The sequence below is a fragment of the Micromonospora sp. BRA006-A genome (assembly GCF_033433935.1).
In the GTDB taxonomy this organism is placed as follows: Bacteria; Actinomycetota; Actinomycetes; order Mycobacteriales; family Micromonosporaceae; genus Micromonospora; species Micromonospora aurantiaca.
Map to the genome: position 1 here is coordinate 4,108,569 of NZ_JANCLW010000001.1, position 57,671 is coordinate 4,166,239.

Below are 57,671 nucleotides of genomic sequence, written 5' to 3' on the forward strand. Positions count from 1 at the left end.
TGTTCACGCTCGACGAGTACCTGTGCGCCATCGAGGACGCCGGCTGCGCCGCCGAGTTCCGGCCGCCGGACGGGGGCTGTTCGTCGGCGTCAAGAGGGCCTGACGGCCGGACGGTGTCGCCGGTGCTCGGCGGTGAGCCGTTCGAGCAGCGGCACCACCTCGACCGGGCTGGGCGTGGCGACCGCCTCACGACGCAGCCGGGCGGCGTTCTCGGCGTACGACGGCTGCTCCAGCAGCGCGACCACGCTCTCCCGGACCGCGCTCGCGGTGACCTCGGTGAGGCAGATGCCGGCCCCCTGCTCGGCGAGCCGGCGCGCCTTGTCCGCCGAGTCCCAGATCTTCGAGGGGACGACAAGCTGGGGCACCCCGCGTGCCAGCGCGGTCGACATGGTCCCCGAGCCCCCGTGACTGATCAGCGCGGAGCAGGTCGGCAACAGCGCGTTGAGCGGTACGAAGTCGACCGCCCGCACGTTCGCCGGCAGTGTCGGCATCGACGCCAGCTGCCGGGTGTCGAGCGTCGCGACCACCTCCACGTCGAGATCGGCGAGCGCCTCCAGCAGGTCGCGGATGGACACCTCGTCCCCACCCTGCACCTCGCGGTGCGACAGCCCCAGCGACAGGCACACCCGGCGGCGCTTGGGCCGTTCCCGCAGCCACTCCGGGACACGCGACGGCCCGTTGTAGGGGACGTAGCGCATCGGCACGTACGGCCGCCGGGACGGGAACCGCATCCAGGCCGGGGTCGGGTCGACGGTCCACTGACCGAGCACCATCTCCTCGGCGAAGCCGCCCGTGATCCCGTACCGGTCGAGCAGGCGGTCCAGCCACTCCCCCAGCGGGTCGTCGCGCCGCTCCCGCGGCAGCCGGCCGAGGTGCTCGGTGAACAGCTCCCGCATCCGCGCGACGTGATCCAGGCCGAACAGCAGCCGGCAGTGCGCCGCCCCGACGGCACGCGCGGCCACCGGCCCGGCGAACGTCATGGTGTCCCAGACCACGAGGTCGGGCCGCCAATCCCGGGCGAACCGCACCAGGTCGTCGACCATCGGGTCGGGGCACTGGTTCTGGAACACCACCGCGGTCATCGCCGTGAACGTGCCGAGCAGGTAGTCCGGGGTGAGCAGCTCGGCGCGGGTCTCGGTGAGGTCCAGGCCGCCGCCGTCGTCCTCGGCCTCCGGCGGCTCCTCCCCGGCGAGGCCCTCCTCGGTCTGCCGCATCCCCTCCTCGAGGTTGAGCGCCGGCCCCACCGGCACCGCGGTGAGGCCGGTGTGGGTGATGTCGTCGGCGAGGTCGGGCTGGCTGGCGATCCGGACCTCGTGGCCGGCGGTGTGCAGCGCCCAGGCCAGCGGCACCTGGGAGTACATGTGCACCTTGGCGGCGAACGTGGTGAACAGGACTCTCATCGGGACGACCTCCGGTACTCGCCGGCGAGTTCCTCCAGCACGGGCACGATGTGGTTGGGGCTGGGCGTACCGGCGATCTCCCGGCGCAGCCGGTCCGCCTCGGCCGCGAAGGACGGCTCGCCGAGCAGGCGGCTCAGGGCGGCCGGCAGTTCACCGCCGGAGAGCCGGTCGATGTCCCGGACGTACAGCCCCGCGCCGCGGGCCTCCAGGCGGCGCGCCGTGTTGATCGAGTCCCAGACCATGTGCGGGACGATGAGCTGCGGCACGCCGTGACGCATCGCCGTGGTCAGCGTGCCGGAGCCGCCGTGGTGCACGACCGCGTCGCAGGTCGGCAGCAGCACGTCCAGCGGCACGAAGTCGACGATCCGCACGTTGTCCGGCACCGCGGACAGCGCGCGGGTCTGCGCGGCGTTCAGCGTGGCGACCACCTCGACGTCGAGATCGGCGAGCGCGGCCAGCAGATCGCCGATGGCGGCCCGGTCGCCGCCGCGCTCGTCGCGGTGCGACAGACCCAGCGTGACGCAGACCCGCTTCGGCCGGCTCCGCTCGTGCAGCCAGCCCGGCGCCACCGCGCGGCCGTTGTACGGCACGTACCGCACCGGAACGGTGTGCAGGCCGAGCGGGAATCGCAGCGACGGCGGGAACTGGTCGATGGTGAAGTCCCCGACGACCATGTCCTCGGCGAAGCCGTCGCAGCCGTAGCGCTCCAGGCTGAAGCCCAGCCACTCGGCCATCGGATCGTCGCGCAGCGCCGGCGGCCGCCGGGCCAGGTGACCGGTGAACGCGGCCCGCATGTTGCCGACGATGTCCAGGCCGTACAGCAGCCGGGCGTGCGCGGCGCCGCTCGCCCGGGCCGCCACCGCGCCCGCGAAGGTCATGGTGTCCCACACCACCAGGTCCGGCTGCCAGTCGCGGGCCAGCGCGACCAGGTCGTCCATCATCGACTCCGGGCACTCGTTCTGGAACACCATCGAGGTCATGGCGGTGAAGACCTTGAGCGTGTGGTCCCAGGTCAGCTCGGCCGGATCCTCCTCGCTCATGTCGAGACCCACCTCGGCCTCGTCCTGCGTGCGGTTGGCGTCGTCGCCGACGTTGTCGTTGACCACCTCGATCTGTTCCTCGAGGTTGAGCGGGGCGCCCACCGGCACGGCGGTCAGCCCGGTGGTGGTGATCAGGTCGCAGAGGTCCGGCTGGCTGGCCAGGTAGACCTCGTGGCCGGCGTTGTGCAGCGCCCACGCCAGCGGCACCTGGGCGAACATGTGGGTCTTGGCGGCGAACGTGGTGAACAGGACACGCATCATCGGCTCCCGCGGTGTTCCTCGGTCAGGTTCTCCAGGGCCCCGACGAGGGCGTTCGGGGTGGGCATGCCGCGCAACTCGGTACGCAGCCGGGCCGCGCCGGCGGCGAACGACGGCTCGCTCAGCAGGCGCTCGACGTGGTCACGCAGGTCTCCTGCCGTGACCCGGCCCGGGTCGCGGAGGTAGAGGCCGGCGCCCGCCGCCTCGACGGCGCGTGCCTTGGCCATGCTGTCCCACATCAGGTTCGGCACGATGAGCTGCGGCACGCCGTGCGCCAGCGCGGTCGCGTAGGTGCCGGATCCACTGTGGTGCACCACCGCCGCACAACTGGGCAGCAGGGCGTTCAGCGGCACGAAGTCGACCACCCGGACGTTCGGGGGCAGCGGCGTCTCGGGATCGAGCTGGTGCTCGTCGAGCGTCGCCACCACCTCGACGTCCAGTCCGGCGAGCGCGGTCAGCAGCTCCACCGGCGAGGTCTGATCGCCGAGGGCGGTCTCCCGGAACGAGGCGCCGAGCGTCAGGCAGATCCGGGGCCGTTTCGGCGGTTCCCGCAGCCATTCCGGGATCACCGCCGGACCGTTGTAGGGCACGTAACGCATCGGCACGTAGTGGGCGTCGACGTCCAGGCGCAGCGAGGCCGGCAGCGGATCGATTGTCCAGTGGCCGAGCACCATGTCCTCGGTGAAGTCGCCGGCGCCGTACCGGCTGAGGGTCCAGCCCAGCCACTCGCCCAGCGGGTCGTCGCGCAGCTCGGGCGGCTGCTGCTCGCCGAGCCGGTTGAAGGTGGCCCGCATCCGGCCGACCAGGTCGGGGCCGAACAGGATCCGGGCGTGCGCGGCGCCGCAGGCCCGGGCCACGACCGGGCCGGCGAACGTGAGCGGATCCCAGAGCACCAGGTCGGGCCGCCAGTGCCGGCCGAACGCGACCAGGTCGTCGAGCATCGCGCGCTGCGCGTGTTCCTGGAACGTCACGGCGGTCATCGCGCTGAAGACGTGCAGCACGTACTCCCGCGTGAGCCGCTCCGGCCGGTCCTCCGACATGTCCAGCCCGACGTCGGCGGGCGTCATCCGGCCGGACATCACGTCACCGAGGATGCCGTCGAGCTCGCGCATCCCGCCCTCCAGGTCGAACACCTCGCCCACGGGCGCCGCGGTGAGGCCCGCCCCGACGATGTCGGCGGTGAGGTCCGGCTGGCTGGCGACGCACACCTCGTGGCCGGCGGTGTGCAGCGCCCAGGCCAGCGGAACCTGCGTGTAGAGGTGCGCCTTGGCGGCGAACGTGGTGAACAGGACTCTCATCGGTACCGCCCCCGGTTCTCCTCGGTGAGCCGTTCCAGCACGGGAACGAGGTCGTTCGGCGCGGGCTGGGCGAGCATCTCGTCGCGCAGCCGCCCGGCGGCCGTCCGGAACGACGGCTCGGTCAGCAGCCGCGCCACGCGCTCGCGCAGCGCCGCCCCGGTCAGTTCGGCCATCGGCATGGTCAGCCCGGTGCCGAGCCGTTCCAGCCCGGCGCCCATCACCTCGGTGTCCATGCCGAAGCCGAGGATGACCTGCGGGATGCCGTGCAGCTCGGCGTTGGCCTTGGTGCCGATCCCGCCGTGGTGCACCACCACGGCACAGGTCGGGAGCAGGTCGTTGAGCGGCACGAAGTCGATCAGGCGGGCGTTGGCGGGCACGTCGGTCACGGTGGCGCGCTGCGCGTCGGTGACCGTGGCCACCACCTCGACGTCCAGGTCGGCGAGCGCGGCCAGCAGATCGGTGAGCACCTCGCCGCGGAGGAAGTCGGCGACCCACTCGGAGACGCCGAAGGTGAGGCAGACCCGGGGCCGGGCGGGCGGCTCACGCAGCCAGCCGGGCACGACCGCGGGTCCGTTGTGCGCCACGTACCGGACGCCGACGGTGCGGTGTCCCGGGTGCAGCCGGACGCTCGGCGCGGTGGAGTCGATCGTCCACTGGCCGGTCAGCAGATCCTCGGTGAAGTCGCCGTCGGCGCCGAGCCGATCCAGGCTCCACGCCAGCCACTCCGCGGCCGGGTCCTCCCGGTGTGCCGGGTGCTGCTCGTCGCGCAGCCGGCGGAACTCGCGGCGTACCCGCATGGTCACGTCGGGCCCGGCGACGAAGCGGGCGTGCGCGGCGCCGGCCGCCCGGGCCACGACGCCTCCGCCGATCGTGTACGTCTCCCAGACGACCAGGTCCGGACGCCAGTGCCGGGCGAAGGCGGTGAGCTGGTCCAGCATCCCGTCGTTGTTCATCACCGCGTCGTGCGACGGCACCATGACGTGCTGGAGGGCGAGCAGGTTCGGCCACGTCCACCGGGCCGGGTCGGCGCCGGCGAAGTCGAAGTCGCGGACGAAGACGAAGCCCTCCTCGTGGAACTCGCGGAGCAGGGCGAGGTCGCACGGGTCGGTGACGCTCCACTCCGGCGCCTCGATCGGTACGGCGGTCAGGCCGGTACGGGTGATGTCGTCGGTCAGAGCGGGCTCGCTGGCGATCCGGACCTCGTGCCCGGCGGCGCGCAACGCCCAGGCCAGCGGCACCAACGGGTAGAAGTGCGTACGGTGGGCCAGCGTGGTGAACAGGACCCTCACGCGACCTCCTCCCGGCTGACCAGGCGGGCGGGCAGGCTCAGCAGCCGCCGGGTCACCGGCGCCCGGTAGGCGCGCACCGCGTTCCCGGTCCGCTCCGCCCGGGCGAACCGGCCGGTCAGTGCGGTGAGCGCGGCCACGGAGACGGCGCGGGCCATCGGCAGCAGACGCGCGAACGGGGCTCCCGGCACGGGGGCGACAGCCCCGGAGTGCGGCCGGAACTCCTCCGGCCGCTCGTACCGGTCCGGATCCCGGCCGGCGCCGGCCAGCAGCAGGACGACCTGCTCCCCGGCCCGGACGGTCTGGCCGGCGAGTTCCAGGTCCGCGCCGGCGACCAGCGGATACGCGTCCACAGGTGGATCGAGGCGCAGCGTCTCGGCGACGACGTGCGCGGCATGCCCGGGGCATTCGCCGAACCGGTCCCACTCAGCGGGGTGCTCCAGCACCCGGTTCAGGGCGTTGCCGAGCAGCGTCGACGAGAGGGTCGCCCCGAGGGTGGCGACGAGCAGCCGGCCCGGATCGTCCAGCCGCCGGTCCAGCTCGGCGGCGGCGTCCAGCATCGCGGTGGTGGCGGCGAGCGTCTGCGCGCAGAGCACCGCGTCGGCGAGCGGGCCGGTGGCCTCGGCCGGGGGACGCAGTTCCGCCTCGGGCACCGCGAGCACGTCCGAGAGCAGCGCGGCCGGCAGGCGTGCCGCGAGCGCGGGCACGAGGTCCACCTCGGCGGGCAGCTCGGCCACCACCGCCGCCGCGACGGAGGCGGCGAGCTCCGCCGAGTCGACACCGGAGGGTGGCTCCGCGTGCAGCAGGGCCGCGGGCAGCGGCACGGGACGCTGCGGCGCGTACGGTCGTCCGGCGTGGGGCGGCTCGAGCAGCGGATGGGCAAGCGCCGCGACGGCGACGTCGTGCCGCGCGGACACCCAGCCACCGCCGCGAGCCGCGACGACGGCCCCCGAGCGCCGTATCCGGTCGACCGCCCCGGTCACGTCACCGAATCCCCGTAATGCCTCGGCGCACGGCGCGCCGGAGGTCGCGTACAACCATTGGACTCCGTGCACGATCTGCAGTCGGCGCCCGATCTCGGCCCTTTTCCGGACCGTTTCCACCGCTTCTCGGAAATGAGTCACGAAAAAACGCTAGCAATCTCCGGAATAATTCCCTTAGAGGATCACTGAAGTGCCGGAGATCAATAGGACCGGGCGTTGCCCAGCCCCGAGGTCCGAATGATGTCACCGAGCGGACGACCTGCGGAAAGGTGGTCGTCACCCATGTCATCAGCATTGAGCACCGCCTGGTGCAGACGCTGGATCTGCGGCCCCGGCTCCAGGCCCAATTCGTTCACCAGGTCGCTGCGCAGCCGGTGGAAGACCTCCAGCGCCTGAGCCCGTCGTCCACTGAGGTAGAGCGCCCGCATGTACTGGGCGTGCATGCCCTCGTGCAGGGGGTTCTCCACCGTCAGCGCGGCCAGTTCGGTGAGCACCTCGCGGTACATGCCCAGCCGCAGTTCGGCGTCCACGAGGTACTCCAGCACCACCAGCCGGGACTCCTCGAACTGCCGCCGCTTGGACTCCAGCACCGGCCCGGCCGGCACGTCCACCAGGGCCGGGCCACGCCAGAGCCGCAGCGCGTCGGTCATCCGCCGGACACCGGACCTGTCGTCTCCCGCGCTCAGCGCCTCGCGCCCCTCCTTGACCAGGTCGTGATAGCGATGGACGTCGAGCTGGCCGGCGTCGGCCTGCAGGAGGTAGCCGCCTGCCTTGGTGACCAGGACGCTGCGGGAGACCTGCCCGGAGGGCATGCCGGTTGCCGCGGCGAAGAGCTTGCGCAGGTTCAGGATGTAGGTCTGCAGGGTGGTGAGCCCGCTCACCGGCGGCTGATGGTCCCACAACTCGCGGATCAGCGAGGAGACCGGCACCACCTGCCCGGAGTAGACCAGCAACATGGCGAGGACCCGCCGCAATTTCGGTGCAGTCGGCGCGTGATTCAAGCCGCCATTAACACAGAATGACAGCGAACCGAGAACACCGAATTCGACGACATGCTTGACCACTTGCTGAACCCCCCACAGTCCAGTTGGGAAACATACATCGGTCCCGATCGACCCTACCAGTTGAACACAGACCGCGACAGGGTATTCACCGCTGCGCAACCAGTCCTGTCAATTGGACCCCCGAGACGCTGCGGAAACGCCCCGGAACCTGAGATATCGCTGTGCATTCACGACCTGCCGAACTCCGCGTGTTAATGTCGCAGTACATAGGTAGCCGTAGATGTGGTAATGACCTCGGAGGCGCTGTCGACGACCACCGCGCGGGTGGTCGCGACCCGGCTTCCCCGCACGCGCCGCACGCCGGTCAGCCGTACCACGACGCGCAGCAGGTCACCGGCCACGATCGGCCGGTGGTGACGGAAGTCCTGACCCGCGTGCACCACGTGGTCCGGATCCACGGCGGGCGCCAGCCCGCCCAGCACCAACAGGTCCGCCGGCAGCGTGAGCACGGCGGCGAAGCTCGGCGGTGCCACGAGATCGGGGAACCCCCGCCGGCGTGCCGCCGTGAGATCGTGGCAGACCGGATCCCGCTCACCGAGGGCCGCGGCGAACACGCGCACCTGCTCCCGGCCCACCAGGTACGGCCCGTCGACCGGGAACCGCCGATGCGTCCCGGTGCCGCCGTCGGTATCCGGACCGCTCATGGCAGCAGGACCACCTGGGCGGCGTAGGTCAGACCGGCACCGAAGCCGACGAGCAGCGCCGGTTCGCCGGAACGGGCCGCGCCGGCATCGCGCAGGCCGTGCAGGGCGAGCGGGATGGACGCCGCCGAGGTGTTGCCCGCGGTGACCAGGTCGCGCGCCACCGCCACGGAGTCCGGCAGCTCGAGCCGCTGCACCATGAGGTCGATGATCCGTGTGTTCGCCTGGTGCGGGACGAAGGCGGCCAGATTCTCCGGTCGGACGCCGGCCAGATCCAGTGCCCGCTGCGCCGCCGGTGCGACCTCGTCGACCGCCCAGCGGAAGATCCGCCGGCCGTCCATCCGCATGACGGGCGGGAGACCACTCGGATCGGCCCGGAAGTCCGCCCACGAACCGGTCATCCGCAGCGCCGCGGCCATGTCACCGTGCGCGCCACGCACCACCGGGCCCAGGCCCGGACGGTCGGACGGCCCGACCATCACGGCCCCCGCCCCGTCGGCGAAGAGGAACGCGATCGACCGGTCCGCCGGATCCACGATGTCGGTCATCCGCTCCACCGCGACCACCAGGACGTGCTCCGCACTCCCCGCACGGACCATGTCCCCGGCCACCGCGAGCGCGTGGCAGAACCCCGCGCACGCCCCCGACAGGTCGAACGCGCCCGCCGCCACGGCGCCCACCCGGTGCGCGACCGTCGCCGCCAGCGGCGGGGTCTGCACGAGGTTGGACATGCTGGCCAGCACCACCGCACCGATGCGCTCCGGCGCGACGCCCGCCTCGGTCAGCGCGGCGCCGGCAGCCGCCTCCGCCATCGCCGGCAGCGTCTCGTCCGGTGCCGCGAAGCGCCGGCTCCGGATACCGGATCGGCTCTCGATCCACTCCTCGGTGGAGTCGATGCGCGTGCAGATCTCCGCGTTCGACACCACCCGGCGCGGCCGGTATGCGCCGACCGCCGAAAGCCTGGCGTGTCGCATGCTCGGCGTCCGCAGTGGTGAGATCACTTGGACACGGTCACATAACGGCCTCAAGGAGTAGTCGAGGAACCGTCCGAGTGTCGCCAGACCCGGCTTCGACCGTCGCTCGAGCCAACCCCACCAGCCTCGGAGCATGCGCCAATTCACCATCGAGGACCTGCGGGCGATCATCGAGGAGTGCCTCGGGGGCGAGGACACCGCCGCCGTCACCGAGGCGACGCTGCACGACCGTTTCGACGATCTCGGTTTCGACTCGCTGGCCCTCTACGAGATCGTCACGCGCATCCAGGACGGCCTGCACGTCACCATCCCGGACGAGGCGGTCGACCGGCTGCGGACCCCGGCGGAGGTCCTGGAGTACGTGAACGGCCGGCTGGCCGGCGTCTGAGAAGGGACACCACCACGACATGACCACCTACGTCTGGGACTACCTCGCGGAGTACGAGAGGGAGCGCGACGATCTCCTGGCCGCCGTCGACTCGGTGTTCCGGTCCGGCCAGCTGGTGCTCGGGCAGAGCGTGCGCGGGTTCGAGGAGGAGTTCGCCGCGTACCACGGTGTCGCGCACTGCACGGGCGTCGACAACGGCACCAACGCGGTCAAGCTCGGCCTTCAGGCGCTCGGCGTCGGGCCCGGCGACGAGGTCATCACGGTGTCCAACACCGCGGCGCCGACAGTGGTGGCGATCGACGGCGCCGGCGCGACGCCGGTGTTCGTCGACATCGATCCCGTCACGTACCTGATGGACACCGAACAGGTGGCCGCGGCCGTCACCGAGCGGACCCGCTGCCTGCTTCCGGTCCACCTCTACGGCCAGTGCGTGGACATGGCGCCCCTGCGGCGGCTGGCGAGCCGGCACGGCCTGGCCGTACTGGAGGACTGCGCGCAGGCACACGGCGCCCGCTACCACGGCCGGCTGGCCGGCACCATGGGCGACGCCGCCGCCTTCTCCTTCTACCCCACCAAGGTGCTCGGCGCGTACGGCGACGGGGGCGCGGTGGTCACCGACGACGAGTCGGTACAGCGCGCACTGCGCCGGTTGCGTTACTACGGCATGGAGGAGCGGTACTACGTCGTCCAGACGCCGGGGCACAACTCGCGGCTCGACGAGGTGCAGGCCGAGATCCTGCGGCGCAAGCTGCGGCGCCTGGACGACTACGTCGCCGGCCGGCGGGCCGTGGCGGACCGGTACGCCGAGGGCCTGGCCGACAGCGGCCTGGTGCTGCCGACCACCGCTCCCGGCAACGACCACGTCTACTACGTGTACGTGGTCCGGCATCCGGCGCGGGACACGATCCTGGCGGAGCTGCGCAAGCACGACGTCCACCTCAACATCAGCTATCCGTGGCCGGTGCACACCATGACCGGCTTCGCGCATCTCGGCCGGCCCGAGGGCAGCCTGCCGCACACCGAGGCGGCGGCCCGGGAGATCTTCTCGCTGCCGATGTACCCCTCGCTCCCGGCCGACGTGCAGGACCGCGTCATGGAGCTGATCCGCAAGACTATCGCCCAGCTCTGACCCCCGTACCCCTGCGACCTCCGGCGCCCGACGGCGCCGGAGGTCGCAGTCGTCAGGCCGAGGTCAGGCTGTGCAGGCAGGCCACCAGGCTGCGTGCCTGGACGTTGAGGTAGTGGCTGTGCCGCAGCAGGTCGACCAGTTGGTGCAGGGTCATCCAGCGGAAGTCCGGCAGGTCTCCGGCGGCGTCCACGTCGGTCTCGACCACCAGATACCGGTTGCGGGCGCGGTGGAACCGGCCGCCCTCCTCGGACAGTTCGGTGTCGAACCGGATCCGGTCGGACCGCGCGGCCAGCACGTCGTCGAGGAACCGGGGACGCCGGTCCGGCGGCAGCGGGTCGAAGTTCTGCGGGATGCACTGCACCGTCGGTGCGAGCTCGACGGCGTCCACGAAGCCGGGTTCGGCGCGGGCGTTGACGAGGACGTGCAGCACCCCGTCGAACACCCGGGCCAGGAAAGCCACCACACCCACGCCGTGCGGCTCGATGGCGGGCTGGCGCCAGTGGGCGACCTCCCGGCCGGCGGCCACCACGTCCAGCCCGATCACGTCGAAGTAGAGCCCGTTGACGTGCGAGATCCGCCCGTCCACGCGCTGCCAGGACCGCACCTGCCGCAACGGGATCCGCCGGGTCCAGACGTCCCGGCCGGTACGGCTCTCGGTGATCCAGCTGAGGATCTCACCCGTGGTGTGCAGGCTCCCCTTCTCGGGACGGCACGAGCGCAGCAGCGCCGACCGGAAGTCGTCGCGCGGGCCGGTCTGCCGGTCCGCCAGCCCGGGGGCGGCGAACGGCAGGCAGGAGAGCACCGTACGGGCGTCCATGGTCACCATGTTGTCCACCCGGAAGGACCGGTGGATCTCCCCCAGCGTCATCCAGCGGAACCCGTCCAGCACCGGCACGTCGCCGGTCACCTCGACGACCATGTTGCGGTTGCGCTTGTGCTGGAACCACGATCCCTGCTCGGACTGCCGGACGTCGGCGATCACCCGGTGCCCGCCGCTGCGCTGGAAGTACTCCAGGTACGGCACCGCCTTGCCGCCGTGCACCCGGGTGTAGTTGCTGCGGGTCGCCTGGACCGTCGGCGCGAGCTGGAGCCCGTTGCAGTTGCCGGGCTCCGCCTTCGCCTGGATTAGGAAGCGCAGCACCCCGTCGATCTCCTTCGCGAGGATGCCGAGGATGCCCACCTCCGGCTGATTGATGATCGGCTGGCTCCACCGGGTCACCGGCCCGTCCGGCATGTGCACGTCCAGGCCCTCGACCGTGAAGAACTTGCCGCTGTCGTGCCGCAGGTCGCCGGTCGCCGGGTCGGTGTGCCAGCCGGTCATCTCCTCCAGCGGGATGCGCCGCGCCCTGGTGAAGGACCGCTCGCCCAGCTCGGCCAGCCACTGCCGGAGCCGGGCGGCCTCCCCCGGATCCCCGGCGGGCGTCAGCGACGAGTCGGCGATCCGGGCCGGCATCAGTTCGTCGCGGTACGGCAGCAGGCGGTGCTCGGTCACGTGGACTCCGATCCCCACATAGCGCTCAACGATGCGGCCAGGCCGATGCGCGGCCGCCACTTGATCAGCTGTTCGGCCCGCCGGATGCCGGCCAGCGTCCAGTCGCCGCCCTTGCTGTCGACCGGCTGCGCGACCAGGCGGACCCGGGCCGACGGGATGCCGGCCGCGGCGACCGCCATCCGCACCAGCTCGCGCATGGGCACCGCCTCGCCCCGTCCGATGTTGACCACCTGACCGGTCACCGCCGCGTCGGTGGTCGCCGCGCGCCGGATCGCGTCCGCCGCGTCGCGCACGTCCAGATAGTCCCGGTGGGCGGAGGCGACGGTCAGTTCCAGCACGTCGTCACCGGCGGCAGCGGCCCGGAGCCGGCGCAGCAGGAAGCCCGGGAAGCTCGGCTCGGCCGGGTACGGACCGCACAGGTTCACCGCCCGCAGCACCACGCCGTCGATCTCGCCGCGCGCGGTGGCGTCGAGCACCGATCGCGAGCCGGCGAGCTTCGTGCGCGCGTACTCGGTCACCGGGGCCGGCGGGACCGACTCGTCGATCACCGCGCCGTCGGGCACCGGGCCGTACTCGTGGATCGTGCCGAGGTGCACCAGCCGCGGCCCGCGGCCCGCGGCCGCGACCGCGCGCACCAGCCGGCCGGTCAGGCCGATGTGGTCGTGCCGCATCGCCTCCGGCGTACTCCCCCAGCCCCCGGTCACGTTGACGACGACGTCGCACCGCTCCTCGTCGAGTACGCGGGCGAGCCGCTCCGGGGGCACGGACGCCAGGTCCAGGGACCGGAACCGGTACGCCGCCAGGTGCGACGCCGGCCGGCGGGAGACCGCGACGACCGGGTGGCCCGCGTGGGCGAACGCCGCGCACACCTGCCGGCCCACGCAGCCGCTCGCACCCATGACCGCGACCCGGCTCACGCTTCCCACACCGCCTTCTCCGCCCGCCGGCAGGTCTCGTAGTCCGGCAGCAGGCCGGCGCGGCGCGCCTGCTCCAACGTCATGGCGGCGCGGTCGCGCTCGGACTGCACCGGCTCGATGTCGGTGGGCACGGGCAGGCCGAGCGCCGGATCGAGCGCCGCGATCGACTGCTCGTACTCCGGCACGTACGGGTTGGTGAGCAGGTAGGACATGACGGTCTCGTCCTCGAGGGCGACGAACGCGTGCCCCACCCCGACCGGCAGGTAGAGCGCGCGGAAGTCCTCCTGGTCCAGCAGGACCGCGTCCCACTGGCCGTAGGTGGGCGAGCCCACCCGGATGTCGACCACGATGTCCATCGAGCGGCCGCGCGGGCAGTAGACGTACTTGGCCGTGCCGGGCGGTGTGGTGGTGAAGTGCACCCCGCGCACCACGCCACGCCGCGACCGGCTGTGGTTGGTCTGCGCCACCGGCAGCGCCGGATGCCCGGTCACGGAGCGGAAGCCCTGCTGCTGGAAGGGCGACACGAACAGACCGCGATCGTCCGGGAACACGTCCGGGACGAACTCGTAGGCGCCGGATACCGACAACTCGCGTACCTGCATGTCGAAGTCTCCTCGTCAGTCCTCGAGCGCGGTGCGGCTCAGGAAGTCGACGCCGTCGGCGTACGTGAAGGGGTGCATGAAGGAGCCGGCGCGGGCGTCCCGGGCCAGCCGGGCCAGCGGGTGACCGGCCACGAACGACGCTCCTCCGACAAGCGTCATGCAGTCGCCGACGATCTCCGGGGCGAGCCGGTTGACCACGAGCTTCGCGCGCTGGAACGAGGTCATGAGCCGCCGGCCCCGCACGGCCGGCTCCCCGGCGGGCGGCGCGTCGGCCTCCGCCAGGGCCAGGGCCGTGGTCGCCCGCATCGCCTGCAGCTTCGCGTCGACCTCGACGATCAGGGTGCGGGCGCCGGCCTGCCCGGAACCCCGCTGCCGGACCGTCGCCACGGCCAGGTCCCGGGCCGCGCCGGCGATACCGAGGTAGATGCCGAGCATGGTGATCGAGCTGACCGTCTGACCGGCAAGCGCGGCGTCGTCCCGGTCGCCGACCGGGCCGCGGAAGAAGACGTCGCGCTCCGGCACCACGCAGTCCTGCATCACGATGTCCACGCTGCCCGAGGCGCGCATGCCGAGCCCGTCCCAGTCGTCGCACACGGACAGCCCCGGGGTGTTCCGGTCGAGGACCACAGCGACCTGCTCCGGCTGCGCCCCCGGCACCTTGGTGCGGGCCGAGATGACGAAGGTGGTCGCGATCGGCGCCATGGTCGCCAGCATCTTGCGGCCGTTGAGCACCCACTCGCCCGGCTCGCCCGGGGTCAGCCGGCTGACCACCCGGTGCGCCACCGCGTCCTTGACCGTGGTGCAGACCACCGCCTCACCGGAGCCCATCGCCCGCAGCATCCGCTCGGCCAGAGCGGCGGCCGCCGGGGCGCCGTGCTGCCATTCGTACGTCAGGGTCAGGGCCCGGCTGAGCTGCATGTGCAGCGCCAGCGCGGCGGAGCCGTCGGCCGCGCCGACCCGCCGCAGCGTCAGTGCCACGTCGTGCAGGCTGGTGACGCCGAGCCCGCCCAGCTCGCGCGGCACCGTCGCCCCGAGCACCCCGTCCTTGCGCAGGTTCTCGAACGCCTCCGCCGGGAACGTACCGGCCCGGTCGTGCGCGGCCGCGCCGGCGCTGATCTGCGGCAGATGCGCGGAGATCAGTCGGAGCAGCTCGGCGCCCGGGGCGGTCACCGGCTGGTCGAGGTCCCCGGCCCAGGGCCGGCTTGCGGTCTCCATCACCATCGCGCACTCCGTCGTCGCAGGTTCGCCGATCTCCCTGCGATGGTCGGCGCTCGGAATCCAGCCCCACTCGAAATCCGCTACCGGGCGGCGACGAGTGAAGCTCCAATGCTTTTCGAGCCGGCACGCCGACCATCGTGGCGGTACGGGCAAACGGAGGTGATCGTGCGGCTCATCGATCTGTCGTCACCGGTGGACGCGTCGGGGTTCGAACCGGATCCGGTCCGGCACGAGGTGCTCGACCCGCGCGCGGGCGCACTGCACATGAGCGCGGAGATGCGGACCCACCTGGGCATCGACTTCGACCCGGACGAACTGCCCGACGGCGAGTTCCTCTCGCTGGACACGCTGACGCTGACCACACACACCGGCACGCACGTGGACGCGCCGTCGCACTACGGCTCGCGGGCCGGCTACGGCGACGGCACCCCCCGGCACATCGACCAGATGCCGCTGGACTGGTTCGTCCGGCCCGGTGTCGTGCTCGATCTGACGGGGCACGGCACCGGCACGGCGGGCGTCGACGACCTCCGGCGCGAGTTCGAGCGGATCGGACACACGCCGCAGCCGTACGACATCGTGCTGCTGCACACCGGCGCCGACCGCCGGGCCGGCACCCGTGAGTACTTCACCGAGTTCACCGGCCTGGACGGCCCGGCGGTGCATCTGCTGCTGGACCTCGGCGTCCGGGTGATCGGCACGGACGCGTTCAGCCTGGACGCGCCGTTCGGCGACATCATCACCCGGTACCGCCGCACCGGCGACCGGTCCGTCCTCTGGCCCGCCCACTTCGCCGGCCGGGACCGCGAGTACTGCCAGATCGAGCGGCTGGCGAATCTGGACGCGCTGCCGGGGCCGACCGGCTTCCAGGTGGTGTGCCTCCCCGTCAAGATCGCCCGCGCCGGCGCGGGGTGGGCCCGTGCGGTAGCCGTCGTCGGCGACTGACCGCGAGCAAGGAATCGACCCCCGAGCGAGGAGAGAGCAACATGTGTCGCATCTGCGGGAGCACCGTCGGCGAGTTCTTCGACTTCGGGCGGCAGCCACTGTCCGACACCTTCCCGGAACCCGACCGGGTGGACGACGAGTTCTTCTTCCGGCTCGCGGTGGGCATCTGCGAGAGCTGCGCGATGGTCCAGCTGCTGGAGGAGGTGCCCCGGGACCGGATGTTCCACGACGGCTACCCGTACCACTCCTCCGGCTCGGCCCGGATGCGCGAGCACTTCGCCGGCACCGCCCGGCGCTTCCTGCGCGAGGAGCTCACCGCCGACGACCCGTTCATCGTGGAGATCGGCAGCAACGACGGCGTCATGCTGCGCACGATCCGCGACGCGGGGGTACGGCACCTGGGCGTGGAACCCTCGGGTGGCGTGGCGGACCTGTCCCGGGCCGAGGGGATCCGGGTGGTCACCACGTTCTTCGAGGAGGAGTCGGCGCGCCGGATCCGCGCCGAGGACGGCCCGGCCGACGTGATCTTCGCGGCGAACACCATCTGCCACATCCCGTACCTCGACTCGATCTTCCGCGGGGTGGACGCGCTGCTGGCGCCCGGCGGCGTCTTCGTGTTCGAGGACCCGTACCTGGGTGACATCCTCGAACTGAACACGTTCGACCAGATCTACGACGAGCACTTCTACCTGTTCTCGGTGAACTCGGTGCGGGCGGCCGCCCGCCGGTTCGGCTTCGATCTGGTGGACGTGCAGCGGCTCTCCGTGCACGGCGGCGAGGTCCGCTACACCATCGCCCGGCCCGGCACCCGCCCGGTGACCGCAGCGGTGGAGGCCATGATCGCCGAGGAACGCGAACGCGGAATGCTGGATCACACCACCTTCGAGCAGTTCGGCGCCAACGTGAAGCGGATCTGCGGCGACCTGGTCGAACTGCTGCGGCGCCTGCGCGCGGAGGGCAAGCGGGTGGTCGGCTACGGCGCCACCGCGAAGAGCGCCACAGTGACCAACTACTGCGGTATCGGACCGGACCTGGTCGAGGTGGTCTACGACACCACTCCGGCCAAGCACGGACGGGTCATGCCGGGTTCGCACATCCCGGTACGTCCGGCGAGCGGCCTCACCGAGACCCGGCCGGACTACGCGATCCTCTTCGCGTGGAACCACGAGGAGGAGATCAAGCAGAAGGAGAAGGCGTTCCACGACGCCGGCGGACGGTGGATCACCTACGTGCCGGACGTCCGGATCTCCTGAGCCGGGTTCAGACCTGCGCCCACATGGCGCGAAGTGACTCGCGCGCGGTGTAGCGGGGCCGCCATCCGGTCAGCCGCTGCGCCGCGCGTGTGTCCACCCGGATCCATCCGCCGCCGTGGCTCGGCACGTCCTGCTCGGTGATCCGGACACGGGACGCGGGGACGCCCGCCTCCGCGATCAGGCCGTCGACCAGTTCGCGCAGCGGGTGGGCGTGCCCGCTGCCGACGTTGAGCACCTGTCCCTCGACCGGCGCGGACGCCGTGGCCAGCACGGCGCCGGCCACGTCTCTGACGTCGACGAAGTCACGGTGCGCGTCGGCCACTGTCAGCTCCACCACGCTCCGGTCCCGCGACGCGGTGCGCAGCCGCCGCAGGACCGCGGCGAAGAACGTCTCCTCCGGCGGGTACGGACCGAACATGTTGGCGCAGCGCAGCACGACGCCGCCGGCCGCCAGCACCGCCATCGAGCAGGCCACCTTCACCATCGCGTACGGGGTGCCCGGGTCGACCGGCTGCCGCTCGTCGAGATCCACACCGGCCGGCGCCGGTCCGTACTCGTGCACCGTGCCGAGGTGGATCAGCCGGGGCGGCTCGTCCATCAGGGAGCGGGCCTCGGCCAGGCGCTGCGCCACGCCCAGGTGCGATCGCAGCATCTCCGCTCGTGTCGGCCCCCACCGGCCGGCCGCGTTGACCACCACCCGTACGTCGTGGGACCGCAGGAACCGGGCCAGCTCGACGGCGTCGTCCGCGGCGACGTCGCGGGCGGCGAACGGGTACGGCCCCACCCGGGCCGCGTGGCCGCGCGCCACCGCGAGAACCTCCTGGCCCGCCTCGGCGAACCGCGCGCAGATCTGCCGTCCCACCGACCCGGTCGCACCGATCACCGCGATACGCGACATGCCGACTCCTTCGCCGATTCCCCGGCGGCGCCCCGCCGCGGGAACGACCGTAACGAGCCGGACGAACGCCGACAACCGCTGCCTAACGCTTCTCGACCGGGCTTGGATCAGGGCCCTAATCGCGCTCTATAGCGTTCGCCGCGTATCGACTACTGGAGGATTGCAGATGCGGATCGAGCCATTGGGCCTGGCGGGTGCGTACCTCGTTCGGCCCCGGATTTTCCCGGACCGCCGCGGCCTCTTTCTCGAAATCTTCAACCAACCCGACTTCGCCGACGCCGTCGGCCATCCGTTCGAGATGGCCCAGGTCAATTGTTCGTCGTCGCGGCGCGGCACGGTCCGGGGGCTGCACGGCGTGGCCATCCCGCCGGGCCAGGCCCGGTACGCCACATGCGTGCGCGGCGCGATCGTCGACATCGTGGTGGACACCCGGATCGGCTCACCCACGTTCGGCGAGCACGTGCCGGTACGCCTGGACGACGAGGAGCGGCAGGCGTTGTACCTGGCGGAGGGCCTGGTGCACGGCTTCGCCCCGCTCACCGACGAGGCGACGGTGGTCTATCTGTGCTCCAGCACCTACGACCCGGCGGCGTCCTTCCAGATCGACCCGTTCGATCCGGCCCTGGGCCTGCCCTGGCCGCAGCACGGCGAGCCGATCCTGTCCGAGCAGGACCGGTCCGCGCCGAGCCTGGCCCAGGCAGCCGAACAGGGGCTTCTCCCCACCTGGGCGGACTGTCAGGCGCTCGGCGCGCAGCGCCTGAGCCGGGCCGGCCGGGCGACGGAGGTGCTGCGATGATCCCGCTGTTCCGGGTGCCCATGTCGGTCCAGGCGCCGGGTGCGGTCGCCGAGGTGGTGGCCAGCGGGCAGGTCGGTCAGGGTGCCCGGGTGGCCCGGTTCGAGGCCGAGCTGGCGGCGCGCATCGGCAACCCCCGGGTGGCGACCGTGAGCAGCGCGACCGCCGGGCTGCACCTGGCGCTGCGGCTGGCCACCGACGGCGAGCCGGGCGGTGAGGTGCTCTCCACCCCGATGACCATGGAGGCCACCAACTGGACGATCCTGGCCAACGGGTTGGACATCCGCTGGGTGGACGTGGACCCGGCCACACTCAACGTGGACCTGGACGACCTGGCCGGCAAGATCACCCGAAACACCCGAGTGATCATGGTGGTGCACTTCGCCGGCTACCCGGTGGACCTGGACCGGTTGCGCGCCGTCCTGGACCGGGCCGAGGCCGAGCACGGCGTACGCCCGGTGGTGATCGAGGACTGTGCACACGCCTGGGGCGCGACCTACCGGGGTGTGCCGCTGGGCAACCAGGGCAACGTGTCGGTCTTCAGTTTCCAGGCGGTCAAGCACCTCACCTGCGGTGACGGCGGCCTGATCACGCTCGCCGACGACGAGTCGCACCGCCGGGCCACGCTGCTGCGCTGGTTCGGCATCGACCGCTCGGTGGACCGGCTGCGTACGCCGCCGGACGTGACCGAGTGGGGCTACAAGTTCCACATGACCGACATCAACGCCGCCATCGGCCTGGCCAACCTCGCCTACTCCGACGAGGTGGTGGCGCGGCACCGGGCCAACGCCGCGTACTACGACAGCCGGCTGGCCGGGGTCGCGGGCGTCGAGCTGACCGAACGGCGCGACGACCGGGAGAGCTCGTTCTGGATCTATCCGCTGAAGGTGGCGGACCGAGCCGGTTTCGTCAGGCGGATGACCGAGGCCGGGATCACCGTGAGTCAGGTGCACGCGCGCAACGACGCGCACACGTGCGTCCGCAAGTACGCCGCGCCGCTGCCGGGCGTCGACGACGTCGACCGGCGGCTGGTCTGCGTTCCGGTCGGCTGGTGGGTCGGCGACGAGGACCGGGAGAAGATCGCCGACACGATCCGGGCGGGGTGGTGACGTGAAGGGCATCATCCTGGCCGGCGGCGCCGGCAGCCGGCTGCATCCGGCCACCCTCGCGGTGTCCAAGCAACTCCTGCCGGTCGGCGACAAGCCGATGATCTACTACCCGCTGTCGGTGCTCATGCTCGCCGGCATCCGGGACATCCTGATCATCTCCACGCCGGTGGACCTGCCGGCGTTCCGCCGCCTGCTCGGCGACGGCGGCCATCTGGGCCTGCGGATCGGCTATGCGGCCCAGCCCCAGCCGAACGGGCTCGCCGAGGCCTTCGTGATCGGCGCCGACCACGTCGGCGACGACGACGCCGCCCTGGTGCTGGGGGACAACATCTTCCACGGCCCGAACTTCACCGAACTGCTGCACCGGCAGACCGCGGACCTGCGCGGCTGCGTGCTGTTCGGCTACCGGGTCCACGACCCGCAGCGGTACGGCGTCGGCGAGGTCGACGCGGCCGGACGCCTGGTCTCGATCGAGGAGAAGCCGGCGAGGCCCCGGTCCAACCGCGCGATCACCGGCCTCTACTTCTACGACAACGCGGTCGTCGACATCGCGAAGAACCTCCGCCCGTCCGCCCGTGGCGAGCTGGAGATCACCGACGTGAACCGGGAGTACATCCGGCGCGGCGCGGCGCGGCTCGTCGATCTGGGCCGCGGGTTCGCCTGGCTCGACACCGGCACGCCGGAGGCGTTGCTCTCGGCCGGGCAGTACGTGCACACGCTCGAGGAGCGGCAGGGCATCCGGATCGCCTGCGTGGAGGAGGTGGCCCTGCGCATGGGCTACATCGACGCCGCGGCCTGCCGTGAGCTGGGTGCCCGGCTGGCCAGCTCCGGCTACGGCCGGTACGTCATGTCCATCGCGGACGAGGCACCGGCCACGCCCGTCCACATTTGACAAAATGCCATTCTTGCTGTCAAGGATTTCGCGACGGGAATCGCGCCCGAATTGCATTTCACGGTTGCCGGGTCCGAAGAATCCGGGTTAGAGTCGGGCACCTCCACCGACGCCAAGCCGATAGGGGATCTTCCGCCGTGGTTTCGCACCCGGGCATCACTGTGCCCGAAAACAGGAGCACGACGCTGCCGAGCCGGCTCATCGTCCGCGGGGCACGGGTACACAATCTGCGCGACGTGAACGTGGATCTGCCGCACCGGCAACTGGTCGTCTTCACCGGGGTATCGGGATCCGGTAAATCGTCACTCGCGTTCGACACCATTTATGCGGAGGCGCAGCGCCGCCAGATGCAATCGATGTCGACATATGCCAGGCAGTTCCTCGACACGATGGACAAGCCCGACGTCGACCGTATCGAAGGGCTGTGCAACGCGGTCGCGGTGGACCAGCGCACATCGGCGTCCCGCAGCCCTCGTTCCACGGTGGGCACGGTCACCGAGGTCTACGACCTGGTCCGGGTGGTGTACGCGCAGGCGGGCCGGCCGCACTGCACGGTCTGCGACGCGCCGCTGCCGCCGACCGGCGAGGGCTGGGCGTGCCCGGACCGGCACGACACCGAGATCCCCGAGATGGCCAGCCGGGCGTTCTCGTTCAACCTCCCCTTCGGGCAGTGTCCCGACTGCGGCGGTCTGGGCAGCCGGCTGGAGGTGCAGGACGACCTGGTCGTGCCGGACGAGGGCCGCTCGCTGGCCAACGGCGCCCTGGCGCCCTGGCGGGCACCGGCCAACCGGACCGCCGAGGCCAAACTCACCAAGCCGGTCCGGGCCGACGCCGAACGGCGGCTGCTGGCCGAGTATCTCGACCGGCGCGGCCACAGCATGGACGTGCCCTGGCGCACCCTGCCGGCGGAGCTGCGCGAGACGCTGCTCCGGGCCGAGCGCATCGAGGTGGGCGGCAGCGTGCTGGTCGGCGTCGTGCCCTGGATCCATCAGCGTTACGAGCGCACCCGGATCGAGGGCGGCAGCCTCGTCCTGCAGGCGTTCATGCGCGACGTGACCTGCGGCGGCTGCGGCGGCGGCCGGCTGGTACCCCGCCAGCTCGCGGTCCGGCTGAACGGCGTGACCATCGCCGAGCTGACCGCCATGCCGATCACCGCGCTGCGGACCTTCTTCGACGGCCTCACCGTCGACGAACGGGACCGGCGGGTGATCGCGCAGGCCGTCGACGAGATCAAGGACCGGCTGCGCTCCCTCACCGAGGTGGGGCTGGGTTACCTGACGTTGAACCGGCCGGCCCGCACGCTCTCCGGCGGCGAGGCACAGCGCATCCGGCTCGCCAGCCAGTTCGGCAGCCGGCTGTTCGGACTGCTGTACGTCCTCGACGAGCCGACCGCCGGGCTGCACCCGAAGGACACCGCCGAGCTCATCACCACCCTGCGCGAGCTGCGCGACCAGGGCAACACGCTGATCGTGGTAGAGCACGACCACGACACGATCGCCGCCGCGGACCACGTGATCGAGATGGGTCCGGGCGCGGGCGAGACCGGCGGCGGGCTGATCTTCGCCGGATCGGTGGACGAGATGTTCGCCGACCCGTCCTCGCTGACCGGCGGGTACGTCAGCGGGCGGCGCGGCATCCCGGTGCCCGGCCGCCGGCGTACCGGCCGGCCGGGCCACGAGGTCGTCGTCCGTAACGCCCGGGGCAACAACCTGACCGGTATCGACGTGACCTTCCCGCTCGGCTGCTTCGTGGCGGTCTGCGGGGTGTCCGGCTCGGGCAAGTCCACACTGGTCGACCAGACGCTGTACCGGGCCGCCGAGCGCGCGCTGGGCGGCTCGGCGCCGGAGCCGCTCCCCCACGACGGCGTGGACGGGCTGTCCCGCGTCGACCGGGTCATCCGGGTCGACCAGTCACCGATCGGACGGTCCGGCCGGTCCACCCCGGCCACGTACACCGGCATCTTCGACGCCATCCGCAAGGCGTTCGCGGCGACCGAGGAGGCGCGGCGACGCGACTTCAAGCCCGGCCGGTTCTCGTTCAACTCGGCCGGCGGACGCTGCGAGGCGTGCGGTGGCGACGGCACCGTCCAGATCGAGATGACGTTCCTGCCGGACGTGTTCCTGCCGTGCGCGGTGTGTGACGGCCGGCGGTACAACGAGGAGACCCTCCAGGTGCACTACCGCGGCCGCACCATCGCCGAGGTGCTGGAGATGCCGATCGACGAGGCGGCGGAGTTCTTCGTCGGCGAGCCGGCGATCACCGGACCATTGCGGGTGCTGCGCGACATCGGCCTGGGCTACGTCCGGATCGGGCAGCCGGCGAACACGCTCTCCGGCGGCGAGGCGCAACGCATCAAGCTCGCCGCCGAGCTGCACCGGCGGCCCGGCCGGCACACGCTGTACCTGCTCGACGAGCCGACCGTCGGGCTGCACACCAGCGACATCGAGCGGCTCATGGGCGTGCTGCACGACCTGGTGGCGAAGGGTCACACGGTGGTGACCGTGACCCACAACCTGGACGTGGCGAAGGTCGCCGACTGGGTCGTCGACCTCGGGCCGGAGGGCGGCGACGCGGGCGGGCGGTTCCTGGCCGCCGGCACCCCCGAGCAGATCGCCGCCACGGACTCGCACACCGGCTACTACCTGCGCCGCGTCCTGGCGGGCTGAGCCGTCGGTCGGGGCCGCCGGCACGGCGGCCCCGACCGACGCGCGATCAGCGGAAGTCGTCGGCGTGGTCCCGCGCCCACTCGGCGAACGTGCGGGCCGGGCGCCCGGTCACCGTCGAGACGTCGGTGCGGGCCTCCGGCGGGGTGACGGTCCACTGCCGCTGGTACGCCTGGATGTACTCGACCAGGTCGTCCGGCCAGCCGATGCCGAGCAGGTCCTCCTTCTCCTGCTCCGGCGTGATGACCTCGATCGTCACCGGCTTGCCGACGGCCTCGGCGATCGCCTCCACCTGTTCGCGATGCGTGGTCGTCTGCTCGGCCGTCGGCCGGTAGACCTTGCCGGAGTGGCCGTCCTCACGCAACGCGGTGGCCGCCACCGCGCCGATGTCGGTCTCGTGGATCGGCACGCCCTTCGCCTCCGGGAAGGCCAACCGCACCGTGCCCGACCGGATCGCCGCCGACCAGGTGTCGCGCTTGTTCAACGCGAACTCACCCGGGCGCACGTGTGTCCACTCCAGACCGGAGTCCTCGACGGCCTTCTCGACCACCCGGTGGTAGCCGTCGTCGGGGTTGTCGGTGACCGCCTCGCTGGAGAGCACCACGATCCGCCGGACACCCTTCCGGCGCGCCAGGTCGACGACCGCCGCCGCCGTCTCGGGCTCCGGGAACAGGTGCATCGCGGTGATGCCGTCGAGAGCCTTCTCCAGCGTCTCCGGCCGCAGGAGGTCACCCTGGACCACCTCCACCTCGGGTGGCAGATCGGCGGCGGCGGGGTTGCGGCTCACCGCGCGGACCGGCACGCCGGCCGCGCACAGATGCCGGACCACCTCCCGCCCGACGTTTCCCGTGGCACCGGTGACCAGAAACTTCATGAGCCCTCCGCAGATTCGGGTCTTTCTCGTCGATCCCTGGCAGGAACCACGATTCAACCGGACGCGACGGACGGAGGGAAGGCCCGCCGCGAAGGCTCCAGGCGGAGCCGAGCCAGCCTCTAGGCCACCCGGTGAGGCTGAGACGCAGGTCGATCGAGATGGGAGGACAGATGGCTGCCACCGTCGCGCCGGACCATCTCGCCTATCGCGGGATGCTCGGCAGTTTCCCCACCGGAGTGGTGGTGGTGACCGGTCACGGGCGGGTGGCGCCGCCGGCGGGGCTCTCGATCAGCTCGTTCACGTCGGTCTCGCTGGATCCCCCGCTCGTCTCCTTCTGCGTGGCGCACACCAGCACCACCTGGCCGCGGCTGCGGGCCGCGTCGTGCTGGTGCGTCAACGTGCTGGGGGCGGGGCAGCACGAGCTGTGCCGCCGGTTCGCGACGGCCGGGGTGGACCGGTTCAAGGACTGTTCCTGGCACCCGTCGCCGGGCGGCGCGCCCGTCCTGGACGGCGCGGTCGCCTGGTTGGAGTGCACGCCCTACGCCGAGCACCGGGCCGGCGACCACGTCATCGTGGTGGCTCGGGTGCGCGAGTTCGGCCACCGCCGGGACGGCAGCCCGCTCGTGCTGCTGCATGGTGAGCCGGGGCGGTTCCGGGCCGCGGACTCCGGTCCGGACGGGGGGACGCGATGACGACCCGGCTGCTGGTCACCGGCGGCGCCGGCTTCATCGGCTCGCACTACGTGCGGACGCTGCTCGGCCCGGACGGACCGGGCGACGTCACGGTCACCGTGCTGGACCGGCTGACGTACGCGGGCAACCTGGCCAACCTGTCGCCGGTCCGCGACCTGCCGGAGTTCCGCTTCGTCCACGGCGACGTCTGCGACCCGGAGCTGGTGTCGACGCTGGTCCGCGAGCACGACGAGATCGTCCACCTCGCCGCGGAGTCGCACGTGGACCGTTCCATCGAGGGCGGCGCCGAGTTCGTCCGCACCAACGTGCTCGGCACCCAGAACCTCGTCGAGGCGGCCTGCGACGCCGGCCTGCGCACCTTCGTCCAGGTGTCCACCGACGAGGTGTACGGCACCGTCGACGAGGGCTCGTGGACCGAGGAGAGCCCGCTGGCGCCACGGTCGCCGTACTCGGCGTCGAAGGCCGCCGCCGACCTGATCGCGCTGGCCTACCACCGGACCCACGGCCTGGACGTCCGGGTGACCCGGTGCACGAACAACTACGGCCCGTACCACTATCCGGAGAAGCTGATCCCGCTGTTCGTGACGAACCTGCTGGAGGGCCGGCCGGTACCCCTCTACGGCGACGGCATGCACGTGCGCGAATGGGTGCACGTCGACGACCACGTCCGGGGTGTCGAACTGGTCCGGCGGCACGGCCGCGCGGGCGAGGTCTACCACATCGGCGGCACGGCGGAGCTGCCGAACCGCGAGCTGACCCGGATGCTGCTGGAAGCGTGCGGCGTGAGCGGGGACCACCACGTGGTCTCCGTCCCGGACCGCAAGGGCCACGACCGCCGGTACTCCCTGGACTGGTCGAAGATCCGCGACGAGCTCGGCTACACGCCGCGGGTGCCACTGCGCCGCGGCCTGGCGGAGACCGTGCGCTGGTATCGGGACCACCGCGAATGGTGGGAACCGCTGAAGCAGAGCACCGCAGTCCCTGAGGGAGGACCGTATGGCAAGCCGCCTGTTCACCTCCGAGTCGGTCACGGAGGGCCATCCGGACAAGATCGCTGACCAGATCAGCGACGGTGTCCTCGACGCACTGCTGCGCCAGGATCCGCACAGCCGCGTCGCGGTGGAGACGCTCGTCACGACCGGCCAGGTGTGCGTCGCGGGCGAGGTCACCACGAAGGCGTACGCGGACATTCCGGCGATCGTGCGGGAGACCATCCTGCGGATCGGCTACGACTCGTCGCAGAAGGGCTTCGACGGCGCATCCTGCGGCGTCAGCGTGTCGATCGGCGCCCAGTCGCCGGACATCGCCCGGGGCGTGGACCAGGCGCTGGAACTGCGTGACGGCGACTCGGCACACCTGCTGGACGCGCAGGGCGCCGGTGACCAGGGCATGATGTTCGGCTTCGCCTGCTCCGAGACGCCCGAGCTGATGCCGCTGCCGATCGCCCTGGCGCACCGGCTGGCCCGGCGGCTCTCGACCGCCCGCCGCGACTGCGTCATCCCCTACCTGCGTCCCGACGGCAAGACCCAGGTCACCGTCGAGTACGACGGCCGGCGTCCGGTCCGCCTGGACACGGTGGTCGTGTCGTCGCAACACGCCTCCGACATCTCGCTCGACTCCCTGCTCACTCCCGACGTCCGGGAGCACGTCGTGGCCCCGGAGCTGGAGGGCCTCGGCCTGGACACCGAGGGCTACCGGCTGCTGGTCAACCCGACCGGGCGGTTCGAGATCGGCGGCCCGATGGGTGACGCCGGCCTGACCGGCCGGAAGATCATCGTCGACACGTACGGCGGGTACGCCCGGCACGGCGGCGGCGCGTTCTCCGGCAAGGATCCGTCGAAGGTCGACCGGTCGGCCGCGTACGCGATGCGCTGGGTCGCCAAGAACGTCGTGGCCGCCGGGCTGGCCGAGCGGTGCGAGGTCCAGGTGGCGTACGCGATCGGCAAGGCGCACCCGGTGAGCCTGTCGGTGGAGACGTTCGGCACCGAGAACGTGGACGCGCGGCGGATCGAGCGGGCCGTACGGGAGGTGTTCGACCTGCGTCCCGCGGCGATCATCCGCGATCTGGACCTGTTGCGGCCGATCTACCAGCAGACCGCCGCGTACGGCCACTTCGGCCGGGAGCTGCCGGAGCTGACCTGGGAGAGCACCGACCGTGCCCAGGACCTGAAGAACGCGGCCGCATGAGCGCCCACGTCGTGGTCACCGGCTCGATCGCCACCGACCACCTGATGCGGTTCGCGGGCCGGTTCGCCGACCAGCTCGTCACGGACCGGCTGCACACCGTCTCCCTGTCGTTCCTGGTGGACCGGCTCACCGTCCGGCGCGGCGGGGTGGCGGCGAACATCGCGTACGGCATGGCCCGGCTCGGCCTGCGCCCGACGCTTGTCGGCGCGGTGGGTCCGGACTTCGCCGAGTACCGGGCCTGGCTGGAGGGCCACGGCGTCGACTGCGACGCCGTGCGGGAGAGCCGGACCGCGTACACCGCCCGGTTCATCTGTACCACCGACGACGACATGTGCCAGATCGCGTCGTTCTATCCGGGCGCGATGGCCGAGGCCGCCGACATCGACCTCGCCGCCGTGGTGCGGCCGGGCGAGACCGGGCTGGTGGCGATCGGCCCCGACGACCCGACGGCCATGGTCCGGCACGCCGAGGCCTGCCGCCGGCTCGGTGTGCCGTTCGCCGCCGATCCGTCCCAGCAGCTCGCCGTGATGTCCGGCGAGCAGATCGCCGCGTTCGTCACCGGTGCCCGCTACCTGCTCACCAACGAGTACGAGCACGGCCTGATGCTGGACAAGCTCGGCGTCTCGGACGGTGAGCTGAGCACGATGGTGGACATGGTGCTCACCACGCACGGGCCGGCGGGCGTGCGGATCCGTGCCGACGGCCGGTCGGAGACGGTGCCCGCGGTGCCTGTCGCACGGGTCGTCGACCCGACCGGCGCCGGTGACGCCTTCCGTGCCGGCTTCCTCGCCGGCGTGACCCGCGGACTGCCGCCCCGCGTCGCGGCCGCGGTGGGGTGCCAGGTCGCCGCGTACGCCATCGCGGCCACCGGCACACAGGAGTACGACCTCACCGCCGACCGTCTCGTCACCGATCTACGGGACCGGTACGACCCCGACGTCGCCCGGGCCACCCGCGACGCGCTCACCGGCTCCGACCCGCGACGGCGGATCGGAGCCCGGTGACGCGCGGAGGTCGCCACCGGCGGCGTCGCCCCGCCGTCGTGGTCAGACCGTGGCGGGCTGGGCCTCGGTGGCCAGGGCGAGCGCGCCGAGCAGCGCGGCGTCCTGCGCGAAGTCCGACAGCACGATCTCCGGCGGGTACGGCAGCGTGCGGGTGAGCCGTTCGGTCAGCAGCTCCCGGACCAGGTCGTTGCCGGCGACGCTGCCGACCAGCACGATCCGCTGCGGGTCGAGCAGCAGGCAGCAGGTGACCAGCTGGCGGGCCAGCTCGTCGACGCGCAGGCGGAGCTGCTCGCGTACCGGGCCGGGCTGCTCCGCCGCCGCGCACAGGCCGGCCGCCCGGCCGTCCACGCCGAGGCGCTGCGCCAGCTCGTCCAGGGCCCGGCCGGAGAACGTCGCCTCCAGCATCGGTTCCAGCCGGGGCGGCCAGCTGAGGTCGGTGAGTCCGTAGGCGATCTCGCCGGCCGCGCCGTGGCGGCCCGGCAGCACCTCGCCGTTCACCGTCACCGCCGCGGCCACCCCGGTGCCGAGCCCGACGACGAGTCCCGGATCGGCGTCGCGCAGCGCACCGAGCCGCAGCTCGGCGTGGGCCGCCGCCTTCAGGTCGTTCGTCACCCGCACGTGCGCCAGGTTCAGGTGGGCGCGGACCGCCTCGGCCAGCCGCAACTGCTCCCAGCCGGGCACGTTCGGCGCCAGTTCGATGCCGTCGTCGTGGACGACGCCGGGCGAGGCGATGCCCGCCGCGACGATCGTGCCGCCGGTCTGCTCGGCGAGTTCGCACGCCCGGTCCAGCGCCCGGGAGAGGGCCTGCTGCGCGCCCTGCTCGGCGATCGTGGGCAGGCGCTCGGAGACGAGCAGCCGGCCGTCGGTGTCGCCCACGCCGATGGCCATCTTGGTGCCGCCGAAGTCGATGCCGAGCAGGCGCGGATTTGCCGGTCGTTCCATGGTGATGTCAGATCGCCCTTCGGGCCGTCGGTCCAGATCACGTGGTCGCCGCGACACGACGTCCGCGACCACGGCCAGCTGCGTCTGCCGCCCCGTCACGGGCCTACCCTCGCCGCGACCGCCTCGGCGAGAGCCGCGTCGGCACGGGTCAGCCGCTCGCGCAACGCCTGCGCCCGCTCCTGCACCGCGTCGAGCATTGTAGACAGTCGTCCGACCTGGTCCCGGACGGCCGCCTCGCCGGGGCCGTCGGCCTGGGCGCGGCGCAGCACGAGTTCGGGGCGGACCGCGGCGGCCAGCAGATCCCGTACCGCGGCGTCGTCGAGCGCCAGGCCGAGCTCGGCCGCGGTGGACCGAACCAGCTCCTCGGTCCAGGTCGCCGGCGCGCCGCCGCGCACCAGCCGGCCGAGCAGCGAGTGGGCGCCCCGGAACGGCACCCCGTGGCGGGCCAGCGCGTCGGCCGCCGCGGTGGTGGTGGCGCCGGCGGCGACGATCTCCTCGCCGGACGGCGGGCGCTGCGGATCCAGCTTCTCGATCAGGCCGCCGAGCAGCGAGAAGAACCGGTACGCCCGGTCGTCGCCCTCCCAGAGCCGGGACTGCACGTCGGTGGTGGCGTTGTTCGAGTCCTCCCACCAGGCGGCCCCGACGTTGTTGAGCACGCTCGCCGCGTCCGCGGCGGCCGCGCCGGCCATCGAGACGAGGTGTTCCAGCACCACCGGGTTGCGCTTCTGCGGCATGATGCTGCTGCCCTGGGTGAACTCGCCGGGCGTGACCACCCAGCCCCAGCTCAGCCAGTCCATCAGGGTGCGGGCGAGCCGGGCGCCGGTGGCGAGCGCCTGCGCGTTGAGCGTGGCGACCCGGACCAGGTGGTCGGCACCGGCCACCGCCTCGTACGAGTTGACGATGAGCTGGTCGAAGCCGAGCAGGTCGGCCAGCCGGCGGGGCGAGATGTCCAGGTCGGTGCCCGCGAAGGCGCAGGAGCCCAGCGGCGAGCGGTTCATCTCGTCCAGCAGACCGGCGTACGCGGCGGCCTCGCCGGCGAGCGCCTCGGCGTAGCCGGCGAAGACGTGTCCGATGCTGGTCGGCTGGGCCGGTCGGCGGTGCGTGTAGCCGGTGATCACCACGTCGGCGTGCCGGTCCGCGCGGTCCAGCACGGTGCGGCCGGTCGCCAGCAGGGCGTCGAGCACCTGGAGCAGCTGGTCGCGCAGCACCATCCGGAAGACGCCGGCGTCGAGGTCGTTGCGGCTGCGCGCGAGCTGCACGCTCAACTGCGACACCTCGATGCCGGCCGCGGCGGCGAGGCGCTTCTCCAGCGTGTAGTAGACGTCCTCGACGCTTCCGTCGTACTCCAGTTCCTCGGGCCGGTCCGCGGCGAGGGCGACCAGGCCGCGCAGCATCGTCGCGGCGGCCTCGTCGGAGATCAGCCCCTGCTCGGCGAGCATCACGACGTGGGCCTTGCTGGCCGTGACCATCGCCGGGTAGAGGTTGGCGACGTGGTGGTCGAACACGACGCGCAGGTGGTGCTGTTGGTAGACGGTCAGTGACGGGCTCATGGAGGCCTCCCGAGGTGGTGCGTGGTCCTGGGGCGTGACTGTCATCCGGTCGGCTGGTCGGGCCGGTCGGCGCCGGGCGGCCCCGGCAGCGGCGCGGCGAGCCACGCCCCGACCAGCTCGCGCAGGCGGGTGCCGGCGGTGGCGCGGATCCGGCCGCCGGCCTCCTCACCTGCCAGCGAGACGTGGCCCGACCAGCCCTGCCAGGGGTCGGGGCGCGACTCCACCAGCACGTACGGGTACGGGGTGGGCAGTTTCGGCTTGGGCGGCAGGTCCGGCGCCGCGTCCAGGCGTACCGCGGCCGGGTCGAAGCCGAGCACCGCGGAACTCTCGTACGCGCCGCCGTGTCCCCGGGCCGGCAGCTCACCGAACATCTCGGTGGTCTCGTCCGGGCCGACGAGCTGGAACCAGTTGACCAGCATCATGCTGGCCCGGTGCCGGCCGGACACCCACTCCATCGCCGCGCGGACGGTGGACATGTTGGAGTCGTGCCCGTTGACCACGAGCACCCGGGTGAAGCCCGCCTCGACGATGCCGGCGAGCACGTCGGCGAGGTAGCCGACGGCGATCTCCGGCCGCAGCGCCACGGTGCCCGGCCACTGCCGGGTCTGGCCCGGGCAGGCGGCGTACGGCGTGGCCGGGAACAGCACCGCCCGGGCGGACCCGGTGGCCAGTTCCCCGGCGAAGCCCTCGGCCAGGATCAGGTCGGTTCCGATCGGCAGGTGCGGACCGTGCCACTCGACCGCGCCGACCGGCAGCACCGCCAGGTCGGCCGCCTCGGTCACGGCGGCGAACGCGTGCCCGGGTACCCGGGTGACCGGGAGCAGCCCTCCCCCGGTCCGCCACCGCTCGATCAGTTCGTCCACTGCTCGGCCCTCCGGGTCGCGGTGCGGCTGCTCTCCAGCCGCCCGGAGAACCACATCACCACGAAGATGAGCAGCACCTGGAGCATGCCGTACGCGGCCGCGGTGCCCAGCTCGAAGCTGTACATGCGGTTGTTGATGGCGACCGAGATCGGCACCGTCGACGAGGTGTAGATGAGAACCGAGGCGACGAACTCGCCGACGCCGTGCACGAACGCCAGCAGCGCGCCGGCGAGCACACCGGGCAGCATCAGCCGCACGGTGATGGTGTAGAAGGCGCGCAGCCAGGAGGCACCGAGGTTACGGGCGGCGTCCTCCAGCGACGGGTCGATCAGCGCCAGCGTCGCGGAGCTGGACCGGAACACGATCGGCAGGAACCGTACGAAGTAGGCGAGCGGCAGGATCCAGAACGTGCCGACCAGCACCTGCCCGAAGCTGAACGCGTTGCCGGTGCTGAACGCCGAGATCAGGTTGATCGCGACGACCGTGCCGGGAAGCGCCCAGGCGATCATCACGGCCACGTCGAGCAGGCCGCGTCCGACGAACGTGAGCCGCCGCACCGCGTACGCGATGAGCACGCCGATCACCACGCAGCCCACGACCGCGAGCAGGCTCATCTGCACCGAGTTGAGGATCGGCTGGAACGCCTTGGGGTCGGTGAAGATGGTCACGAAGTTCTCGAACGTGTACGTCGGCGGCAGCACCTCGGTGGTCCAGGACCGGTCCTCGGAGAACGCGACGAGCGCGATCGCGCCGACCGGGGCGAGCAGCACCAGGGTGGCCAGCACCGAGGCGAGCGGCGCGAGCCAGCGGCCGATCGGGTTGGTGATCTCCCGCCGGACCGCCGAGACGCCCTTGGACTGCGACTGGTAGTTGCGCCGCCCCTCGTACCAGCGCATGCCGAGCAGGAAGATGATCGAGACGATGCCGAGCACGGAGGCGTACGCCGAGGCCATCGGCAGGTCGCCGTTGGTGCGGTTGATGTAGATCTGCATCGTCATGGTCTGGCTGACGTTGAACAGCAGTGGCGCGGTGTAGGACGCCAGTGACGTCATGAAGACCAGCAGCGACGCCGAGATGAGCGCCGGGGTGAGCATCGGCAGCAGGACGGTGCGCCACACCCGTACCCGGCCCGCGCCGAGGTTGTACGCCGCCTCCTCGACCGAGGGGTCCATCCCGGCCAGCGCCGCGGAGGCGGCCAGGTAGAAGAACGGGTACATGGTGAACGTGTGCACCACGAGCACGCCGGCGATGCCGTCGAAGGCCAGGATCGGCTTGTCGGTGCCGAGCAGCGCCTGGAGGCCGCGCGGCACGATGCCGATGTTGCTGTAGAGCAGCTGGAAGGACACGGCGCCGATCAGCGGCGGCAGGGCCGCCGGCACCAGGATGAACGCCTCGATGAGCCGCCGGCCGCGGAAGTGGAACCGCTTGAGCAGGAACGCCATCGCCACGCCGACGACGCCGCAGAGCAGCACGCTCGCGGCCGAGATGAACAGCGAGGTGAACAGCGACTCACGGGCCACCCCGGAGGAGGAGAGGAACTGGAGGTAGTTGTCGGTGCCGTTGGCGCTGACGCTCTCCCGGAAGGTGGCGAACATCGGCTGGACGACGAAGCCCCACAGCACCAGGACCAGCGGCAGCACCAGCAGGTAGGGGAACCATCGGGAGTTCGCCCCGCCGGCCAGGCGCCGGCCGAGGGCCGCCGCCCAGCCGGGGGCGGTCGGGGTCGCAGCGGTCACGGCTTGACCACCCAGAGCCGCTCGGGTGTGAGCCGCAGGCCCACGACGTCGCCGAGCCGGATGCCGGCGGGCGCGTCGACAAGGGCGGCCATCACCTCGTCGCCGTCGACGTCGACGGTGACGTGGGTGGCCATGCCGGTGAACTCGACGTGGCTGACCCGGCCGCGCATGGCCGCGGTGTCGTCGTCGCCGCCGAGCGCGATGTGCTCGGGTCGGGCGGAGACCAGTGCGGTGTCGCCCTCGGTGAGCCCGTGTCCGGCGGGTGCGCCGACCTCGATGACGGCGCCGCCGGGCAGGCGTACGTGGACGCGCTGCTCCGCCGCGCCGGTCACCGGCAGGCTCAGCACGTTGCTGCGTCCGATGAACCGGGCCACGAACGCGTTCGCGGGCTGGTAGTAGACCTCGTGCGGGGTGCCGACCTGCTGGACCCGCCCGGACTCCATCACGGCGATCCGGTCCGACATCGCCATCGCCTCGGCCTGGTCGTGCGTGACGTAGATCGAGGTGGTGCCGCTCTCCCGCTGGATGCGCCGGATCTCGGCGCGGGTCTCCTCGCGCAGCTTCGCGTCGAGGTTCGACAGTGGCTCGTCGAGCAGCATGGTGCGGGGACGGATCACCAGGGCCCGCGCCAGCGCGACGCGCTGCTGCTGGCCGCCGGAGAGCGCGTCGATGCGCCGGTCGCCGTACCCGGCGAGGTGCACCTGTTCGAGCGCCTCGGTGACCCGGCGGGCCTGCTCGGTGCGGGAGACCCGGCGGACCTTGAGCCCGTACGCGACGTTCTGCGCCACCGTCATGTGCGGGAACAGGGCGTAGTTCTGGAACACCATGCCGGTGTCCCGCTTGTTCGGCGTCCAGTGGGTGACGTCGTCGTCGCCGAAGTGGATGTGACCGGAGGTCGGGAAGTAGAAGCCGGCCACCATGCGCAGCGTCGTCGTCTTGCCACAACCGCTCGGCCCGAGCAGCGTGAAGAACTCGCCGGCTGCGATGGTGACGGTGACGTCATCGACCGCCGCGGAGTCGCTCGACTTGGCGAAGCGCTTACTGACCGCCGTCAGTCGGACATCGATCATTTCGTGGGTCCTTCCAGGACGAAGCCGGGCCGTGCCGGAGCACGGCCCGGTTCCGAGCGTCTTAGCCCTTGCCCTTGATCTGGGCGTTCCAGTGGGTGATCCAGGCGGTCTCGTTCTTGCCGATCACGTTCCAGTCGACGTCCATCGGCTTGAGGTCGAGCTTGGTCAGCCACTCGGGCTTCTCGGCGATGTCGACGGCGGGGATCTGGAAGTAGTCCTTGGCCAGGCTGGCCCGCAGCGAGTCGTCGAACAGGAACTCGAGGAACTTCTTCGCGCCCTCGCTGTTGCCGCCCTTGACCGCGGCCACGCCGTCGACGAGCACCGGCGCGCCGGAGGCCGGCATCACGTAGCCGAACGGCATCTTCTCGTTGGCCTGCAGCAGGATGTCCTGGAGGTTCCAGGCGCTGACCACGCCCTGCTCACGCGACATCTTCAGGTAGAGGTCGCTGGGGTTGGCGGCGTACTCGACGGTGTTGGCGTCGAGCTTGCGCAGCCAGTCGTAGCCGGGCTGCGGGTTGGACCCGTCCGGGGTGTAGCGCTGGATCATCGAGGCGTAGATCGAGCGCATGGTGCCGGAGGCGGCCACGTCCCGGATGATGATCTTGTCTTTCCACTTCGGGTCGACCAGGTCGTCCCAGTCCTTCGGCGCGGTCTCCGGGGTCAGCGCCTTGTTGTTGTACATGATGACCTCGGGCAGCAGGATCTCGCCGAACCAGCGGCCCTCGGCGTCCTTGTACCGCGCGTCGATCTTCGAGGCGAACGACGGCTGCCAGGACTCCAGCAGGCCCTCGGACGCGCCGGCGGCGAGGCCCTGCTGGGTGCCGCCCCACCAGACCGACGCCTGCGGGTTGGCCTTCTCGGCGCGGACCCGCTCGAGCACCTCCTGGGCGCCCATGTTGAGCACCTCGACCTTGCCCTTGTACTCGGGGTTCTTGGCCGTGAACTGCTCGACGACGTAGTCGGTGACCGACTTGTCGCGGGCGCTGTAGATGACGACCTTCTCGGCCGGCGCGGAGCCGGAGGAGCCGGTGTCCTTGTCGTCGTCGCTGCTGCCGCACGCGCTCACGGCCAGCAGCGCGCTGAACGCGACGGCCAGGGCCACACGACGTTTCATTGGTACCTCCATTGTGCGGGGGAACTATCGGAAGCGGGGAAGGAAGATCAGCGCGTCGCGCCGTACCGGGGCGCGACGCATCGCGCCGCGACCTGTCGTCAGTGGTGCGGACGCGGGTCGCCGCGACGGCGTTCGGTGAGGTGGGTGGTGGGCCGGGGTGGTGGGTGCGGGGTCGGGGTCGGGGGGTCGTCGGGGTTCGGTCAGGGAAGCGAGGGGCGGGGCACCGCTGCCGAGAGCGCGTAGCTGATCGCTCCGTGCAGCACTGCCTGGTCGCCGAGGGTGGCCCGGCGCACCTCGGTGGGAGCCGGGGTCCGGGCGGAGACGAGGGTCTGGAGCTGGTCGAGGGCCGCGTCGTCGAGTTCCGCCGCGGCGCCGCTGAGCAGCACCAGGCCCGGATCGACGACGCAGGCGCAGGAGAGGATGAGCCCGGCCCAGGCGCCGAGGACCTCGTCGAGGTACTCGCGGGCGGGCGCCGAGGTCGCGGCGAGCCCGCTCAGCTCCCGTACCGGTGACTCGGGCCGGCGGCCCGGGTTGAGCGCGACGACCCGCTCCGCGATGGCGTTTACCGACCACCGGGCCTCGAACTCGCCGACGCCGCTGTAGCGGCGCTCGGTCGCGCCGCCCAGCGGCAGGAAGCCGACCTCGCCCGCGGCTCCGCTGGCGCCGCGGCGGACCTTGCCGTCGAGCACGAGGCCGGCGCCGATGCCGTCGGCCACGTGGATCAGCAGCAGGTTCGCCACGTCCGCGCCGGCGCCGGCCACGCACTCGCCGGCGGCCATGAGGTTCACGTCGTTGTCGACGACCACGGGTACGCCGAGCCGCCGTTGCACGGATTCGCCGATCGGCCACGCCTCGACCAGCCCGACCGACGGCGCGAGGCGTACCGCGCCGTTGCTGGACACGCCGGGCACCGCGATGGCGACGCCGCGGAGCGAGGGCAGGTTGTCGCCGACCAGGTCGAGGACGAACTCGCAGACGGTCTCCACCACGTTCGCGCCGAGCCGCGCGACGCGGTGCGCGATGACCGCGCCCTCGCTGTCGGCGATCTCGCAGCTGATCCGTGGTGGCTCCAGCGACACCGCCGCGACGAGCTCGGCGCGGGGGTTGAACTCGAGCATCTCCCGGGGCCGGCCGGTGGTGGGCGCGCCGGGCCCGCGTTCGATGAGGTAGCCCTCGGCGACGAGTTCCCGCACGAGCGCGGTCACCGTGGCCGCCGAGAGGCCGGTCATCTCGGCCAGATCGACTCGGGACAGCCGCCGGGCCTGCCGGGCGGCCAAGATCACCGAGAGACGCTTGATCTCACGGGACCGCTCACGGCTGACCGGGCTGGTCGGGGCTTTGTCAGACACACTTTCTTCCTAGTGAGAAAAAATTCTGCCGTCAAGTAACGAGATGATCTCGGTCCGCCGACCAGGGAAAGTTCGGCGGCCGACAAGCGGGGCGGGCCGGGGCCAGCCCGACATGACAGGCAAAAACGAGCCCCGTGGTCCACATTGGGGCCCCAAACCCGGACATAGTCTGTCCACAGGTCACCGCCGGCCTCCCAGTGGCCACCCTGAGCAGGGACGATTGTTTATTCGGATAAGGAAGAAAGTCGTCCGGGGCTATTGACGACGCCTCCGCAAGATCCCTAGGTTACGGCCCGAAGGCCTTCCGGTGGACCGACGTCGCCACCGTGCGTACCGCTCACGCCGTGACGGTGCGCGAGCACCACCATCCCGTTGTCGAGCACCACGACCCCCGAGGACCTCACGGTCCTCTGTGGACAGCTGTCTGCAACACGGCCCGGCACGAGCCACCGTGTCAGCCGGCCCGTGCCGGGCCGACCGTCCCCAGCCGCAGCACTCTCGCTTCGAGACGAAGAGGTATGCCCATGAGATGGCGCACCAGCGCGGCGATCGCCATGTGCGGTCTGCTGTCGTTGGGCCTGGCCACTCCGGCCCAGGCCAACCCCCAGCAAGCATCACCGAAGCCCCAGGCCAAGAAGTCCGACAAGCCGGTCGACCTGGACATCATGTTCATCGGCGCCCACCCGGACGACGAGGCCGGCCAGCTCGGCACGCTCGGATACTGGAACGAGTATCACGGCATGAAGGCCGGCGTCATCACCACCACCCGCGGCGAGGGCGGCGGCAACGCCACCGGTCTCGAGGAGGGCCCGGAGCTCGGCATCCTGCGGGAGGCCGAGGAGCGCAAGGCCGTCGGCTGGGCCGGCGTCGAGCACATCTACAACCTGGACGCGCTGGACTTCTGGTACACCGCCAGCGCTCCCCTGACCGAGGAGGTCTGGGGCCACCAGGAGACGCTGTCCCGGATCGTGCGGGTTCTGCGGACCACCAAGCCCGAGGTCATCCTCACGATGAACCCGTCGGCGACGCAGGGCAACCACGGCAACCACCAGAAGGCGGCCATGCTGGCCGTGGAGGCCTTCTACGCGGCTGCCGACCCGAAGGCGTTCCCGGAGCAGATCAAGAAGGAGGGCCTCAAGCCCTGGCGGGTCTCCCGCATCTTCCAGACCGGCGGCAGCGGCACCACCGGCACCAACGGCCCCGCCTGCGAGACCACGTTCACGCCGGCCGAGGCCAGCAACGTCGTCTTCGGCACCTGGCAGGGCTACGAGTCGGCGCGCCACGACGGCAACCGGTGGAACACGGTCCAGACCTGGGCCCGCCGGGAGTACGTGTCGCAGGGCTGGGGCAACAGCTCCTTCCCGTCGACCGACCCGAACGCGATCGGCTGCAACCGGCTGACGCTGATCGACACCCGCACGCCGTACCCGGACCCGAACGTGGGCGCCGGCACCGGTGCGCTCCAGGGCGCCACCCTGCGCGCTCCGGGCGGCCTGCCGCTGGGCACCGAGGTCCACGTGCGTCCGCGCACCTGGGAGGCCGTCGGCGGCCAGCCCATCAAGGTGGACACCGTCCTGTACGCCGAGAAGGCCGTTCCGGGGGCCAAGGTCACCCTGAGCGTGCCGGCCGGCTGGACGGTCAGCGGCAACGGCAACGTCGGTACGCTGACCCCGGGCAAGGAGGTCGTGAAGACCTTCACCGTCACCCCGCCCGCGCAGGTCGAGGTGGGCACCCGCTTCAAGATCGACGCCACGCTGACCAGCAAGAAGGACGGCAGCGGCACCAGCAGCGCCCGGGTCCAGGGCACCGCTCCGGTGCGCGGCACCCTGGAGCCGCTGGAGGAGATCGCCGACTTCCGCGCGTGGACCGTGCGGAACAAGACCCAGCAGCTCGACGCGCTCATCGAGTCCCTGCTGAACATCCCCAGCGGCGGCACCCGCAGCGTCAAGGTCAACCTGACCAACCACGGCACCCGCGTCGAGTCCGGCGCGGTCAAGCTGAACGTCCCCGCCGGCTTCTCGGTGGCCGAGCAGCAGGTGCCGTACAGCGGGCTCCGGCCGGGCGCCAGCACCTCGGTGACGTTCACCGTCACCAACACCGACACGTCGCTGCCGACGGCCAACCGCGCCCCGGACAACGGCGCCTACCCGGTGCAGATCGAGACCAGCTACACCGGTGGCAGCGCCAGCGAGCCGGGTGCGTTCAACCTGGTCCCGGTCACCACGATCCCGAAGGCCGCCACCGCGCCGACGGTGGACGGTCACGGTCACGACCACGAGTACACCGGCGAGGTCATCGACATCTCCACCCGCTGGGAGGGCACCGCCGCCCCGGCGTCGGACATCTCCGGCACCGCCCAGCTCACCCACACCGACGACGCCCTGTACGCCATCTTCACCATCACCGACGACGTGCTCGGCACCGTCCTGCCGCCGGAGGACTGCAAGCGTCCGCGGCGTAACGACAACATCGAGTTCGGCATCGACCCGCGCGGCAACTCGGCGAACACCTCCACGGTGTTCAACATGGCGCTCTTCCCGGCCACGAACGACCCGGCCAACGGGAACCCGCCGTGCTTCGCCCGGGAGCGGGACAACCACCAGGGCGGCCCGGAGACCGCGCCGGGTGTGGAGATCGCCTCCGTGGTGACCAGCAGCCCGTACACGGGGTACCGGATCGAGGTCAAGATCCCGTTCAGCGTGCTGCCGGACGCCGTCGACCCGAACCGGATGGGCCTGAACATCCTGGTCAACGACTCGGACACGCAGGACCTGACCGCGCAGACCCGGGTCGGCTGGTCGACCTGGAGCGGCGTACGGGCCGACCCGTGGCGCTGGGGCAACGCGACGCTGCCGGACCTGGCGGCGAAGCCGTCGGCGCCGAAGGCTCCGATCATGCCCGACACGGCGGCGCAGAGCGTGGACTCGCCGCAGACCCTCCTGCAGTCCGTCTCGGACGGGGTGGCGCCGGGTGGTTACGCCAAGCTGGCGAACGACACGGTGAAGATCAAGAAGGTCACCCGCACCGCGAGCAAGGTGTCCGTGCAGCTTCAGGTGAAGAAGGCGGGCACCGCCCGCGCCTTCCTCTGGGACGGCGCCCGGGTCGTGGCGGAGACCACCGCCGCTCTGCGCAAGGACGGCACCCTCGTCCTGCCGCTGAGCGGGGCGCTCCCGGCCGGCACCTCGCTGCTCGTCTCGTACGAGCACGGCGGCGCCACCACCGCCCTGGCCAAGAAGATCTGCTGAGCGGACGATGATCGCGTCGACCTGACGCACGCGATGGGCCGGGCCGGCCGGCCCGGCCCATCGCGCCGTCCGCGTAGCCCGAGGTCAGCCCCGCTCAGCGAACCGGCGCCGGGCCGGTCGCGACCGGTGACACCGCTGCCGGTTCGCGCCACCAGCGGCGCGACGCCAGCGCGGCCAGTCCGGCGCCGGCGGTGTTGAGCAGGACGTCGTCCACCGAGGACACCCGGTCCAGCCGCAGGGCGTACTGCGCGATCTCGACCAGGACCGAGCAGCCGGCCGCGAGCACCAGGATCCGCGGCACCGACGCCAGCGCCGCGAACCGCAGCGGGGCGAGGAACCCGACCGCCGCGAACACCAGCAGGTTGCCGACGATCTGGACCGTCACGGTCAGCGGCTCGCTCGCGAGGACGGTGAGCAGATCCCGCAGCGGCACCAGGCTCACCCGGCCGGGGACCACACCGGCGCCCTCCCCCGGCAGCATGATCATCCAGACCCACGGCACGGTCCCGTAGACGATGCCCACCTCGGCCAGCGACCGCCGCCACGCCGGGCCGCCACCGCCACGCCGGCGCGCCAGCGCCCACACCGCCAGCGCGGCCGCCGGCGACGCGGCCACCGTGAGCAGCACGACCCCGTTGATCGTGCCGAACCAGCCGTGCCAACCCTCGATCACGCCGTCCCCACCTCCGTCCGGCCGACGGCCGGCCCGAGGCCATCCTGCCTCCCGGCGGGCCGCCGGCCACCGGCGCCCGTGTGGTTACGGCGACTCCTGCATGTTCATCGCCCGGATTCCGCTGCTCAGCGTCGCGGTCACCGCCGAGACCGCGACGAGCCCGGCGAAGACCAGCATGGTCACGGCCACCGGGAACCGGGCCAGCAGCAGCCCGGCCAGTCCCGGGGCGAGGGCGGCGGCCGAGGTGGCGGCCAGGAAGATGACGCTGACCACCCGGCCCTGCAACCGGTCCGGCGTGATCGCCGCCTGGTAGCCGAAGAGGACCGCGTTGGCGGTCGGCGCGAGGAACACCGCCGCCGCCAGCGGCACCGCGGCGAGCACGCTCGACGGCACCAGGGCGCTCGCCGCCATCAGGGCGGTGGTGGCCCAGCACAGCACGATCACCAGGGTCGGCAGCCGCAGCCAGCGCTGGACCGCCGGCGCGGCCAGCGCGCCGAGGAACCCGCCCATGCCGAAGATCGTGCTGGCCAGGCCGACCACCACCGAGGCGGTGCCGGCCCGCTCCAGGGCCACGACGATCGTGAAGATCATGCCGGTGAAGGCCATGTTCAGCGGCGCCGCGATCACCAGCAGCGCGCGCAGGAAAGGGTTGGCCAGCACGAACCGGATGCCCTCGGCCATCGCGGCGCCGCCGGACTGCGGCGCCTGCTCGGTGCGGGGCTGCTCCATCGGCCGGCGGATGAGCAGCACCGCCAGCAGCGAGAGCAGATAGGAAACGGCGTTGCCGACGAACGGCAGGGACCGGCCGAGCCCGTAGAGCAGGCCACCCAGCGGCGGCCCGGCGAGCTGGGTTCCGTAGGAGCGGGCCTCGTTGCGCGCGACGGCGGTGGTGAGCTGCTCGGCGGGCACCAGGTTGCGGACCGCTGCGTGTTCCGCGGTGCCGAAGACCGCGTTGGCGGCGGCGCCCACCACGGTGACCACGATGATCATCGGCAGGCCGGCCACCCCGGCGAGCACCGCGCCGGCCAGCCCCAGGTACGCGACCAGCCGGACCACGTCGCAGACCACGAGCAGCGTACGGCGGGAGAACCGGTCGGCCACGACGCCGGCCGGCAGCCGGCAGGCCAGCGTGGTGAGCAGCCCCAGGCTGCCGACCAGACCGGCCTGCGCGGCCGAGCCGGTGAGGAAGAGCACCAGCAGCGGCATCGCCAGGTTCGACATCGCCGCGCCCAGGTCGGACAGGCACTGGCTGATCCAGAGCAGGTTGAAGTCGCGGTTGCGCCAGAGGCTGACCGGGCGGTCCGGCCCGGTCACCGGCGGATCGGTGAGGGTCGGCATCTTGTCCTCGTCGGTCGCGGTCAGGGTCGGTTCGGCGGCGGCGGTCATGCCGGCCACCACGAGCCGGAGGCGGGACGCAGGTCGTCGAACCACTCGGCCGCCGGGTCGTGCCGGGCGAAGAACTGCCGGCCGACGTGGGCCGCGTCGCGGGCCTGGAGCATACGCAGGCTGAACATCTCGGTCCCGCCGACGCGCACGACGCCGTCCACGAGCACCTTGCCCGGGGCGGCCGACATGACCGGCCCCCGGGCGGTCCGCGCCAGGCCGGACACCGACCGGACGGCGTCGGTGTAGATCTGCCAGGCGCGGGTGAGCGGCAGGCTGAAGTAGCTGCGGGCGCCGGTGTCGCGTTCCACGAACATGTAGTACGGGATCACGCCCAGTTCCACCAGGCGCTGCCACATCGTGGCCCAGTCCTCCGCCCGGTCGTTGACGTGCGCGATCAGCGGCGCCTGTGCCCGGATCACCGCGCCGGTGGCCCGGATCCGGGCGATGGCCCGGCGGACCTCGTCGGTGGCCAGTTCCCGGGGGTGGGAGAAGTGGGCCATCACCGCGACGTGCCGGCCGGCGGCGGTGATCCGCTCGAAGAGGCGCAGCAGGTCGTCGGCGTCCGGGTCGGTGGTGAACCGGGCCGGCCAGTACGACAGCGCCTTGGTGCCGAAGCGCAGCGTGCGGATGTGGTCGAGGGCCGGGTCCAGCAGGGGCGACACCCAGCGCTCCAGCACCGCCGCGCTCATGATCATCGGATCGCCGCCGGTGAACAGGACGTCGGTGACGCCCCGGCTGTCCTCCAGGTACGCGACCACGTCGCCGACGTCCGAGGCGGCCTGCCGGATCTCGGCGTTGCCGACGAACTGCGCCCAGCGGAAGCAGTAGCCGCAGTAGGAGTGACAGGTCTGCCCCTGGGACGGGAAGACCAGCACCGTCTCGGCGTACTTGTGCTGCAGGCCGAGCAGCCGGCGTCCCCGGTGCGCCGGCACGTTCGCCTCGAGCTGGGCGCCCGGGTTCGGGTTGAGCCGGGCGTGGGCGTCGCGGGCCGCCTTGCGGATCACACCCGGCTCGGCGGCGGACAGGTGCAGCGCCGACAGGTGGTCGAAGATCTCCGGCGGCAGCATGTCCCGGTGCGGGAACGTGAGCCGGAAGATGGGGTCGTCCGGGACGGCGGACCAGTCGATGAGCTCGTCCACGACGTACTGATTGACCTTGAACGGCAGCACCGAGGAGACGACCCGCAGGTCGTGCAGGTATTCCTCGGGCATGCCACGCGCGCCGGCGAGCCGCGCCAGACGTTCGTGGGAGTAGACCTTCATCACCGTCGCCTCGTTGTCAGCGGGATGGGACAGGGGTGGCCGCCGGCCGGCGGCCGGGCCGGGGCGGATCCGTGCGGACCCGCCCCGGCCGGTGGGCGGTTCAGCCCTGCGCGCCGGCCATCCGCTCGCGCAGGCTCTTCGGACGCATGTCGGTCCACACCTCGTCGATGTGGGCGAGGCAGTCCGCGCGGTTGCCCTCGAAGCCGGTGGCGATCCAGCCCGCCGGCAGCTCGCGGTCGGCGAACCAGATCGAGTACTGCTCCTCGTGGTTCATCACGACGCGGTAGGTGCGGTCATCGTCGTCGACGGCCATCGCCGTTCTCCTTCTCGTTCGGTTCCTCGGTTGGGACGGATCCCGGCCGGGCGGCCGGGGGGTGTGCGGCGCGGGCCCGGGTGGCCCGCGGGTGTCAGAGCCGGACCGGCAGCGCGGCGAGGCTGCGGTTGAGCAGCGACGGCTGCCACCGCACCTCGGTGCCGGCGAGCGCCAGGCCGGGCGCCGCGGCCAGCAGGTCGGTCAGCGCGGCGCCGGCGACCAGCCGGGCCAGCGGGGCGCCCAGGCAGAAGTGCCCGCCCTGCCCGAAACCCAGGTGCGGGTTCGGGTGCCGGCGCAGGTCCAGCTCGTCCGGGCGGTCGAAGCGGGCCGGATCCCGGTTCGCCCCGGCGGTGACCACGTAGAGCCGCTGGCCGGCGCGCAGCCGCCGCCCGGCCAGCTCGACGTCGTCCTTGACGTGCCGGATGGACATCTTGGACGGCCCGTCGAAGCGCAGCAGTTCCTCCACCGCCACCGCGGCCAGCTCCGGTTCGGCCCGCAGCAGGGCGAGCTGGCCGGGGTGGCGCAGCAGGTTCCAGGTGCCGACCGCGATCAGGTTGCTGGTGGTCTCGCCACCGGCGAACGCCACGTGGGTGAGCATGGCGACGAACTCGTCCTCGCTCACCGACTCGCCCACCAGGCCGTTGGCGAGCGCCGCGCTGATCAGGTCCTCGCGGGGCGCGGCCCGCCGGGCCCGCACCAGCACCCGCAGATAGTCGAACAGGTCCAGCAGCGCCTGCTGCGAGCGCTCGTGCTCCTCCGGCGACTGCACCGAGCCGAGGGCCAGGTCGCCCACCTCGATCGCCCAGCGCTGGAACATCGCGGTGTCCTCGGCCGGTACGCCCATCCAGGCCGCGGCGACGGTCGCCGGGAGCGGGCGGGCGAAGTCGGTCACCAGGTCGATGGTGCCCTCGCCGCCGCCGGCCCGGGCGGCCAGCCGGCTCACCGCCTCCTGCACCATCGGGCGGTTGCGCCGCACCTGCCGGGCCCCGAACGCGCCGCGGAAGACGCTGCGCAGCCGGCGATGCTCGGGCGGGTCCACGAAGACCATCCAGCCCGCCATGATGGAGAACGCCCGGGCCGCCTCGGGGCTGAGCAGCTCCAGCGGCGTCTGGGCCAGCATCGGGCTGATCCGGTCCGCGGAGATCTCCGGCATCGTGTAGCAGGCCGCCGCGGGCTCGTACCCGGTGACCAGCCAGGCCCGGTGCACCGGGCTCCAGTGCACCGGTTCGGCGGCCCGCAGCGCGGCCAGGTACGGGTACGGGTCGGCGACGAGGTCGTCGTCCAGCAGGTAACGGTCGGTCAGGATCGCGGTGCTCATGCCGTACGCTCCAGCAGCTCGGCGGCGAGGGCGGCGACGGCCGCCACGCCCGGTTCGGTGACCATGCTCCGGTGGGTGCCGGGCAGGTGGTGGACGGTGAGCGCGTCCGGGAACATCTCCCGGCAGCGCCGCTCGTAGGCGGACCCGTTCTCCCCGGCGACCACCGAGGGACGGCCCGGTCCGGCGGTGGCCGCCTCGGCGGTGACCAGCAGGTGCGCCGGCCCGCGGTAGGGCTGCGGGCGGTAGCCGGCGGCGGCGCGCAGCAGCGCCGTCCACATCGCCACCGGCCAGTCGGCGCCCAGCTCCGCCTCGGACTCGTCGACGCCGGCCGCCAGCAGCGTGGCCACCAGCTCACGCTCCTGGCTGAGCCGGGCCGGGGTGCCCGGTGTCAGCTCCCGGATCGCCGCGCGCATGGCGACCGCCCGGTCGAGCAGGTCCAGCGCCTCGGTGACGGCGAACATGCCGGTCTCGTCCGGCACCGCCGGTTCGAGCAGCAGCAGGACGTCCACCCGCTCGCCGGCGGCGGTCAGCCGGATCGCCATCTCCTGGGCGATGTTGGCGCCCATCGACCAGCCGAGCAGCGCGTACGGGCCGTGCGGCTGGTGCGCGCGCAGCTCACGCAGGTAGTCGTCGGCCAGGCCGGTCATCGTGTCGGCGTCGACGCCGCCGTCGATGCCCCGGGCCTGGAGGCCGCGCACCGGCCGGCCGGCGGGCAGCGCCTGCGCCAGCGGCAGGTACCAGGCGACGCTGCCGCCGCTGGGGTGCACGCACCACAGCGGACGCAGGCCGGGGTCACCGTCGCGCAGGGTCACCACCACGCCGCCCTCGTGCCGTACCGCCGCTCCTTCCGGGCCGCGGTCGCGGGCGGCGATCGCGGTGGCCAGCGCCGCGACGGTCGGGTGCTCGACCAGGTCCGCCACCCCGACCGGCAGGCCCAGGTCGCAGGCGCGGGCGGCGAGCCGCACGATGGCCAGCGAATGCCCGCCGAGGTCGAAGAAGTCGTCGTGCACGCCGACCCGGTCCAGCCGCAGCGTCTCCGCCCACAGCTTCGCCAGCGTCGCCTCGACCTCGGTGCGCGGCTCCACGTACGGGCGTTGCGGCACCGCCGTCGGCTCCGGCAGCGCGGCCCGGTCGAGCTTGCCGTTGGCGGTCACCGGCAGCGCGTCCAGCGCGACGAACGCGGACGGCACCAGGTAGGCCGGCAGCCGCTCACGCAGCCAGCGGCGCAGCACGTCGGCGTCGGGCAGGTCCAGCCCGGCGACGGGCACCAGGTACGCGACGAGCCGGGCGTCGCCGGGCTCGTCGGCGCGGGCGGCCACCGCCGCCACCGCCACGTCGGGGCGCGCGGACAGCGCCGCCTCGATCTCGCCGAGCTCGATGCGCCGGCCCCGGATCTTGACCTGTCCGTCGACCCGCCCGCCGAAGTCCAGCGTGCCGTCGGCCCGCAGGCGTCCCCGGTCGCCGGTGCGGTAGAGGCGCCGCCCGCCACCGGCCGGGTCCGGCACGAACCGGCCGGCGGTCAGCGCCGGCTGCCCGAGGTAGCCGCGCGCCAGCGCGTCGCCGCCCAGGTAGATCTCGCCGGCCACGCCGACCGGCACCGGGCGCAGCGCGTCGTCGAGCACCAGCACCGTGGTCCGGGCCAGCGGCCGGCCGATCGGCACGCTGACCGCGTCCGCCGGCAGGTCACGGACCTGGTGCGCGGTGACGATGAAGATCGTCTCGACCGGGCCGTACCCGTTCACCAGGCGCAGGTGCGGCCAGCGCGCGGCCAGATCCCGGCAGTGCGGCGCGGACGCCGCCTCCCCGCCGAAGACGATCTGCCGCAGCTCCCCCAGCTCCGCCGGCACCTGCTCCACCGCCAGGTTGAACAGGGTGGTGGTGAGGAACGCGGTGGTCACGCCGTGCCGGCGGATCGCGGCCACGATGCCGTCCGGGGTGAGCGGTTGCGCCGGATAGAGCGCACAGGTGCCGCCGTGCAGCAGCGGGCCGAAGATCTCGAACAGCGCCGCGTCCCAGTTGACGCTGCTCAGGTGCAGCACCGTCTCGTCCGGGCCGAGGTGGGCGAAGTCCTGCCCCAGCAACGAGTCCACGATCGCCCGGTGGGTCACCGCGATGCCCTTGGGCCGTCCGGTGGAACCGGAGGTGTAGAGCACGCAGGCCACGTTGTCGGCGTCCGGCCCCGGTGCCGGCGGCCCGGCCGGCTCGCCGGCGAACGTCTCCTCGGCCAGCGTGACCACCGTGGCGGCCCCGGCCGGCACCTGGTGCCGCCAGGCCGGCTGCGCCAGCACCAGGTCCACCCCGGCGTCCGCCGCGAGCAGCTCCAGGCGGGCACGCGGGTCGCGCGGGTCCAGCGGCAGGTACGCCGCGCCGGACTTGAGGATGCCGAGCATGCCGACGATCAGATCCACCGACCGTACCGCGCAGAGCCCGACGATCCGCTCCGGACCGGCGCCGTGCCGCCGCAGGTGGTGCGCGACGCGGTTGGCCCGCGCGTCCAGCTCGGCGTAGCTCAGCGTCGTCCCGTCGAGGGCCAGCGCGACCCGCTCCGGCCCGGCGGCGACCCGGGCGGCCAGCACGTCGACCACGCTGCGCGGGTCCGCCGCGGCGGCCGCCGCCGGGGTCCGGGTCGCGTCGCCTGCGGCCGGTACGCCCGGCGCCGCCTGCGGGTCGGCGACCATCGCGGCCAGCAGCGCGCAGTACGCGTCGGCGAGCCGCTCCACCTCCCCCGGCGACATCCGCCCGGCGTCGGCCTCGACGGACACGCCCTGCGGGCCGGTGGTGACCATCAGCCCGAAGTTGGTCCGGGCGATCTCCTCGATCTCCTGCTTGTGCTCGCTGCCCAGCGCGTGGAAGTGCACGTAGTTGAAGGCGGTGTCGACGAGCACCTCACCGGCCCACCGGCCACGCTGCACCTCGGCGAGCGGGAACCGGCGGTGCGGCAGCAGATCCCGTTCGGCGGCGAACACGTCCCGGAGCAGCCCGAGCCAGGTCGTCGCGGACGACCGGACGCCGAAGGGCACCACGTTGAGGAACAGGCCGCGCATGCCCTCCGCGCCGGCCCGCTCGGGCCGCCCGTTCGTGGCGAAGCCGGTCGAGTACGCCTCGCCGTCGGCGAGCTGGCCCATCAGGTGGTAGTAGGCGGTGAACAGGACCGTCTTGCGGGGCACCCCGGCGCGGGCGGCCAGCGCGTCGATGCCGTCGCGCAGGTGCGCGTAGTCGCGTACCACCTCGCACGTCGACTTGTCGGCGGGTGCCGCGCCGACCGAGCGGGGTACCCGTACCGGCGGGAACCGCTCCACCATGTCGTCCCAGAACGCCCGGGCCGCCGGGTCGTCCACCGCGGCGCGTTCCAGCGCCACGTACTCGGCGAACCGCGGCACCGGACCGGCCGCCGGCTCCGGGCCCACACCGGTGACCGCGCGGCGGTGCCGGTCGACCAGCTCGGCGATGAGCGAGGTCAGGCTCCAGCCGTCCAGGACGGCGTGGCAGTCGGTGATGGTGAGCCGGTACTCGGCGTCGTTCAGCACGTGCACGTGCAGCCGGATCAGCGGCGGCTCGGCCAGTTCGAACCAGCGCACCGACTCGGCGTGCAGGTACTCCCGGACCCGCCGGGCCTGCTCCGCCCCGGTCAGGCCGCGCAGGTCGTCCACCCCGACCGGCAACGCGGCCCGCTCGTGCACCAGTTGCAGCGGCTCCTCGTAGGAGCTCCAGTCGAAGCCGGTGCGCAGGATCTCGTACCGGTCGGCCACCGCGTCCGCCGCGGCCTGCATGGCGGCGGCGTCGAACCCGGCCGGCTCCTGCACCCGGAAGCTGGTCACGTTGTGGTACGCGCCCTTGCCGGCGTCGGCGAGCAGCTCGTAGAGCATGCCCTGCTGCATCCGGGTCAGCGGGTACGCGTCGGTCAGGCCGGCGGGCAGCCGGTCCCGGTCGGCCGGCGCGACCATCGCGAACGGCTCCACCGGCCCGGCCGTGGCGGAGTCGCCGCCGGCGGCGGCGTCGACGGCCCGGGCCAGCTCGCCGAGCGCCTGGTGGGCGAACACGTCGCGCAGCGCCACGGTGAGACCGCGCCGCTCGGCGAGCCCCACCACCCGCAGCGCGAGGATCGAGTCCCCGCCGAGGTCGAAGAAGCGGTCGGTGACGCCGATGCGGTCCACGCCGAGGGCGGCGCACCACACCTCGGCCAGCGCCCGCTCGGTGGGGGTGGCCGGCGGGACGTGCTCGCGGGTGGCGTCCAGCGCCGGGCCGTCGGCGTCGGGTAGCGCCCGCCGGTCCACCTTGCCGTTCGCGGTCAGCGGCAGCGCCGGCAGCACGGTGAACGTGGCGGGCACCATCGCCTCGGGCAGCCGGTCGCGCAGCCAGCGCCGCAGTTCCTCACCGGTCAGCCCGGCGCCGACCACCAGGTACGCGTGCAGCCGGTGCTCGCCGCTGCGGGCGCCCCGGGCCACCACGGCGGCCTGCGCGACGGCGGAATGACGCAGCAGCGCGGCCTCGACCTCGCCCAGCTCGATCCGGTGCCCCCGGATCTTCACCTGGTCGTCGGCGCGTCCCCGGTACTCCAGTTCGCCGCCGGGCAGGTGGCGGGCCCGGTCGCCGGTGCGGTAGAGCCGCGCCCCCGGGACGGTGGAGAACGGGTCCGGCACGAACCGCTCCGCGGTCAGCCCCGGCCGGCCCAGGTAGCCGCGGGCCAGTCCGGCGCCGCCGACGTACATCTCGCCGGTGGCCCCGATCGGAACCGGCCGCAGGTGCCGGTCCAGCACGTGCACGGTCAGGTCGCCGAGCGCCCGCCCGATCGGGGAGACGGCGTCGCCGGTCAGGTCCGCGGCGGTGACCAGGCGGTGGGTGACGTGCACTGTGGTCTCGGTGATGCCGTACATGTTCACCAGCCGCACCCCGGCGCCCGGGCCGTCCAGCCAGCCGTCCAGTTCGGGCAGGTCGAGCTTCTCGCCGCCCAGCACCACGTGCCGCACGCCGAGGCCGGCCAGCGGCCGGTCGCCGAGCGCCGCGCGCAGGTTGCGGAACGCGCCCGGGGTCTGGCTGAGCATGGTCACGCGTTCCCGCGCCAGCAGGCCGGCGAAGCGCTCCGGGTCGCGGGCGGTGTCCCGGTCGACGAGCACGACGGTGCCGCCCCGGGTCAGCGCGCCCCACAGCTCCCAGACGGAGAAGTCGAAGGCGTACGAGTGGAACAGGCTCCACACCCCGCCCGGCGGCAGGTCCAGCGCGTCCACGCAGGAGTCGAGGAGGCGGACCACCTGCCGGTGCGCGACACCCACGCCCTTGGGCCGGCCGGTGGAGCCGGAGGTGTAGATGACGTACGCGAGGTGGTCGGCGTCGGTGACCGGCTCCGGATCCGTCGTCGGCTCACCGTCGAGCGTGTCCAGGCGCAGCACCCCGGCCGGCGCCACCGGCACCCGGTCGGCGAGTTCCGGTGAGACCACGGCCAGCCGTACGCCCGCGTCGGCGACCACGTACGCGAGCCGGTCCCGCGGGTGCTCCGGGTCCAGCGGCACGTACGTCCCGCCGGCCTTGAGGATGCCGAGGATGCCGACGGCCAGGTCGGCGTCGCGGCGCACGCAGAGCGCCACAGTCGTCTCCGGCCCGACGCCGGCCGCGCGCAGCCGGTGCGCGAGCTGGTTCGCCCGCGCGTTCAGGCCGGCGTAGTCGACCCGCTGCTTCCCCGCCACCACCGCGACCCGGTGCGGGTCGGCGGCCACGTGGCGGGCGAACCGCTCGTGCAGCAGGTCCGTCGAGGGGTACTCGCGGACCGGGGCGGTCCAGCCGGCGATCCGGCGGCGCTCGTCGGCGGGCAGCAGGTCCAGCTCGGCCAGCGGGGTGTCCGGGTGGGCGACCGCCTGTTCCAGCAGCCGCAGGTACTGCCCCGCCCAGCGCCGCGTGGTCTCCGGGCGCCACAGGTCCGCCCGGTGGAAGAAGGCGGCGGCCAGCCCGCCGGGGCGGCGCGCGGTCTGCAGCATGAGGTCGAACTTGACCGCGTCGAGGTCCAGGTCGAACCGCGCGCCGGTGACCGCGCCGAGGCGTACCGGGCGGTCGTCGGCGTCGTCGTCGAGGCTGAACATGGCCTGGAACAGGGGTGTGCGGTCGAGGCTGCGGTCCGCGCCGACCCGGTCGACGACCCGCTCGAACGGCGTCTCCTGGTGGTCGTACGCGCCGAGGGCGTCGGCGCGGACCCGGTCGAGCAGGTCGCCGAAGGACGGGTTCCCGGCCAGGTCGGCTCGCAGCACGAGCGTGTTCACGAAGAAACCGACTACCTGTTCGACCTCCGGCCGGGTCCGGCCGGCGACCGGGGTGCCGACACCGAAGTCGACCTGCCCGCAGAGCCGGGACAGCAGCACCTCGAACGCCGCCAGCAGGACCATGTACAGGGTGGCGCCGCGCTCCTTGGCGAGCTGCTCCAGCGCGGTCACCAGCTCCGGCCCGACGGTGAAGTCGCAGGTGGCCCCGGCGGTGGAGCGTCCGGCCGGGCGGTCGCCGTCGGTGGGCAGCGCCAGCGGCGGCAGCCCGGCCAGCCGGTCGGCCCAGTACGCGAGATCCCGCTCCACCCGCTGCTCGGTGGCGGTGCGGCGCTGCCAGGCCGCGTAGTCGGCGTACCGCACCGGCGGCTCGGGCGACGGGTCGCCGGTGTAGAACGCCTCCAGGTCGCGGACCAGCACGCCCATCGACCAGCCGTCGGCGACGATGTGGTGCAGGGTCAGCAGCACCACGTGGTCGGTGGGCGTGAGCCGCCACCCGGTGACCCGGAACAGCGGGCCGGTCTCCAGGTCGAACGGCTCCCCCGCCGCCGCCCGGGCCGCGACGGCGACCTCGGTGGCGTCGGTGGCGACCCGCCAGTCGACGCCCGCCCAGCCGTCCAGGATGTCCTGGCGGACCACGCCGTCGACGACGGTGAACCGGGTGCGCAGCGACTCGTGCCGCCGGACCAGAGCCGCGAACGCCGCGTCGAGCCGCTCCCGGTCCAGCGGCCCGGTGAGCCGCCACGCGACCGGGATGGTGTACGCCGCGCCGGCGCCGTCGAGCCGGTCGAGGAAGACCAGGCGTTCCTGTCCGAAGGAGACCGGCAGGTCACGGGTGCCGCTGCCCCGGGTGATCCCGGCCGGGGCGGTCGCGGGGGCCGCTCCGGCGAGCCGCCGGCGGAGCAGCTCGTGCTGGGCGGGGGTGAGGGCGGTCATCGGGTCTCCTCCAGTTTCCGGGCGAGCCGGGCGATGGTGCGGGCTTCGAAGAAGGCGCGCAGGGTCAACGGGGCGGCCAGCCGGTCGCGCAGCCGGGAGATGACGCGCAGGGCGGTGAGCGAGTGGCCGCCGAGGGCGAAGAAGTCGTCCTCGACGCCGACGTCGGGCCGGTCCAGCAGCTCGGCCCAGATCTCGGCGATGACCCGCTCGGTGTCGGTGCGCGGGGCCACCCGGTCCACGGCGGGCCGCCCGGCCCGGATCTCCGGCAGCGCCGCCCGGTCGACCTTGCCGTTTCCGAGCAGCGGCAGGGCGTCGAGGACCAGCAGCTCGGCCGGGATCATCGCGTACGGCAGGCGGTCCTCCAGGTGGCGGCGCAGGTCCGCCTCGGTGACGCCGGCGCCCGGGATCCGCTGGGCGTAGCCGGCGAGCCGCCAGCCGTCCGGTCCGTCCGCGCGGGCCACCACGGCCGCCGCGCCGACCCCGGGGTGAGCGGCCAGGGCGGCCTCCACCTCGGCCGGTTCGACCCGGACGCCGCGTACCTTGACCTGCCGGTCCAGCCGGCCCCGGAACTCCAGCGTCCCGTCCGTCAGCAGGCGGGCCGCGTCGCCGGTGCGGTACATCCGCGCGCCGGGCGGTCCCGCCGGGTCCGGCAGGTACGCCGCCGCGGTGAGGCCGGGCCGGTTGCGGTAGCCGCGGCTGACCCCGGTGCCGCCGATGTGCACCTCGCCGAAGACGCCCACCGGCACGGGGCGCAGCGCCTCGTCGAGCACCCGCACGTACGTGCCGGGCATCGGCACGCCGATGCTGACCGACTCGTGGGGCGTCCCCGGGTCGAGGTCGGCGACAGTGGTGGTGACGGTGGCCTCGGTGGGGCCGTACTGGTTGACGACCCGGCGCAGCGCGGGCAGCGCGGTGTGCACCTTGGCGAGCAGCTCCGGGGTGCACGGCTCGCCGCTGAGCACCAGCAGCCGCAGCGCGGGCAGCGTCGCCGCGGCGACGTCACCGGCGTCGAGGAGCTGGTGCAGCAGCGACGGGACCATGCTCAGCAGCGCGGTCGGCGCGGGCCGGCCGGGCAGGTCGGTGGCGATCGTGGACAGGTCGGAGCGTTCGGCGATCAGGACCGTCGCGCCGACCGTGAGCGGGCCGACGCAGTCGCGCAGGAACGCGTCGAAGGCGGGCGAGGCCCGTTGCAGGACGACGTCGCCGGCGCCCAGCCGGTAGTGGGCCAGGACGGTGTCGAGGTACGCGGTGACCGCGCCGTGCTCGGCCAGCACGCCCTTGGGTCGTCCGGTGGATCCGGAGGTGTAGACCAGGTAGGCGAGCCGGGCGGGGTCGGCGGCGACGGCGGGCGGGTCGGCCGGCAGGACGTCGGTCCGGCTCCGGGCCAGCGTCTCCGGGTCGAGCACCAGCCGTACCCCGGCGTCGTCGGCGAGCTGCGCCAGGCGGCGCGGCGGCAGGTCCGGGTCGAGTCCGACGAACGCCGCCCCGGCCTTCCAGACGCCGAGTACGGCGACCACCGTGTCGACGCCGCGGGGCAGCCGCAGGCCGACCCGGTCCTCCGGGCCGACGCCCCGCATGCGCAGATGGTGGGCCAGCTGGCCGGCGCGCCGGTCCAGCTCCGCGTAGGTCAGCTCGCCGCCGGGGCCGACCAGCGCGGTGGCGTCCGGGGTGGCGCGTACCTGGTCGGCGATGCGGTCGGTCAGCGACCGGAACGGCGCGGCCGGCCGGGTCACCGCGGCCGGCGCGACCGGGTCGGCCAGCGGCAGGTCGCAGATCCCGGCCGCCGGTTCGGCGGCCACGGCCCGCAGCACCCGCTGGTACGCCCCGGCCATCCGCCGGATCGTGTCGGCGTCGAAGATGTCCGTGGTGTAGTCCAGCGAGCCGGTCAGCCCGTCCGGGCCGCGCACCAGCTCCAGGGTCAGGTCGAGCTTCGCCGCGCCCCGGTCGACCGGGTGGGCGGCGCCGTCGGCGGATCCGAGCCGCAGCGTGTCCAGCGTCCAGTCGTTGTAGCTGAACAGCGCCTGGAACAGCGGCGAACGGCTCAGGTCCCGGTCCGGGCTCAGCTCCTCGACCAGCCGCCCGAACGGCAGTTCCTGGTGCTCGTACGCGGCGAGTGCGTCGTCGCGGACCCGGCCGAGCAGTTCGGTGAAGGTGGGGCGGCCGGTCAGGTCCGCCCGCAGCACGAGCGTGTTGAGGAAGAACCCGACCACGTCGCGGACCTCGGGCCGGTCCCGCCCCGCCACCGGCGTGCCGACAGCGAAGTCGTTCTGGCCGCTCCAGCGGCCCAGCAGCACCTGGTAGGCGGCGAGCAGCGTCATGAACAGCGTCGCGCCGTGCGCGGCGCCGAGCCGTTCCAGCGCGGCCACGGTGTCCGGCTCGACGTGGAAGCCGACGCTCGCGCCGGCGCCGTCGCGCACCGCCGGCCGGGGCCGGTCGGTGGGCAGCTCCAGCGTCGGCAGGCCGGCCAGCCGCTGCCGCCAGTGGGCCAGTTCCCCGCGCAGCCGGTCCCCGGCGAGCCGCTGCCGCTGCCAGGCGGCGAAGTCGGCGTAGCGGACCGGCGGCCGGGGCACGGCGGCCCCGTCGTACCCGGCCTCCAGCTCCCGCACCAGCACCGCCGCCGACCAGCCGTCGGAGACGGCGTGGTGCATGGCGAGCAGCAGCAGGTGGACGTCACCGGCACGCCACAGCACGGCCCGGAACAGCGGCCCGGTGGTCAGCGCGAACGGCCGCCGGGCCTCCCGGGCCAGCGCGTCCGCCGCCTCGGCCTCGGTGGCGGCGACGCGCCGGTCCAGGCCGTCCCAGCCGGGCAGCACGTCCTGGCGGACCACGCCGTCGGCGAGCGTGAACCGGGTACGCAGCGACTCGTGCCGGTCGACGAGCACGTCGAGCGCGGCGGCCAGCCGGTCGGCGTCCAGCGGTCCGGTCAGCCGCCAGGCCAGCGGGATCGTGTACGCCGGGCCGGCGCCCTCCAGCCGGTCGAGGAAGACCAGCCGTTCCTGCCCGAAGGAGACGGGCAGCCCGGTGGTTCCGGTGCCCCTGCCGATCGGGGTGACGACCGGCTCGGCGTCGTCGAGCAGGCGGGCCAGCCCGGCGATGCTGCGGGCGGTGAACAGGTCCCGGAAGGTGAGTTCCCGGCCGGTGCGGGCGGCGACCGCGCCGACCACCTTGATCGCCAGCAGCGAGTGCCCGCCGAGGGCGAAGAAGTCGTCGTCCATGCCCGGGTCGGCGACGCCGAGCACCTCGGTGAAGATCTCCGCGAGGTGCCGTTCCAGTTCCGTGGCCGGCTCGCGGCGGCCCGCGCCGGCGGCGTACGACGGCTCGGGCAGGGCGGCCCGGTCGACCTTGCCGTTGCGGGTCAGCGGCAGCTCGTCGAGGACCACCACGGCGGCCGGCACCAGGTACGCCGGCAGCGTCCGTCCGAGGTGGGCCCGCAGGTCGCCCAGTTCCGCCGGGTCGGCGGCGACGTACGCGACCAGGCTGAGCACGCCGGCCCGGTCGGGGCGGGCGAGCACCACCGCGTCCCGGACCGCCGGGTGACGGCGGACCGCCGTCTCGATCTCGCCGGGCTCGACCCGGAACCCGCGGACCTTCACCTGGCCGTCGGCCCGGCCGACGAACTCCAGCACCCCGTCGGCGGTCCAGCGCACCAGGTCACCGGTGCGGTAGACCCGGCCACCGGGCGCTCCGAAGGGGTCCGGCAGGAACCGCTCGGCGGTGCGGGCGGGCGCGCCGACGTACCCGCGGGCCAGCCCGGCGCCGCCGAGCAGCAGCTCACCGACCACCCCGACCGGGACGGGCCGCAGCGCCGGGTCCACCACGTACGCGGTGGTGTGGTGCATCGGCCGGCCGATCGGGACGCTGCCCGCGCCGGCCGGCGCGGTGACCGGGTGCCAGGTGCCGAAGGTGGTGGACTCGGCCGGGCCGTACATGTGCAGCAGCCGGCCGGGGCCGCCGTGGGCGAGCAGGCCGTCCACGGCGGCCGGGTCGGCGGCCTCCCCGCCGAACAGCACGTGCCGCAGGCCGCCCAGGACGTCCGGGCGTTCCCGGGCGACCTGGTGGAACAACGCGGTGGTGAGGAACAGCGTGGTGACCCGGTGCCGCGCCAGGTGCGCGGCCAGGGCGGCGGCGGACAGCGCCACGTCGGGCGGGGTGACCACGAGCGTCGCCCCGGCGACCAGGGTGGCCCACACCTCGAAGGTGGCCGCGTCGAAGACCGGGTTGGCGGCGAAGGCGACCCGGTCGTCCGGCCCGAGGGTCAGGTACCCGCCGTCGTGGACGGTGCGGACCAGACCGCGGTGGGTGATCCCGATGCCCTTGGGGCGGCCGGTGGAGCCGGAGGTGTAGACGACGTAGCCGAGCTGCTCCGGGTCGACCGGGATCGCCGGGTCGGTCGCCGGCCGCCGGTCCACCTCGGCGGCGTCGCGGACCAGGTCCACGACGCGGCAGTCCAGGCCCGCGCCGTCGTGGTGCCCGTCGGCGGTGACCAGCACCGTGGCGCCGGTGTCGGCGATCATGTGCCGGCTCCGGTCGGCCGGCTGGTCGGCGTCCAGCGGCAGGTAGGCGCCGCCGGTCCGGAGCACGGCGAGCTGCGCGCGGACCAGGCCGGCGCCGCGGGGAAGGCTGACCGCCACCACGGTCTCCGGGCCCACGCCGAGGGCGATCAGGTGGTGGGCCAGCCGGTTCGCCTGCCGGTCCAGTTCGGCGTACGTCCACACGACCGGGCCGTCGACCACCGCGGGACGGTCGCCGCCGGTGGCGACCCGGTCGGCGACGAGGTGGTGCAGCGGCCGGGCGGGCAGCTCCGGTGTGGCGGCGGTGCCCGCCGCGCGCAGCGCGTCCCACTCGGCCGGGTCGACGGCCGGCCAGTCGCCGAGCCGGGTGCCGGGGTCGTCGGCCAGCGCGTCGAGCAGCCGGGCGTACGCGCCGGCGAGCCGGTCCACGGTGGCCGGGGTGAACAGGTCGGTGGCGTACTCGAACAGGCCGGTCAGGGTGCCGTCGGGCGCCTGGTCGACGAAGAGGGTGAGGTCGAACTTGGCGGTGCGCCAGCCCAGCGGCAGCTCGGTCACGGTCCGCCCGGGCAGCCGCAGCGCGGTCACCGCGGTGTCCCGCAGCGCGAACATGGTCTGGTAGACCGGGGTGCGGCTGAGATCCCGCTCGGGCCGCAGCTGCGCGACCACCTGCTCGAACGGCACGTCCTGGTGGTCGTAGGCGCCCAGGGTGGCCGCGCGGACCCGCCCGACCAGCTCGGCCAGGGTGGGGTCGCCGGTCAGGTCGGCGCGGACCGCGAGCGTGTTGACGAAGAAGCCGACGACGTTCTCCAGCTCGCCGCGGGTCCGGCCGGCGACCGGGGTGCCGACGGCGAAGTCGTGCTGGCCGCTCCACCGTCCGAGCAGCGCCTGGAACGCGGCCAGCAGGACCGTGTGCACAGTGGTCCGCTGCTCCCGGGCCAGCGCGGCGAGCCGGGGCAGCGCGTCGTGCGGCAACGCGAAACGGTGGGTGGCGCCGTCCGCGCCGAGCACCGCCGGGCGGGGCCGGTCGGTGGGCAGTTCCAGCGCGGGTACGCCGTCGAGCGTGTCGCGCCACCAGTCCAGTTCGGCGGCGACGCGGTCCGGGCTGAGGTCGGCGCGCTGCCAGCGGGCGAAGTCGGCGTAGCGCACCGGCGGCGCGGG

At 73.0% G+C, this 57,671-nt stretch carries 40 protein-coding genes and 1 pseudogene (1 of these 41 only partly in view); 13 read left to right on the top strand and 28 right to left on the bottom strand.

Annotated elements, in window-relative coordinates; all coding sequences use genetic code 11:
- Positions 1-89: 89 nt before the first annotated feature.
- The 8 genes from NMK34_RS18730 to NMK34_RS18765 all read right to left on the bottom strand — a co-directional run bounded on the left by NMK34_RS18730 (position 90) and on the right by NMK34_RS18765 (position 8,971).
- Positions 90-1,400, bottom strand: coding sequence for an activator-dependent family glycosyltransferase (locus NMK34_RS18730; RefSeq protein WP_318334524.1), 1,311 nt, complete (start codon positions 1,398-1,400; stop codon positions 90-92).
- The gene (locus tag NMK34_RS18735) at positions 1,397-2,698 is read right to left on the bottom strand and encodes an activator-dependent family glycosyltransferase (RefSeq protein WP_318334525.1); all 1,302 of its coding nucleotides are present in this window, start codon (positions 2,696-2,698) and stop codon (positions 1,397-1,399) included. The genes NMK34_RS18730 and NMK34_RS18735 overlap by 4 nt, the downstream gene beginning before the upstream one ends.
- A complete protein-coding gene (locus NMK34_RS18740; RefSeq protein ID WP_318334526.1) occupies positions 2,698-3,996 on the bottom strand; it encodes an activator-dependent family glycosyltransferase in 1,299 nt (432 codons plus the stop codon). The genes NMK34_RS18735 and NMK34_RS18740 overlap by 1 nt, the downstream gene beginning before the upstream one ends.
- Complete coding sequence (locus NMK34_RS18745) at positions 3,993-5,285, bottom strand: activator-dependent family glycosyltransferase (RefSeq protein WP_318334527.1); 1,293 nt, start codon at positions 5,283-5,285, stop codon at positions 3,993-3,995. Before NMK34_RS18745 ends, NMK34_RS18740 begins: the two co-directional genes overlap by 4 nt.
- The gene (locus NMK34_RS18750) at positions 5,282-6,265 is read right to left on the bottom strand and encodes a cytochrome P450 (protein ID WP_318334528.1); all 984 of its coding nucleotides are present in this window, start codon (positions 6,263-6,265) and stop codon (positions 5,282-5,284) included. The genes NMK34_RS18745 and NMK34_RS18750 overlap by 4 nt, the downstream gene beginning before the upstream one ends.
- Positions 6,266-6,465: 200 nt before the next feature.
- Positions 6,466-7,329, bottom strand: coding sequence for an AfsR/SARP family transcriptional regulator (locus NMK34_RS18755; RefSeq protein ID WP_318334529.1), 864 nt, complete (start codon positions 7,327-7,329; stop codon positions 6,466-6,468).
- A gap of 191 nt (positions 7,330-7,520) precedes the next feature.
- Complete coding sequence (locus NMK34_RS18760) at positions 7,521-7,973, bottom strand: MaoC family dehydratase N-terminal domain-containing protein (protein WP_318334530.1); 453 nt, start codon at positions 7,971-7,973, stop codon at positions 7,521-7,523.
- Entirely contained in the window at positions 7,970-8,971 is a 1,002-nt protein-coding gene (locus tag NMK34_RS18765; RefSeq protein ID WP_318334531.1) for a beta-ketoacyl-ACP synthase 3, read from the bottom strand. Before NMK34_RS18765 ends, NMK34_RS18760 begins: the two co-directional genes overlap by 4 nt.
- Before the next feature lie 106 nt (positions 8,972-9,077).
- Here NMK34_RS18765 and NMK34_RS18770 point away from each other — a divergent pair, with 106 nt between their 5' ends.
- Both NMK34_RS18770 and NMK34_RS18775 read left to right on the top strand, forming a co-directional pair.
- The gene (locus NMK34_RS18770; protein ID WP_135240706.1) at positions 9,078-9,332 is read left to right on the top strand and encodes a phosphopantetheine-binding protein; all 255 of its coding nucleotides are present in this window, start codon (positions 9,078-9,080) and stop codon (positions 9,330-9,332) included.
- A 19-nt stretch (positions 9,333-9,351) separates the two neighbouring features.
- Positions 9,352-10,461 carry a DegT/DnrJ/EryC1/StrS family aminotransferase gene (locus NMK34_RS18775; RefSeq protein WP_318334532.1) on the top strand — a complete coding sequence of 370 codons (1,110 nt, stop codon included), beginning with the start codon at positions 9,352-9,354 and terminating at the stop codon, positions 10,459-10,461.
- 52 nt (positions 10,462-10,513) lie between these two features.
- Here NMK34_RS18775 and NMK34_RS18780 read toward each other — a convergent pair whose 3' ends face one another.
- The 4 genes from NMK34_RS18780 to NMK34_RS18795 are packed head-to-tail and all read right to left on the bottom strand — an operon-like array spanning position 10,514 to position 14,693.
- Positions 10,514-11,953 (bottom strand): NDP-hexose 2,3-dehydratase family protein, encoded by a 1,440-nt coding sequence (locus NMK34_RS18780; RefSeq protein ID WP_318334533.1) that lies wholly within the window; start codon positions 11,951-11,953, stop codon positions 10,514-10,516.
- Positions 11,950-12,879, bottom strand: a complete 930-nt coding sequence (locus NMK34_RS18785; RefSeq protein ID WP_318334534.1) for an NAD-dependent epimerase/dehydratase — start codon at positions 12,877-12,879, stop codon at positions 11,950-11,952. The genes NMK34_RS18780 and NMK34_RS18785 overlap by 4 nt, the downstream gene beginning before the upstream one ends.
- A complete protein-coding gene (locus NMK34_RS18790; RefSeq protein WP_318334535.1) occupies positions 12,867-13,472 on the bottom strand; it encodes a dTDP-4-dehydrorhamnose 3,5-epimerase family protein in 606 nt (201 codons plus the stop codon). Before NMK34_RS18790 ends, NMK34_RS18785 begins: the two co-directional genes overlap by 13 nt.
- Before the next feature lie 15 nt (positions 13,473-13,487).
- On the bottom strand, positions 13,488-14,693 hold the full coding sequence (locus NMK34_RS18795; RefSeq protein WP_318334536.1) for an acyl-CoA dehydrogenase family protein: 1,206 nt from the start codon (positions 14,691-14,693) through the stop codon (positions 13,488-13,490).
- 162 nt (positions 14,694-14,855) lie between these two features.
- On the opposite strand from NMK34_RS18795, the gene NMK34_RS18800 reads away from it, so the two are divergent.
- Both NMK34_RS18800 and NMK34_RS18805 read left to right on the top strand, forming a co-directional pair.
- Positions 14,856-15,635: a cyclase family protein gene (locus NMK34_RS18800; protein ID WP_135240710.1), complete on the top strand. Its 780-nt coding sequence runs from the start codon at positions 14,856-14,858 to the stop codon at positions 15,633-15,635.
- A 41-nt stretch (positions 15,636-15,676) separates the two neighbouring features.
- A complete protein-coding gene (locus NMK34_RS18805; protein WP_318334537.1) occupies positions 15,677-16,888 on the top strand; it encodes a class I SAM-dependent methyltransferase in 1,212 nt (403 codons plus the stop codon).
- A gap of 7 nt (positions 16,889-16,895) precedes the next feature.
- On the opposite strand, the gene NMK34_RS18810 is transcribed toward NMK34_RS18805, so the two are convergent.
- Positions 16,896-17,786 (bottom strand): NAD(P)-dependent oxidoreductase, encoded by an 891-nt coding sequence (locus tag NMK34_RS18810; RefSeq protein ID WP_318334538.1) that lies wholly within the window; start codon positions 17,784-17,786, stop codon positions 16,896-16,898.
- A 166-nt stretch (positions 17,787-17,952) separates the two neighbouring features.
- On the opposite strand from NMK34_RS18810, the gene NMK34_RS18815 reads away from it, so the two are divergent.
- The 4 genes and pseudogenes from NMK34_RS18815 to uvrA all read left to right on the top strand — a co-directional run.
- Positions 17,953-18,582, top strand: coding sequence for a dTDP-4-dehydrorhamnose 3,5-epimerase family protein (locus NMK34_RS18815; RefSeq protein WP_318334539.1), 630 nt, complete (start codon positions 17,953-17,955; stop codon positions 18,580-18,582).
- Positions 18,579-19,688 (top strand): DegT/DnrJ/EryC1/StrS family aminotransferase, encoded by a 1,110-nt coding sequence (locus NMK34_RS18820; protein WP_318334540.1) that lies wholly within the window; start codon positions 18,579-18,581, stop codon positions 19,686-19,688. Before NMK34_RS18815 ends, NMK34_RS18820 begins: the two co-directional genes overlap by 4 nt.
- A 1-nt stretch (position 19,689) precedes the next feature.
- The gene (gene rfbA, locus NMK34_RS18825) at positions 19,690-20,580 is read left to right on the top strand and encodes a glucose-1-phosphate thymidylyltransferase RfbA (protein ID WP_318334541.1); all 891 of its coding nucleotides are present in this window, start codon (positions 19,690-19,692) and stop codon (positions 20,578-20,580) included.
- Positions 20,581-20,765: 185 nt separating this feature from the next.
- A pseudogene (uvrA, locus tag NMK34_RS18830) lies at positions 20,766-23,364 on the top strand (excinuclease ABC subunit UvrA); the annotation flags it as partial.
- On the opposite strand, the gene NMK34_RS18835 reads toward uvrA, so the two are convergent.
- Positions 23,293-24,117 carry an NAD(P)H-binding protein gene (locus NMK34_RS18835; RefSeq protein ID WP_318334543.1) on the bottom strand — a complete coding sequence of 275 codons (825 nt, stop codon included), beginning with the start codon at positions 24,115-24,117 and terminating at the stop codon, positions 23,293-23,295. The pseudogene uvrA and the gene NMK34_RS18835 overlap by 72 nt on opposite strands.
- Before the next feature lie 170 nt (positions 24,118-24,287).
- Here NMK34_RS18835 and NMK34_RS18840 point away from each other — a divergent pair, with 170 nt between their 5' ends.
- From NMK34_RS18840 to NMK34_RS18855, 4 genes are read left to right on the top strand one after another with little or no spacing between them, the layout of a single operon-like run.
- On the top strand, positions 24,288-24,809 hold the full coding sequence (locus tag NMK34_RS18840; RefSeq protein WP_318334544.1) for a flavin reductase family protein: 522 nt from the start codon (positions 24,288-24,290) through the stop codon (positions 24,807-24,809).
- The gene (gene rfbB / locus NMK34_RS18845; protein WP_318334545.1) at positions 24,806-25,867 is read left to right on the top strand and encodes a dTDP-glucose 4,6-dehydratase; all 1,062 of its coding nucleotides are present in this window, start codon (positions 24,806-24,808) and stop codon (positions 25,865-25,867) included. The genes NMK34_RS18840 and rfbB overlap by 4 nt, the downstream gene beginning before the upstream one ends.
- Positions 25,806-26,996, top strand: coding sequence for a methionine adenosyltransferase (gene metK / locus NMK34_RS18850; protein ID WP_318334546.1), 1,191 nt, complete (start codon positions 25,806-25,808; stop codon positions 26,994-26,996). The genes rfbB and metK overlap by 62 nt, the downstream gene beginning before the upstream one ends.
- Entirely contained in the window at positions 26,993-28,000 is a 1,008-nt protein-coding gene (locus NMK34_RS18855; protein ID WP_318334547.1) for a carbohydrate kinase family protein, read from the top strand. Before metK ends, NMK34_RS18855 begins: the two co-directional genes overlap by 4 nt.
- Positions 28,001-28,042: 42 nt before the next feature.
- On the opposite strand, the gene NMK34_RS18860 is transcribed toward NMK34_RS18855, so the two are convergent.
- The 7 genes from NMK34_RS18860 to NMK34_RS18890 all read right to left on the bottom strand — a co-directional run bounded on the left by NMK34_RS18860 (position 28,043) and on the right by NMK34_RS18890 (position 36,624).
- Positions 28,043-28,942 (bottom strand): ROK family protein, encoded by a 900-nt coding sequence (locus NMK34_RS18860; RefSeq protein ID WP_318334548.1) that lies wholly within the window; start codon positions 28,940-28,942, stop codon positions 28,043-28,045.
- Positions 28,943-29,037: 95 nt separating this feature from the next.
- The gene (locus NMK34_RS18865) at positions 29,038-30,492 is read right to left on the bottom strand and encodes an argininosuccinate lyase (RefSeq protein ID WP_318334549.1); all 1,455 of its coding nucleotides are present in this window, start codon (positions 30,490-30,492) and stop codon (positions 29,038-29,040) included.
- 41 nt (positions 30,493-30,533) lie between these two features.
- Positions 30,534-31,355, bottom strand: a complete 822-nt coding sequence (locus NMK34_RS18870; RefSeq protein ID WP_318334550.1) for a creatininase family protein — start codon at positions 31,353-31,355, stop codon at positions 30,534-30,536.
- Positions 31,343-33,091 carry an ABC transporter permease gene (locus NMK34_RS18875; RefSeq protein ID WP_318334551.1) on the bottom strand — a complete coding sequence of 583 codons (1,749 nt, stop codon included), beginning with the start codon at positions 33,089-33,091 and terminating at the stop codon, positions 31,343-31,345. The genes NMK34_RS18870 and NMK34_RS18875 overlap by 13 nt, the downstream gene beginning before the upstream one ends.
- Positions 33,088-34,161 carry an ABC transporter ATP-binding protein gene (locus NMK34_RS18880; RefSeq protein WP_318334552.1) on the bottom strand — a complete coding sequence of 358 codons (1,074 nt, stop codon included), beginning with the start codon at positions 34,159-34,161 and terminating at the stop codon, positions 33,088-33,090. The genes NMK34_RS18875 and NMK34_RS18880 overlap by 4 nt, the downstream gene beginning before the upstream one ends.
- A 61-nt stretch (positions 34,162-34,222) precedes the next feature.
- On the bottom strand, positions 34,223-35,275 hold the full coding sequence (locus tag NMK34_RS18885; protein ID WP_318334553.1) for an extracellular solute-binding protein: 1,053 nt from the start codon (positions 35,273-35,275) through the stop codon (positions 34,223-34,225).
- Positions 35,276-35,475: 200 nt separating this feature from the next.
- Positions 35,476-36,624 carry an ROK family transcriptional regulator gene (locus NMK34_RS18890; RefSeq protein WP_013286937.1) on the bottom strand — a complete coding sequence of 383 codons (1,149 nt, stop codon included), beginning with the start codon at positions 36,622-36,624 and terminating at the stop codon, positions 35,476-35,478.
- A 524-nt stretch (positions 36,625-37,148) separates the two neighbouring features.
- On the opposite strand from NMK34_RS18890, the gene NMK34_RS18895 reads away from it, so the two are divergent.
- The gene (locus NMK34_RS18895; RefSeq protein WP_318334554.1) at positions 37,149-39,869 is read left to right on the top strand and encodes a sugar-binding protein; all 2,721 of its coding nucleotides are present in this window, start codon (positions 37,149-37,151) and stop codon (positions 39,867-39,869) included.
- 94 nt (positions 39,870-39,963) lie between these two features.
- On the opposite strand, the gene NMK34_RS18900 is transcribed toward NMK34_RS18895, so the two are convergent.
- The 7 genes from NMK34_RS18900 to NMK34_RS18930 form a co-directional block, all read right to left on the bottom strand.
- Complete coding sequence (locus tag NMK34_RS18900; RefSeq protein WP_318334555.1) at positions 39,964-40,542, bottom strand: VanZ family protein; 579 nt, start codon at positions 40,540-40,542, stop codon at positions 39,964-39,966.
- An 84-nt stretch (positions 40,543-40,626) separates the two neighbouring features.
- Complete coding sequence (locus tag NMK34_RS18905) at positions 40,627-41,928, bottom strand: MFS transporter (RefSeq protein ID WP_318334556.1); 1,302 nt, start codon at positions 41,926-41,928, stop codon at positions 40,627-40,629.
- Positions 41,925-43,190 carry a lysine 2,3-aminomutase gene (locus tag NMK34_RS18910; protein ID WP_318334557.1) on the bottom strand — a complete coding sequence of 422 codons (1,266 nt, stop codon included), beginning with the start codon at positions 43,188-43,190 and terminating at the stop codon, positions 41,925-41,927. The genes NMK34_RS18905 and NMK34_RS18910 overlap by 4 nt, the downstream gene beginning before the upstream one ends.
- A 100-nt stretch (positions 43,191-43,290) precedes the next feature.
- Entirely contained in the window at positions 43,291-43,503 is a 213-nt protein-coding gene (locus NMK34_RS18915) for an MbtH family protein (RefSeq protein ID WP_318334558.1), read from the bottom strand.
- Between the two features lie 94 nt (positions 43,504-43,597).
- Positions 43,598-44,821, bottom strand: a complete 1,224-nt coding sequence (locus NMK34_RS18920; protein WP_318334559.1) for a cytochrome P450 — start codon at positions 44,819-44,821, stop codon at positions 43,598-43,600.
- Positions 44,818-52,002, bottom strand: coding sequence for a non-ribosomal peptide synthetase (locus tag NMK34_RS18925; RefSeq protein ID WP_318334560.1), 7,185 nt, complete (start codon positions 52,000-52,002; stop codon positions 44,818-44,820). Before NMK34_RS18925 ends, NMK34_RS18920 begins: the two co-directional genes overlap by 4 nt.
- Positions 51,999-57,671, bottom strand: partial view of a non-ribosomal peptide synthetase gene (locus NMK34_RS18930; RefSeq protein ID WP_318334561.1) — the 3' portion only. Its footprint extends 2,214 nt past the window's final position; 5,673 of the gene's 7,887 nt are visible here — the last part of the coding sequence; its start codon lies beyond the right edge, outside the window — the gene reads right to left on this strand; it ends in the stop codon at positions 51,999-52,001. The genes NMK34_RS18925 and NMK34_RS18930 overlap by 4 nt, the downstream gene beginning before the upstream one ends.

Excerpts from the sequence above, each read along its gene's own strand:
- NMK34_RS18730 (WP_318334524.1), bottom strand. The coding sequence starts at position 1,400 with ATGAGAGTCCTGTTCACCACGTTCGCCGCCAAGGTGCACATGTACTCC.
- NMK34_RS18735 (WP_318334525.1), bottom strand. The coding sequence starts at position 2,698 with ATGCGTGTCCTGTTCACCACGTTCGCCGCCAAGACCCACATGTTCGCC.
- NMK34_RS18740 (WP_318334526.1), bottom strand. The coding sequence starts at position 3,996 with ATGAGAGTCCTGTTCACCACGTTCGCCGCCAAGGCGCACCTCTACACG.
- NMK34_RS18760 (WP_318334530.1), bottom strand. The coding sequence starts at position 7,973 with ATGAGCGGTCCGGATACCGACGGCGGCACCGGGACGCATCGGCGGTTC.
- NMK34_RS18770 (WP_135240706.1), top strand. The coding sequence starts at position 9,078 with ATGCGCCAATTCACCATCGAGGACCTGCGGGCGATCATCGAGGAGTGC.
- NMK34_RS18775 (WP_318334532.1), top strand. The coding sequence starts at position 9,352 with ATGACCACCTACGTCTGGGACTACCTCGCGGAGTACGAGAGGGAGCGC.
- NMK34_RS18790 (WP_318334535.1), bottom strand. The coding sequence starts at position 13,472 with ATGCAGGTACGCGAGTTGTCGGTATCCGGCGCCTACGAGTTCGTCCCG.
- NMK34_RS18795 (WP_318334536.1), bottom strand. The coding sequence starts at position 14,693 with ATGGTGATGGAGACCGCAAGCCGGCCCTGGGCCGGGGACCTCGACCAG.
- NMK34_RS18805 (WP_318334537.1), top strand. The coding sequence starts at position 15,677 with ATGTGTCGCATCTGCGGGAGCACCGTCGGCGAGTTCTTCGACTTCGGG.
- NMK34_RS18810 (WP_318334538.1), bottom strand. The coding sequence starts at position 17,786 with ATGTCGCGTATCGCGGTGATCGGTGCGACCGGGTCGGTGGGACGGCAG.
- NMK34_RS18815 (WP_318334539.1), top strand. The coding sequence starts at position 17,953 with ATGCGGATCGAGCCATTGGGCCTGGCGGGTGCGTACCTCGTTCGGCCC.
- NMK34_RS18820 (WP_318334540.1), top strand. The coding sequence starts at position 18,579 with ATGATCCCGCTGTTCCGGGTGCCCATGTCGGTCCAGGCGCCGGGTGCG.
- NMK34_RS18835 (WP_318334543.1), bottom strand. The coding sequence starts at position 24,117 with ATGAAGTTTCTGGTCACCGGTGCCACGGGAAACGTCGGGCGGGAGGTG.
- NMK34_RS18840 (WP_318334544.1), top strand. The coding sequence starts at position 24,288 with ATGGCTGCCACCGTCGCGCCGGACCATCTCGCCTATCGCGGGATGCTC.
- rfbB (WP_318334545.1), top strand. The coding sequence starts at position 24,806 with ATGACGACCCGGCTGCTGGTCACCGGCGGCGCCGGCTTCATCGGCTCG.
- metK (WP_318334546.1), top strand. The coding sequence starts at position 25,806 with ATGGCAAGCCGCCTGTTCACCTCCGAGTCGGTCACGGAGGGCCATCCG.
- NMK34_RS18855 (WP_318334547.1), top strand. The coding sequence starts at position 26,993 with ATGAGCGCCCACGTCGTGGTCACCGGCTCGATCGCCACCGACCACCTG.
- NMK34_RS18860 (WP_318334548.1), bottom strand. The coding sequence starts at position 28,942 with ATGGAACGACCGGCAAATCCGCGCCTGCTCGGCATCGACTTCGGCGGC.
- NMK34_RS18865 (WP_318334549.1), bottom strand. The coding sequence starts at position 30,492 with ATGAGCCCGTCACTGACCGTCTACCAACAGCACCACCTGCGCGTCGTG.
- NMK34_RS18880 (WP_318334552.1), bottom strand. The coding sequence starts at position 34,161 with ATGATCGATGTCCGACTGACGGCGGTCAGTAAGCGCTTCGCCAAGTCG.
- NMK34_RS18885 (WP_318334553.1), bottom strand. The coding sequence starts at position 35,275 with ATGAAACGTCGTGTGGCCCTGGCCGTCGCGTTCAGCGCGCTGCTGGCC.
- NMK34_RS18895 (WP_318334554.1), top strand. The coding sequence starts at position 37,149 with ATGAGATGGCGCACCAGCGCGGCGATCGCCATGTGCGGTCTGCTGTCG.
- NMK34_RS18905 (WP_318334556.1), bottom strand. The coding sequence starts at position 41,928 with ATGACCGCCGCCGCCGAACCGACCCTGACCGCGACCGACGAGGACAAG.
- NMK34_RS18910 (WP_318334557.1), bottom strand. The coding sequence starts at position 43,190 with ATGAAGGTCTACTCCCACGAACGTCTGGCGCGGCTCGCCGGCGCGCGT.
- NMK34_RS18915 (WP_318334558.1), bottom strand. The coding sequence starts at position 43,503 with ATGGCCGTCGACGACGATGACCGCACCTACCGCGTCGTGATGAACCAC.
- NMK34_RS18920 (WP_318334559.1), bottom strand. The coding sequence starts at position 44,821 with ATGAGCACCGCGATCCTGACCGACCGTTACCTGCTGGACGACGACCTC.
- NMK34_RS18925 (WP_318334560.1), bottom strand. The coding sequence starts at position 52,002 with ATGACCGCCCTCACCCCCGCCCAGCACGAGCTGCTCCGCCGGCGGCTC.